Here is a 57,671-nt window from a genome sequence, read left to right as displayed (position 1 = left end):
GTCAACATCGCCGATAACGTGCTTCACGAGCTATACCTGCTGCCCTTCGAGATGTCGGTCAAGGATGGCAATGTTGCCTCGATCATGTGCTCGTATAACCGAATCGGCGGCATCTACGCTTGTGATAATAAGTATCTGCTGACGACTGTTTTGCGTGACATGTGGGGCTTTAAGGGCTATGTCCAGTCCGACTTCGGAGCGACACACTCGACTGCCATGGCGCTTAACGCAGGATTGGATTTAGAAATGCAATCCGCGATCAACTTCACACCCGCCAAAATCAATGCTGCACTTTCTGATGGCAGCCTTACTATAAATACGATCAACCAAGCTCTCGACCGTCGATACGTGCAGATGTTCAAGTTCGGAATTTTTGACACTCCAGCACAGCATGGCACTATCGATGCGCAAGCCAATGGTGCTACAGCCCGTGCGATTGCTGAGCAGACTGCCGTCCTGCTGAAGAACGAGGGTCACCTGCTACCGCTCAGTTCCTCTGTTAAGTCAATCGCGCTGATCGGTCAGTCAACCTTTGCTGATGCCGCAGTCGCCGGTGGAGGAGGCAGCTCGCGAGTCTCGCCTTTGTACACGATTACCCCGCTTGATGGCCTGCAGAACACACTGGCGAAAATAGGTTCGAACGCTACGATCACCAAAGTGATGGTGGCTAATAACAACAGCAATCTCGATGCGGCCGTTGCTGCAGCAAAGAATGCTGACGTCGTGATCATCATGGCTGGCGTTGTGACCAGCGAAGGTTCGGACCGTCCCAGCTTGTCCTTGCCTAACAACCAGGACGCGATGATCTCCGCCGTCGCAGCAGCGAACAAGAACACGGCGCTCGTACTCAAGGATGGCGACCCCGTCCTCATGCCTTGGATCAACCAAGTCCCTGCGATCCTCGAGGCGTGGAACCCAGGTGAGGAGGACGGCAACGTCGTCGCCAATCTGCTGTTCGGACTTGCCAACCCCTCTGGTAAGCTCCCAGTGACCTATCCAATCTCTAAGGCTGATACGCCCACAAGTACCGATGAGCGCTACCCTGGTATCGGTAGCGGAGCGGGTGTGGTCCCACAAGTGTACTACTCTGAGGATATGAAGATGGGTTATCGTTGGTACGATTCTCAGGGCATCAAACCTCAGTTCGCCTTTGGTTACGGCCTGTCCTACAGTAACTTCAGTATCTCTAATCTCTCCGTGACTCAGCGGACTACCGATGGGACCAAGCCGATTCAGGTGTCCTTATCCGTGAAGAACACCGGAACTGTCGCTGGTGCCGAAGTACCCCAGGTATACTTGGGTCTGCCCGAGAACGCGAACGAGCCACCGAAGCGCCTAGTGGGCTTCAAGAAGATCTGGCTCGCCCCTGGTGAGGAGAAGCAGGTTACGATAACCATCGACCCTGCGGCATCGAATCACCCGTTGTCTATCTGGAACTCAGCCGCTGCCGCATGGACAACTCTAGAAGGGGAATACAAGGTATACGTCGGCAACTCTTCGGATAACATTACGTTGACCAACTCCTTCACGGTTGGACGAACTGCTACTCTGAGCGGCGATACTTCCGTCTTAAACGGAAAAAACTTCAGCTTGAATTATGGTTTGAAAAATGTAACTCAAAGCGTCTATCAAGGCGTTTATGCACAGGATCTGACCCTTAGCTATGATCCTACGAAAGTGGAGTTTGTCGATGCACAGTCTTCGAAAACAGGTTTGTCCGTAGTAAGTAAAAATGTGACAGAACCAGGCAAAGTACGGATTATGCTTGCAAGCTTGGGAGCAAGCAATGCGATCAAAACGGATGGCGATCTGTTGACCCTTCAATTTAAAGCAAAATCAGCTGCACAGTCTGCTTCAACAACTATTACATTAGCTAACATTATTGTAGCAGATGGTTCTGGTAATGAAGCACAATTGGCCAAAGCTTCACAAAAAGTATTGATTACTGTTACTCAAGGCGATCTAAACGGTGACGGTAAAGTGACCATAGGTGATCTTGCTATCGTTGCAGCAGCGTATGGCAAAACGTCAAGTAGTCCGGACTGGGCTCTAGCTAAGCTAGCAGATGTGAACAATGACGGTAAGGTTGATATTATCGATCTTGCATCTGTAGCACAATTAATCAATTAATTTTGGGAGGGGGAGGAGGGCTTAACCTTCCTTCCTATCTGTTATTAAATAGATTTGCAACTTCTGCAAAAATATTTTTGTATTTGCAAAAAATGTTGGATGCCTAATAAAAGGGATTTGTTGTATGATGCAGCTGAATTCCATAAACATTGAAATCTCAGCTGGTCATCATTCCCATTCTATTTCCATAATAAGAATTCAAACAAATCTTGAAAAGAAATTACATTCCAAGAAATTGTTGTAATCTCTATAATCATCTTATGTTCACAACTACTTAGAAAAAAAGAGGGGAGAAAGAAATGAGCTTTAAAAATCTGAGCAATATTCAACCTACTGTTGGCAGTATCGGAAAGTCCAGAAAAACCAGCTCAAAAGTGAATTGGATGCCGTATCTATTGATTTCACCGGCCCTATTAATGATTGTTGGTTTCTTGTTTTATCCTATGGCAAACGTATTTTATTACAGCCTTCAAGAGTATAATCCTGCCAAGCCTTTTTATAACCATTTTGTCGGGCTGGATAATTTTCTCTCTATTTTTAGGAGTGATGAGTTATTTTACTCTAGTATGTTGGTTTCATTTAAATGGGTTAGTATCGAGGTGGTTCTACAGCTTATTTTTGGTCTGCTTATAGCGTTACTGCTTAATCAGACTTTCCGGTTTCGTGGTATATTTCGTGCGATTGCGATTCTACCCTGGGCTGTATCTGGAGTCATTACTTCAACTATGTGGTCTCTACTATTTAACGAACATATAGGACTAATTAATGATTTGCTGATTAAAACGGGTATTATTCAACACAATGTGGCTTGGGTGGCCAGCATGGAAACGGTATTCACATCTGTTGTCATTACTGAACTGTGGAGAGGGATTCCTTTTTTCACCATTACAATGCTTGCTGCCTTGCAGACAATCCCTAAAGATCTGTACGAGGCAGCCACAGTGGATGGAGCAGGAAGATGGAAGTCGTTCAGACATATCACACTACCTTATTTAAAGAATCAAATCATATTGTCCACTCTTCTCCGATCCGTTTGGGAGTTTAATAATGTAGATATGATTTTTACAATGACAGGTGGCGGTCCGGCGAATAAAACTACAACGTTAACGATGTATGTCGCTAATCAAGCCATCATTGCTCAAAATTTTGGCTATGGCTCAGCTCTAACTGTAGTCGGATTCCTTGTTTTGCTTGTTTTTGCTCTATCGTACTTGAAAATTAGCGGCTTTGGCAAGGAGGCATAAGTAGTGCTGAAAAAGTTGGATAGAACGTATTCTTTATATCTTCCTCTATTCGTGACGATGCTGTTTACTATATTTCCATTGTACTGGACTATAGTAACCTCATTAAAACGAGAAGCAGATGTGACTGAAATTCCCATTCGTTATTGGCCTAAGACACTTACCTTTGAAAACTTTATCATCGCATGGGAGAATGTCGGATTCAGAGTCTTTTTCAAAAATAGTGTATTTGTTTCTGGTTTGACTATCTTCATAGTACTTATTTCTTCTGTACTGGTTGGTTACGCGCTTAGTCGGTATAAGTTCAGAGGAAAAGGTACGTTTATGGTTACGCTTCTATGTACTCAATTTGTACCTGGTGCCATGCTCTTGATTCCATTGTTTATGATCTTCAAATCTTTGGGCTTAGCAAGCAGTTTATTTGCACTTGTGATTACTTATAGTACATTCCAATTACCCTTTAATTCTATTCTAATGAGCGGTTTTATTGCAAATATACCAGAAGAGCTAGAGGAAGCTGCAATGGTAGATGGGTGCAGTCGATTGAAAGCAGTATTTCTGGTGATTTTCCCCATCTTGTTACCGGGGATTGTAGCTACAATGGTATTTGCTTTTATTAATGCTTGGAACGAGTTTTTATTTGCTCTCATGTTCATAAGTAAGCCTGCTTACTTCACATTACCGGTTGGTTTACGTTATATGCAGGGCGAATTCGATATTCACTATGGGGCATTAGCAGCGGGCAGCCTAATCTCCCTATTGCCTGCGGTATTACTGTTTGCTTATGTACAGAAATACCTCGTACAAGGTATGGGGGCAGGAGCTGTAAAGGGTTGATGGAAATGAACTAGTTTTTCCTACAAGGAATTAGCATATTGCGAAAAAAGAGAGGATGTATAAGCATGAATAAAAAATCCATTACCAAGTTAGCCTTTACTTTGTTTAGCCTTTCATTAGTATTATCAGCCTGCGGCGCTGGAGGCAACACACCCGATTCTTCTCCAAAAAGTGACAATAATGTCCAGGTTAAGGCTAAAGAAAATGTGAAGCTGACCTTTTGGGATGAAAATGCTGGCCCTGACCGAACCCCTTATCTAAAAGAATTAATTAATCGTTTTCAAGAAAAAAATCCTACCATTACTGTTGAATATGTTGGTATACCGAATGCATCGAATAAACAAAAGTATGATGTTGCCATATCGTCGGATGAAACTCCAGATATCGGTGGTGTTAATGCCGTATGGATTTCTGATTTTGCTGCAAAAGGCGCGCTATTACCCTTAGATTCTTTCCTCGATAAATGGAATGATAAGAATAAGATAGATAAGAAATTAATTGAATATAACAAATCTCTAGCTCCAGACAAGAAGCTATACCAAATTCCTACCACTATGTATATGGACGTTTTTTGGTACCGTACAGACTGGATAAAAGAAGCCGGCTTAAATCCACCAACCACATGGGATTCATTTTTTGCAGATGCAGAAAAACTAAAGGATTCTTCCAAAAATAGATACGGTTATAGTATTCGTGGTGGCGATGGAAGCATTAATCAATTAACAACAGCGATGTTTGCCTACTCCGGTATAGGTAATTATTTCAAATCTGATGGCAAATCCACAATTAATGACCCGAAAAATATAGAATTCTTGAAGAAATATGCTTCACTTTATAAAAATTTTACACCGACAAGTGATATTACTAATGCCTATAAGGAAATGGTAGGAACATTCGATACGGGGACATCTGCAATGATTCAACATAACTTTGGTTCTTATAACAACCACTTGCAAGCAATCGGAGAGGGGAAATTCGCAGCAACTATTTTGCCAAAATCTGATAACGGGAAGCGTGTAATTGCTCCAACAGCCAATGGATACGGAATTTTTAAAAATACAAAACATCCGGATGAGGCATGGTTGTTGTTGTCTTTCTTGTTATCAAACGAAAGTCAAACTTATTGGAATGAAAAAATCGGTCAAATGCCAACAAACACGGATTCTCTTCAAAGCGATTATGTGAAAAAAGTTCAGCATATTCAAGAGGGAGCTCAAGTTCTTGCAGATAAAGATACGATTGTACTGGATGTGCCTCTAAACCTTCCAGATTACAGCAATATCTTAAAGCAGATACTTGAACCGAACTTCCAGAAAGTATTGGCTGGAACGATGACTCCAGAAAATTTCCTGAATAGTTGGGCAAGTGCCATAGAAAAAGCTAAGGCTGATTATGATAAAAGTATGAAGAAGTAATAGGAGTATAGCATATCGAGGGATGCACTTTCCTCGATTTGCTATCTACTTTTCATATTCTGGCTAAGGAGCCATTTTTATAGAAGCAATGGGAGTGGATACTGTGCCATTAAGGCGAATCCGTACACTAAAATCAATTATTTTATGGCTGTTCATTCCCATAATTATATTATTTCTGATGATCTCGGGCCTGCTATCTTCCCGAATGGCATTACAGCAATTAAAGCAAAATGCATATACAAGCATCTACGACACCGTTTCTCAAACCAAACAGTTTATGAACGAAAAGCTTTCCGAAATAGCGACAAATTTAACGATTTTAGATAATGATTCCGACTTGAATAGTCTTCTTAACCGTTCGGATGATGCTGGGTTCGAGTTAGAGCCTCAAGATTATGTTAGCTTAAGCAAAAGCTTGGAGAAGGTTTTTATCCATCGCAACGGTGTCATGGATTCTATTCTAGTATTTTATAACAATGGCAAAATTGCCTTTCAAAAAACAGAGGAAATCACTAATAATACAACTTTGCCGTTGGATTTGGACCTCTACACATCCAAACTAAATGAAAAAAAGAATCTGTCATTAAATCATTGGTTAATACAAGTAAATGATAACCAAGAGGGTTATGTAAGTGTAATTAAATTGCTAGGCAAAAGTCGAGACTTCATTAAAGGCATTCTACTATTTCAAATCAGGCAATCCTATTTCAAAACAATATTGGACAATCCTATCATCAGCCAAAACGGTTATTTATGTATTATTAGTAATGATGAGGTGATGAGATTTAAAGATATTGATCCCAAATATGAACTAACTGACAATGAACTAAAAAAAATTTTCCTAGAAGATAACAAGTCACAAGGTAAAACTAACCTTGTAAATAGCAGTGGAAATCATATGTTGGTCATTTACGACACACTGAGCATCAATAAGTGGAGAATAGCTGCTGTCGTTCCTGAAGATGAACTTTATCTTAAAGTGGAGTATATGAAATATATTAATTTGGCTATGATGTTCATTTTAATTATTATTGCTATTTTTTTGGCCAACCTATTGGCAAATGTGATCACGAAACCAATCATTCAACTTACCCGCAAAATTAACAATATTGAAAATAATAATTTTGAGATTAAATTCTCTGAAAAGCAAAATATTACGGAGATTGATGTCTTGAATCGTGGCATACGAGACATGATACATAGAATTCGCGATTTAATAGTTAAATTAGAAACAGAACAGGAGAACAAACGTCTGGCTGAATTAACAGCACTTCAGTACCAGATACAGCCTCACTTTCTATATAACACCTTATTTTCAATCAAACAATTATGTGAGATGGGGGAGACGAAAAAAGCAGGGAGCATGGTGTTAGCTTTATCTAATTTTTTTCGAATCAGCATTAGCAGTGGTAGTGAAATCATCCCCATTTCTCAGGAAATTAAACACATAGAAAATTACTTGCAAATTCAAGATAGCCGATATGGTGACAAATTTATTTACAATATTGATATACCTGAGGAGATGTTAAATTATAAAATCTTGAAACTGATCTTACAACCGTTAATAGAAAACTCACTATATCATGGGATAAAGCAAAAAAATGAAAAAGGCACTATCTATGTTAGGGGGATTGAAATGGGGGATGACTGCTATATTTGGGTTGAGGATAACGGGGCAGGAATGACACCCCATAAACTAAAGGAATTGAATGATAGTTTAATGGTCAAAAGCGATTCTGACAATCAGGTGGGGTTTGGAGTTGGAAATGTACATAAGCGTCTTCAATTACATTTCGGCCAAGAATATGGTCTGTTCTACGAGAGTGAGGAAGGACAGGGAACGATAGTAACCGTGAAAATAAAAAGAATACAGTAAATGGAGGAGACTATGTACAAAGTTATCATTATTGATGATGACTGTATCATACGTAGAGGCCTAATCCAATTGATTCCATGGAACGAGCATGGGTTTGAGCTGGCAGGTTCGTCGGATAACGGCAAAGATGGGCTTGAATTGATCAGAAAAGTTCAGCCGCATTTAATAATAACCGATATACGTATGCCGTTTATGAATGGTCTGGAGCTCACTGAAATAGTAAAAGAAGAGTATCCTCATATTAAAATCATTATGCTGACCAGTTACGATGACTTTGATTTTGCAAAGCAAGCTTTAAAGTTGAAGGTATTTGATTACTTGCTTAAACCCTTTGATAACGAAACTATTATAAAAGCTGCTGCATCCGCAATGCACGAACTTGCCTACGAATACAGAATAAGTCAAAAGGTAACAGAAGCATTGCCGATACTAAGACAGAAGTTTTTAGAAAAGTTGATAAACGGAAAATTATCAGAATATGAGATTGTCTCTGGGGCTGAGTTCTTGGAACTTGCTCTGCCGGACACAAGCTACGTGACCATGGTGCTAAAAGCGGACGATTACTCGTATTCTGAATACCCAAGCCGATTCGGCAAAGAAATGCTTAAATATTGTGTGTTAAATGTCGCAGAAGAAACTTTAGGTTCAAAAGGGCAAGGTATATTATTTGATTCGGTTGAAGACGAGGTTGTAATGATCTGTTTTATTAAGGAGAACGAAGAACAAGCAAAGGAAAAAGCATTTCTTATAGCTGAAGATATTCGAAGGAATATCGAAAACTTCTTGAAAACAACCATTACCGCTGCAATTGGGGGTGTTTATCAAACCTATGAAGGGATCTCTTATTCGTATAAGGATGCGCAGGCTGCATTAGAAATTAGGCATATTCTGGGCACAAATCGAGTTATAAGAAGGTTTGAATATATTGAACCTACAGGAAGTATGGATATATCTAATCTCAAAAATGAATTCATATTGAATGTTAAACTAAGTTTCCTTGATAAAGCTTTATTGAATTTAACTGCCATCGAGCGATCCATTCTGGAGGCAAAAAATGTATCCTTACTTGAAGTACAACGGATATCCATGGAGATTACACTTCTTCTTTATAAGGAAATGGAGATTTACACCAAGGGAGATGAAAGCCTTGATTTGGCGTTTCGCAAGATTCAACAATTTCAAACCGTTCATAATATATTCCTTTTTATTGCAGATTTGATTACTACTTTTATCCCAATCATTCACAGTAAAAGTGATTCACAGACAAAACGTATCATTAATCAAGCCGTTGTCTATATGAAATCTTATTTTTATTATGAAAATTTATCATTACAGGATGTAGCAAAAACGGTACATATAAGCCCTACGTATTTAAGCATCATTTTTAAGAAAGAGATGAACATTAACTTTAGCGATTATTTGCAAACCATACGAATGAATGAAGCCAAAGAGCTCTTCAGAAATAGTAATCTAAAAACTTATGAGGTGGCAGAACGGGTCGGATTTAGTAATCCTCAGTATTTTAGCGTTTGGTTTAAAAAAAATACAGGGATGTCGCCAAAAGATTTTAAGTCGCAGTCGGTAGGACTTCAAAAATTCGGGAATTAGGAATGGCTAATAAATAGATGATGGTAAGTATTATGTAAGGGGGTGAGTACACAAAAGTAGCTCGCATTAATGAATGAAATGTTGGTATGCAGGTATTCGAGACTTATTGAAAGCGTTTTATTAATTATGGGAGGGATTAAATGTGACTAGAATCTCGGTGCATTCTAAAAAGCTTATGCTAACTTCGCTTGTAGTATCATTACTATCTTCACCGCTTGTTGTATCCAATGCAAATGCGGCAGCTGGCACAGCCCAGCCTGAAATCTCTCATCTGGTCAAGAATATTCTTACAATCGATGGAAAGACATTCAGAGATTTAAATGGGAATGGCAATCTGGACCCTTATGAAGACTGGAGACTTTCGGTTGATCAGCGAGTAAACGATCTCGTATCCAAGATGACGCTACCGGAAAAGACAGGGATGATGCTTAGTATGTCGCATTATATGGGAAATAGTAGATCTTGTCCGGCACCAGCGGTAGGTGGAACTCCCAATGACATACTGTGTGAGAATGACCAATGGCAAACGATTAACAACTTTGCTGTCCCAGGAAGTGAGATGTATAATCTGGATCCACCGGTTCTCGCTGCATCTGCTGCTACAAAAGGCATTACGGAGCGTAACTTGCGATACTTTATCATTCGCGACAATCCAACCGCCAAAGATCTAACGATATGGACCAATAAGATCCAAGAAGTGGCAGAGGGTACAAGGTTAGGTATTCCGGCAACTATGATCTCGAATCCACGAAACCATGCCGGAAATTTAGCCTTCGGGTTTAGTGAGGCATCGGGTCAGTTTTCTTTATGGCCAGGTGAATTGGGAATGGCAGCAACGAATGATCCAGATCTGATGAAGCAATTCGGACAAATTGCAGCAAAGGAATGGGAAGCGGCCGGTATTCGAAAGGGCTACCAGTATATGGCCGATGTAGCTACAGACCCTCTCTGGATGCGTTACAATGGTACATTCGGCGAATCGCCTGATCTATCGTCGAAAATGATTTATTCCGTTATTAGGGGCTTCCAAGGTGAACAGCTCGGCCCGCATAGTGTTGCCCTGACTACCAAGCATTTTCCAGGTGGCGGCACGCGTCTGAACGGCCATGACCCCCATTATTCTTGGGGTAAACCGAATCCCTATCCGACTGAGGGCAGCTTAATGAAGTATCATGTTCCTTCTTTCCAAGCGGCTATCGCAGCGGGTACCTCGTCTATCATGCCTTATTACGCTAAATTCGATAATTCATTGAATGCGCCTCAGCTTCCAAACGGAGAAACGTTTGAAGAAGTAGGATTTGCTTTCAATAAATACATTATTACAGACATGCTGAGGAACCAGCTTGGATTTAAGGGATATGTAAACAGTGACACCGGAATTATTACGGCAATGCCTTGGGGAGTTGAAAATCTGACTAGGGTGCAGCGATATGCCAAGGCAGTGAATGCCGGTGTTGATATTATTGCTGGAGATCACAATCCTGCTGATCTTGCTCAAGCAGTTACGGACGGATTGATTACCGAGGAAAGGATCAACCAATCGGTAAAACGACTCCTGACAGAGACGTTTACATTGGGCTTGTTTGAAAATCCTTACCGGGATCCGGAAAAGGCTCAACGAATTGCGACTAACCCGATTTCGCAGCAAATAGCGGATGAAGCGCATCGCAAGTCGGTCGTGCTCCTGCGTAACGATAATGATATTCTGCCTTTGACTGACGCCAAGCTCGCGAATGAGAAGCTCTATGTGGAGGTTGTGACGAAATCAGGAGCAGCAACTCAAACCGCTACTCTGAAAGCCGCCATCAAACAATATGATCCTACTATTGTTCTGACAGACAATCTTAATGAAGCAACGAAAGCATTAGTTTACGCTATTCCTAGCGGTGTGGGGGACACTCCGGATAAACCATTACAGATTGCTCTGGATGCCGATACAGGTATCGATGTCGCCAAAATTAAAGCGATTGAAGACAAGGTTCCTACGATCTTGACCATTAATATGTCCAATCCTTGGCTTATCGGGGAAATTGCAGAAAAGGCTGCAGCTGTTGTGAGTGTGTTCGGAATTAAAGCAGAGCCGTTATTAGATGTACTTCGTGGTCGCTTCAATCCAAATGGTAAGCTTCCCTTCACGATTCCTGCTAACCAAGCAGCGGTTAACAACAATAAGAGCGATGTACCGGGTTACGATGAGGATCCCAGTTACGTTTATCGCGACAAAAATAACCATGCATACGGTTTTGGTTTTGGTTTAACTTATCCTACAGCAAGCGCTACTCTGACCGGTAATATTTCCGTATCGGGTGGAAAAGCTTTTAATTTAAATTATGGACTCAATAAAATAACCCAAAGTGTTAGTCAAGGAGTCTATGCGCAGGACCTGACACTTAATTATGATCCAACGCAGTTGGAATATATCCATACAGAGTCTTTGAAAAGCGGTTTATCTGTTATAAGTCAAAATGTAATAGCCCCAGGGAAAGTACGGCTGTTGATCGCAAGCTTAGGAGCAAATAATGCTATAAAAACGGACGGTGATCTCCTAAGTCTTCAATTTAAAGCTAAGACAGTAGCAGGACAATCGAATTTTGCATCCATTTCGTTAACGAACATCGTTTTATCTGATGGAACGGGTATGGAAACTAGATTGGCCAACGCTTTCCAGAGTATAAGTATGGTTTACACGTTAGGCGATCTAAATGGTGATGGTATGGTGACTATAGGCGACCTTGCAATCGTTGCTGCAGCATACGGAAAAACTTCGACCAGTCCGGGCTGGGATACATTTAAGATAGCGGATATAGACAATGATGGGAAAGTAGATCTTGTAGACCTCGCAACCATAGCAAAATTAATCAATTAAATATTAAGCAGGGGGAAGGGAAAAATCATTCCCCCTTGCCTTAACTAAAGGAGGAAGTAAATCGTGAAACGAAAGTTGTTATCGCTAAGCTTAACGCTATTAGTGAGTTTAGTGTATTTGTTGCCACAGGTTGCCTTAGCAGAGGAGGCTCCTTCTTTTTCTTTAACAATTAATAACAACCAGGTGACTCCAGGAAGTGAGATTCAGGTAAGCGTTACAGGAAATCATTTAACGGATGTGTATGCGTATGAAATGAATCTTGATTTTGATCATACGTTGCTGCAGTTTAAAGGAATTAAAAGTGGACTATCAGGGTTTTCAATCGATCCTCAGCTAGATGGTGATCATCTGAAGTTCGCAAGTACGAAGGTAAGCAATGTAGCTGGTGATACTGGAACCCTCAATTTGAGTACCATTACGTTCAATGCAATCGGACAAGGGAGTGCTGCGATCCAGTTGAAAAGTGTGCAGCTCGTCGATAGTCATTTGACCTCTCAAGTCATTCAAACAGCCGCACAGGCAACGACAGTGATTATTCCGAATGGAGGTAGTTCAGGAGGTAGTGGTAGTGGTAGTGGAAACTCAAACCATTCAGGTAGTGCAAGTGGAAATACAGATCATACAGCTGGAGAGAATGTGCAATTAGGACAGGGTACAACGGTTGTCATAACACCTGATGTGAAGATGGATATGGCAACAAAAACGGCAACTTCAATCATTAACGTAAGTACCTGGAATAAGGCTGTTCAACTAGCCGCACCTAATACGAATGGGTTAAAGACTATTCAAATTCAAATTAAGGAAGCGATGGGTGCGACAGGTTATATCCAACAATTCCCGACGATGGCTCTTTCCAGCAATGAGGCGTCCATTCAAATTGAAATCGTCTCACCAATTGCATCTGTCATTATCCCGAATAATATGCTTCATGCCGCTGATCTAACCGCTAGTGATGTTGGACTGAGGATCGGAAAAGCCGATATCAGTAAATTAGATAAAAGTGTAATGAACCAAATCGGTGACCACCCTGTTATTGATTTAAGCCTGCAAGATGGAAATACAACGATATCATGGAATAATCCGGATGCTCCTGTGATAGTGCGCATACCTTATTCCCCCAATGCAGAGGAAAAGCAAAATCCAGAGCATATCGTAGTATGGTATGTGACCGGTGATGGAAAAGTTGTATCGGTACCGAACGGTAGGTATGACGCATCAACCGGTACAGTCATCTTTACGACTACACACTTCAGTATCTATGCGGTAGCCTTTGTTCAAAAAACATTTGATGATATCACCTCCTTGGACTGGGCAAAAAGCCAGATTGAAGTATTGGCATCTAAAGGAATCATCAACGGGATCTCTGACAAGGCATTTGACCCAGGCCATCCGGTCACGCGTGCGGACTTTGTAGTCTTGTTAGCACGGACATTAGAGTTGGACCGAAGTAAGGGAATGGGTGACAAATTTGCTGATGTACGTGAAGGTGATTATTACGACGGCGCTTTGAGAAAAGCTAGAGGTTTGGGCATTACGGAAGGGGTAGGCGATAATTTATTTAAGCCTCGCGACCCTATCACAAGAGAAGACATGATCGTATTGACAGAACGTGCATTGAGAGTGGCCAAACAAATGACAAGCCATGCAAAAGAAGATCAGCTAAAACAGTTTAATGATTATACAACTGTATCTACTTATGCTGCTCAAAGTGTAGCTGCACTAGTCGAGATGGGGCTAGTTCATGGTTATGACAATGCTATCCATCCTAAGGAAGCTACGAATAGAGCTCAAGCAGCAGTGTTGATGTATAACATTTATACCCGTTTGTATAAGTAATTTTCCTGTGAAGCGAGGATAAAAAAGTCCCGATGCAAGTTGATCGAGACTTTTTTATTCTATTTATTTTTTATAGTAATAATTTGCGATATTCTTATATCTTTCACGCAGTAAATAGGCTGCTTTTTTGGGTTTCCTGTCACGGGTGAATACACCTTTCTTATTTCCATCGACTCTCATGATCCCTTGTTTGGTTGCAAAATCAGCAAAATTCCAAACGTGTTCACCAATCACAAAATCGAGCTCGTCAAACACTCGGTGGTATGTCTTCAAAAACTCACATTGGTATTCCTCTGTCCACATAGTCGGTACTGCAGAAGTTAGACCATGCAGGGTATCTGCGCCAAATTCTGTAAGGAACACTGGTTTTTCAGATGTATCCCGCCATTCAAGCAGCTCTTTCCGTAGCTCCAGCTCCGCTGTTTCCAAATCACCACTATTGAAATACCATCCGTAGTACCGGTTTAAACAAATCACATCGCTTAAGGAATGAATTTTACAAGCCTTTGGAGTTGCCGCTTGAAAGCTGACAATAGTAAGCGGGCGAGTTGGATCAAGTTCTCTGGTAAGGTCAACCAATGGTTTAAAGTACTCATAAGCTCCTTCTTCCTCACCAGCAGGTTCGTTAGCAACGACCCACATCACTACGCAAGGGTGATTTTTATCACGGGCAATCAATTCCGTTATCGCTTGTTTATGGCTTTCTTGAGTTTGGACCGTTTCCCAAGTATTTCTTTTCTGCGATGACATGAAGCCGCCAAGCGTCATATGCAGTCCTACTGCAGGGACTTCGTCTACAACCACAATACCTTCACGATCGGCCATACGCATAATTTCCTCCGAGTAAGGATAATGTGACGTGCGGAATGAGTTGGCTCCAATCCATTTCATTAAACTAAAATCTTTTACATTGATGGCTTCACTTAATCCTTTTCCATGAATTTCAGCATCTTCATGTTTTCCAAAACCTTTAAAATAAAAAGGCTTTCCATTAATCAGGAATTGACAGCCTTCCACTTTAACCGTACGAATACCGAAGCTTTCATCATAAGTGTCCGTAATATGACCATTAACGTCTAATACATTCACTCGAAGAGTATACAGATAAGCAGCGCCAGGTTCCCAAAGTATTGGATTATTCACATAGATGACGCCGTTTACACCAGACGCTTCTCCTACAATATTGTCATTTTCATCAAGAATAAATACTTGTACTTGGGAGGATTCTTCTACTTGTGCTTCGTATTTAACAATACCTGTATGATCTGCTACGTCTGTTTGAATAGTGATATCTTGTATAAATTGGTTGGAAGTCGTATAAAGCTTTATGGGCCTGTGAATACCGCTATAGTTAAAGAAATCATGGAAGTAATTTTGCCTTTTGATTTCTTTGCCCTCACTATTTGTTCTTATTTCCAACTCTCCTATAGGAATGGTTGTAAGGTCTAATACGTTATTAACCATAACAGTAACCCTGTTTTTACGATCAAAATGAACATATGGCGCGATATTTTCTTCGAAAGGAGTGTAGCCCCCCGAGTGCTCCATCACTTCTTGCCCATTGACCCATACTTTACCATAATGGGTCACACTTCCGAAGCGAAGGACGATTCTTTTGTTATTCCATGATTGCGGCACGTAAAACTCTCTTTCATACCAAACGTTTCCTACATGCTCTTTAATTTTTATGTCCTCGGTGAGTTCATTGTAGCTTGCAGGAACAGGCATCGGGATTGTATCTTGAAGCTTACTTTGGATAAGGTCGTTTGGGACAACGTATGGATCGTCCAGCTTGAAGTTCCAAATTCCATTTAAGTCTATTACTTCTCTTTTGGTGTTTGCTTGTGGATATAACATGATTATTCGCTCCTTCTAGTCATTTAATTTGAGTTATTTCTTGTTTCTAATTCATTTAATATTTGCTTGTGCTTTGCATCCGTCAGATTATAGAAGAAGGCAAATATTAGAGCTGCAACAATGAAAGAAACTGCTGGCAGCAAGAAAAACAAACCTTTTAAACCTGTTAATGTTTTTGCTGATTGAACAGCATTAGGCACATAGCCTATCATGCCGAGAACCATACCCGGCAAAAAGCCGGCTAACGCTTGAGCCATTTTTCTAAAAAAGCTATATGAAGAATAGATAATGCCCTCGGTACGTTTCCCGGTTTTCCATTCATTGTACTCAATGACATCCGCAATATGAGCCCAAAGAAGGGTATTCGGAATGGCCAAACCGAAGGCAGATATACCGTAAAAAACGATAAATGTGGCGGATTGAACTGGAAGTGTAAAGTTTAGCAGTTCAGCAATAATACTAATACTTAGACCCACAAGGAACGTGTTTTTCTTTCCGAACCGCGTGGTAAGTAGGGGGGTCAAGAACAATGCAAGCATAGTGACTCCCATGCTCAGTGAAGTTAGGATTCCTATCAGATGTATGTTATTCAGATTGTATTGCGCATAGAAGATTTGAACAGCCTGTTTAATAAAGGTTGCAGAAATGATGAAGATAGAGACAAGGCAGAGTATAAGCATCGGGCGATTAGTTAGGATAGATTTTAAAATCTCCATAAATGGGACTTTTTTCTCTTTGAGTGAGCTGCTAACAACCAAGTTTTCTTTTACATTTCGATAACACAAATAATGCGCGATTACACCTACGAACGCCATTACAGCCATAGCTACCGGATATCCTACTTTTGGATTTTGAAATTCAGTAATCATTGGCACAACTGCAATTCCTGTAATGAAGATAGATAGTTGGTATCCTAGACCTCGGAAAGAGGCAAGCTTTGTACGTTCGATGGGATCATTCGTCATTACGGAAGATAGTGAACCAAAGGGGATATTGACTACAGAATATGCAAACCCGAATAGCATATAAGTGGCAAAAGCGTAGACAACTTTGGATGTATATGAGAAGTCAGGAGCTATAAACGTCAGTACTGTCGTTATTGCCAGAGGAATGGAGCCAAACAAAATGAAAGGTCTGAATTTTCCAAGCTTTGAACTGTACTTCCTTGAATCTACAAAAGAGCCTACTGCTGAATCAGCAAATGCATCAAAGATTTTGGATATTAGAAAAACGAGTCCCGCCGTATAAGCTGAAATTCCCAGTACATCTGTATAAAATTTCAGGAGATAGATTTGTCCCAAATCGAACATCAATCCGTTTCCAAGGTCTCCTGCTCCATACCCTAATTTTTCTCTGAGACTCAATTTTTGTTTAGTCTGGCTGTTCATGCTTTGCCTTGCCCCTTTCCTTGCTTGCGGTTAATGACCTATAATCACCTAATTCATAGAGTCAGTGATTGATAGATGAAGTATTACTTTATTTAATATAAGGTAGTTCATAACGAAGCACATTCAACGATTTTTGCAAAATAAAAAATAATTTGCCTTTGAGAAAAAATAATTCGTTTTGTGCAAAGATTGTTGCATGTTAATGGCAGTGAATTGTAATATAATGCAAATGTATTCGCTTACACGTCATGAGGGGCTTTGCAAGGATTAAAAAAAGTGGAAGAGGGGATGGATAGGATGTTTCATTATTTTGTTCGTAATCTAGTAATAGTTTCAATTTTTACAGGATTACTCAGCGGTTGTGGTGTAAATACTAGTGGTAAAAGTGCGGAGGTTGCAACCAAGACAGTCGAACCAGTAACACTGAAATTCCACTTTTGGTATAATGAAGATCAAGACAATTGGAAAGCCGTCTACAAGCAATTTGAGAAGAAATACCCGAACATTAAGATTGAATCTGTAACTGCAGGGGACAACAATTCGCTTGATTATTTGAAAAAGCTTGATCTCGCTGCCGCATCTGGCGATCAGGTAGATGTGATGATGTTCTCTGCTCCTCAATATTACACGCAGCGTGCTGCCATCCAAATGCTGGAGCCACTTAACAGTTATATTGCGAAAGATGGATATAAGGTACAGGATGAATATTATTTTGATCCATCCATCGGGGATAAGACCTATGCACTTCCAGCCAAGAAAGCAACTTTTTTTGTAATGCTGAACAAAAATCATTTGGATGAAGCAGGTCTGGCGGTACCGAAGGATTGGACGTGGGATGAGTTTCTTGATTATTCGAAGAAGCTGACCAAAGGCGAGGGAGCAAATAAGAGATATGGAACTTACTTTCACACCTTCCCTCTTTACTATCAAATCGCTCAGATTAATCAGATGGAGAATGCCTTCCTTTATAAGCCCGATGGCAAGTCGATAAATATAGAAAACCCGCTTATCAAGAAATCGCTCGACATCCTCAGACAAGCTGAAATTATGGACAAATCAGCAACGCCATATTCAGAAGTGATTAGCCAAAAACTGAATTACAGGCCTCAATATTTCAATGAAAAAGCAAGTATGATTCTCACAGGTGATTTTATGATTCCTGAAGCCGGCGGAACAGATAAAGTGCCAGCTAACTTTAAGACGGCTTTTGCGCCTTATCCTAAAGTGAACAAGAACGATCCGACTACAACGATTTCGGGTGGAGACCTTATGGGGGTGTATGCCAAGTCCAAGCATAAGGAAGAAGCATATCAATTCGTACGTTGGTACACAACAGAAGGAATCACGCTTCAAGGAAAATATATTCCGACATGGAAAAAAGCAGATGTGTCAAAGGTGCTTGATAACCTAATTGCTTCGTCCAAAACACCGGATAAGGTAGATAAGGAATCTTTATTGAACGTGATGAAAAGCAGTATTCCACAAAAATTCAGTATTCCGGTACCGTATCATGATGAAATTGACAAAGCTTATGTGAAAGAAATTGAAAGATTTTTGCTTGGTGAAGTAGATACGGATACTGCCATCAAAAATGCATCGCAAAAGGTCCAAGAAGTCATAAAAAATAACAACAAATAAAACGGAAATCAACGTTCCTCTCAGATGAACTGAGCGGGGCGTTGATTTTTTGTATAAGAGCACTTCTCGTAGACACACTAGTAAGGAGAGTAGAAAATTTTTTTTGCTATTTGCAAAAATTGTTGAATGTTTATGAAACTCATTTAACGTATGATTGATAAATAATCACATGTTCCCGCTTTCATAACTTGACATGATGCGGTTGCTAATAAGGGGAAAAGGGGATTGACGATGCTTATTAATAACAAAGCTCGAAGTCTGGCTGCTATTTCAATCATTGCGGGATTGCTCAGCGGATGTTCGGGTCCTATTGCTAAAAATTCAGAGGTTACCGACAAAAAAACGGAACAAGTAACGCTAAAATTTCACTTTTGGTATAATGAGGACCAAGATAATTGGAAAATAGTTTACAAGGAGTTCGAGAAAAAATATCCAAATATTAAGATTGAGGCAGTCACGGCCGGAGACAACAACTCGATTGATTATTTGAAAAAGCTTGATCTTGCTGCCGCTTCCGGTGATCAGATAGATGTGATGATGTTCTCTCAACCACAATTTTACACACAGCGGGCTGCTATCAAAATGCTTGAGCCTCTCAACAATTACATTGCAAAAGACGGTTATAAAGTGCAGGATGAATACTACATTGATCCATCGATCGGGGACAAGACCTATGCGCTTCCCGCTAAGAAAACGACTTTCTTTGTTATGTTGAATAAGAATCACTTGGATGAAGCAGGTCTACCGGTACCCAAGGATTGGACGTGGGATGAGTTCCTCGACTATTCGAAGAAGTTGACCAAAGGCGAAGGAGCGAATAAAAGGTATGGAACATTCTTTCATACATTTCCAATATACTATCAAATAGCTCAGATCAATCAGATGGATAATTACTACCTGTATAAGGATGACGGCAAGACCCTGAATTTGGATAACCCGCTTATTAAGCGCTCGCTTGATATCCGCAAGCAAGCGGAAATCGTGGACAAATCAGCAACGCCATATTCGGAAACAGTTAGCCAAAAACTGAGCTACAGACCTCAATTTTTCAATGAAAAAGCAAGTATGATTATCACAGGTGATTATATGATTCCTGAAGCTGGTGGAACGGATAAAGTGCCAGCTAACTTTAAGACTGTATTCGCACCTTATCCTAAAGTGAATAAGAACGATCCGACTACAACTATTTCGGGCGGAGATCTAATGGGTGTGTATGCCAAGTCCAAGCATAAGGACGAAGCTTATCAATTCGTACGCTGGTACACAACAGAAGGAATTACGCTTCAAGGGAAATATATCCCAGCATGGAAAAAGGCGGATGTATCCAACGTACTCGATAACCTAATTGCTTCCTCCAAAACACCGGATAACGTGGACAAGGAATCTTTATTGAACGTGATCAAAAACAGCATTCCTCAAAAATTCAACATTCCGAAACCCTACCATGATGAAATCGACAAAGCTTATATTAAAGAAGTCGAGAGATTTTTACTTGGTGAAGTGGATACGGATGCCGCCATTAAAAATGCATCGCAAAAGGTTCAAGAAGTCATAAAAAATAACAGCAAATAAACACAAAAATCAACGGTCTTCTCAGATGAACTGAGGTTTCCGTTGATTTTGATTTTCCTTGCGTAAACTCAAGAATTGGAGGCATTGCGAAAATGTGGAAAGTACTGCTTGTTGATGATAGTTATCCTGTGCTTGAGTTTCTATTGCATATCATTCCTTGGGAATCGCTTGAGATGGAAGTTATAGGCATGCATTATAATGGTAAAGAGGCATTAGAGCATTGCAAGCTAGAAATGCCGCACATTCTGATAACAGACATTGGAATGCCAGAAATAGACGGTTTAGAACTCACTAAGGCTGCAAAGCAGCTAGCCCCCTTGTTGAAAGTTATTATTTTATCCTGTCATGACGATTTCCAATATGCCCAACAAGCTGTCAAACTAAACGTAATGGATTACATATTAAAGGAAAAGATGAAGCCTGAAACAATAATTGAAATACTAAAAACTACACAACTCCAATTGGATCAAGAAAACAAAGTATTAGAAAGCCAGGTACGTTTAAAAAGCATTTTAGATCAGAATAATTCCTTACTAAAGGAATCCTTTATTCGTTCTACTCTTATGAATCCAATTCATGATACTAAACGTTGGGAAACCGAAGCCCAGCAGTTTGGGATCCATATGGACAAGCATATCTATGTACCTGTACTCTGTTTTGCTAAGCGATTATGTGAATTGAAACAACGGTATCAATCGGATGAATTGTTCAAGTATGTTTTTGAAAATGGCATCAACGAGCTGGTGGATACAAGGAGAGTAGGAGTTAGCTTTCACTACGCAGTCAATCAAATCATTTTATTGCTTCCTCTGCGACCCAACCACATAATCAAAGATTACAATGAGATTCGCTATAAACTTACTGCTATACAAGTGGAATTTGAAGAAAAAATAAGAATTAGCTTGTCTTTCATACTTTCTGTACCCTCCCATACTCCATCAGAAATTAAGCAGCGATTAAAAGAGATAACGGATAGCAAGAACCAACGTTTTTATGAAAATTCAAAAAGCATGTATAAATGGGAGCCATTCCAATATTCTACGGATGATATCTATAAGTATTTCTCGCTGGCATCAGACGAGCTCAAACAGCTTATTGTCGAAGGTAGGATAGAAACAGTGGAGGGTGTATTAAATCGATGGGAACAAATGATTAGAACTCATCGGTTTAAGGTAGAGGAAGTTCACGGTTGGGTACTTAAGCTAATGTCTGATATCGATTTGAAGTATCGCTCTCTGCGACACTTTCAAAAAGCTTTTTCAACAGAAAGGTTTCATAACACAGTACTAGAATTAGAATCTTTGGAAGAATTATTTGATTATATGCGGCATTTTCTCATGGAAAAAATCGATTATGTCACTAAATCACAGCACGAAAGTGAGCGAAGAGAAGTGATTGAAGCCAAACGATATGTGATGACACATATGTCAGAGAAGATCGTTATGGAGGAAATCGCTCGTATGCTGTTTTTAAATGCGAGTCATTTCAGTCGTATCTTTAAAATGGAAACGGGAGAAACCTTCATAGAATTCGTAACGCGGTATAAAATGGAACGAGCTCAAGAGTATTTATTGCAATCAGAAAAAAGTATAGAACGGATTGCCGAAATGCTCGGATATGAGAATACGAGTTATTTTATCAAATTGTTTAAAGCATTCTCAGGGATGTCACCGGTTAACTTCCGCAAGCTAAAGTGAGCATTCAAGGTAACTCTACAATAGAAAAAGCGCGCAAATATTTTTTCGGATAGAAAAAATTCTTGGATGTTCTTACTGTTTCAGCTCCTTATAATAAGAAGCATAACCAAACAACAAGAGGTGATTGATTTGAAACAAGCTTTGATAGAAAACCCCGCTGGAATCGTATCAAAGAAACTTCTGCAGCATTCTAGAAAGCGCTCTCATAGTGGTGATGCTTGGGCCGGCTTCTTTTTTACTGCACCCATGCTAATTACTACTACCATCCTAACGATTATACCCATTCTGCTCTCCGGTATCATTAGCTTCACCGATTGGAATTTTATTTCTGGTCTGGACAGCATCAAATCAGTCGGATTCGAAAATTACCAAAAGCTTTTTCATGATGAAAACTTTATTCAATCCATGAAGAACAACATCGCGTTGATGGCTGTTGTTCCCGTATCCCTATTTCTTTCATTAGTATTGGCGGTGCTCATTAATAAGGCGACGTACTTCAAAACCTTCTTCAAGGTAGTCTACTTTATGCCGTTTATCTCAAGTTTTGTAGCAGTAGCAGTATTGTGGAGGGTGTTATTTCATCCAACCAATGGTCCAATTAATGGATTCTTAAAGTCAATTGGGATCGATAGTCCGCCATTGTGGCTCGCGGATACGCATTACGCGTTGCTGTCTGTCATGATCATAATGGTATGGTCTTCACTAGGATTCAATATGATTATATTTATGGCTGGTTTGCAAAATATACCGAAGGATTTGTACGAAGCAGCTGATATTGATGGAGCATCGCCCATTCGGCAATTTTTCTCCATTACGTTGCAGATGCTTTCACCAACGACTTTCTTTTTGTTAATAACCGGATTGGTCGCTTCCTTCAAGGCATTCGATCTCATCATGATCCTGACGAACGGAGGGCCAGCAGGCTCCACTTCGGTCATTGTTTTTTACTTATACGAAACTGCATTTATCAATTTGAAGTCCGGTTACGCTTCTGCCATGGGCATCGTACTGCTTCTCTTCATTCTTGTGATTACTCTTATTCAATGGGTTGGTCAAAAGAAATGGGTAAACTATTAAGGGGTGTTCCTATGAAATTAATTCGTATCGATCGTACATTAATCACTTTAGTGATGGGGGCGATGGGAATCTTCTTCGCTTTGCCTTTCTTCTGGATGATTTCGGCTTCTTTCAAGCCAGAGCTTGATGTGTTGACTTATCCAATTCAATGGATTCCAAAGACGTGGAGAGCGGCAGAAAATTACCATGAGGTTTGGGCCGGAGCGCTGCCTTTTTCAATGTATTACTGGAACAGCTTGAAGGTTTCTATACTGACAACCCTGTTTTCTTTACTAATATCATGTATGGCTGCTTATGGCTTCTCTAAGGTTCCCTTCAAAGGGCGAGATATGATCTTCGTTCTCGTACTGGTCACCTTCATGATTCCTTCTCAGGCCATTCTGGTACCGCAATTTATTATGATGCGTTGGATGGGATTGTTTGATAGCCATCTTGGTTTGATCCTGATAGGTGCCTCCGGGGTTCTAGGGACATTCCTGCTGCGACAGTTTTTCATGGGTATTCATAATGATATTATTGAATCGGCCAGGATTGACGGTGCGAATCATTGGGTCATCTTTTCCCGGATTACACTTCCGCTAGTTAAGCCAGCTTTGGCAACCTATATGATCTTACGATTTATCTGGACATGGAACGATTACCAGAATCCGTTGATTTTTATCCGGTCTGATCTTTTGTTTACCCTGCAGATCGGTATGCGTAAGTTTGCAGATGCGAATGGCGAATTTTATTCCCTCATAATGGCTGGTGCTGTATCCGCTATTTTGCCGCTGTTGATTATTTTCATTATTGGGCAGAAGCATGTTATTGAAGGTGTTGCTATGGGTAGTGTGAAGGGATAAGTAAATCCAATACTCGGGTAAATTAAAAAGGAGATTACAAAAAATGGTGAATTTGAAAGCAAAACCTTTTAATTTAAGCAATGAAGACATTACATGGGTAGAAACAACAATAGATTCAATGACAATCGAAGAAAAGATCGGACAACTATTTATAAACTTAGGGTATCGTCATGATCAGGAATATTTAAAGGATATATTAGAAAAGTACCATATTGGCGGAGTGCGTTATAATCCCAATAATGCTGAAACGATCTATGAGCAAAATAAATATTTACAGGAAAACAGTAAGATTCCTTTACTCATCGCAGCCAATGTAGAGTCAGGCGGTAATGGGGCTTGTACAGATGGTACTTTGATTGGTACCCATATACAAATTGGCGCCACTAAAGACCCTCAATATGCATACCAATTAGGCTATGTTAGTGGTGTCGAAGGGGCTGCGATAGGTTGTAACTGGTCATTTGCTCCAGTGGTTGATATTAATTACAATTGGCGGAATCCCGTAACGATGACACGTTGTTTTAGCGATAAGCCAGAAGTGGTTTTGGATATGTCTGAGGCCTATTTTAAAGGGATATGTAAAAGCGGCTTCGCTGCTGCAATGAAGCATTTCCCTGGCGATGGTGTGGATGAGCGCGATCATCACTTATTGACGAGTGTTAATACACTGTCTTGCGAAGAATGGGATCAAACGTATGGCAAAGTGTATCATGGAATGATTGAAGCAGGGGTTCATAGCGTTATGATCGGTCATATTAAATTACCTGCTTATTCCCGCCGATTAAACCCAAATTTGACAGATGCAGAAATATTGCCTGCAACCTTATCGCCGGAATTAGTTACAGGATTATTGCGTGATAAGTTAGGGTTTAATGGATTGGTCCTTACCGATGCTTCTGCAATGTTAGGACTTACATCGGCTATGAAACGCTCAGACATATTACCTCACACAATAGCAGCGGGATGTGATATGTTCTTGTTCTTTAATGATCCGGAAGAGGATTTTTCCTTTATGATGGATGGTTACAAAAATGGTATTATTACCGAACAACGATTAACAGATGCGCTCAAACGCATTTTAGGATTAAAAGCTTCCCTTGGTTTGCATAATAAACAACGAGCAGGCACACTTGTTCCGCCGATATCGGCTTTAAGTGTGATTGGTTGTGAAACTCATAAGGCCATAGCGAGAGAGGTAGCAGATCAATCCATCACACTTGTTAAACAAACACGTGCAGAGCTACCTCTTAAACCGGAGACGCATCGTCGAATCATGTTGTATGTTCTTGGTGATGACCTCGTGTTTTTTGGGCAAAAACAACAAGGCGTAAAAGATATAATTGTTGAAGAGCTTGAGAAAGTTGGTTTTGAAGTGACCTTATTTGTACCGCAGACAGCGCAGATTGCACAAGTGAAGCAAGAGAGTGCTGAGAATAAGCAAGCTCCTGTAGCTGTTCAACGTTTTAAACGTGAGAAGGTATCAATATTTACGAATTCGTTTGACGCTGTGATCTTATTTGCGAATGTTCAAGAATTTGCACAAGCAAATTACGCGCGTATCAAATGGTCTTCACCTATGAGTTCGGAAATTCCGTGGTATGTTACCTCATTGCCGACGGTATTTGTTTCATTGCATAATCCCTTTCATTTATATGATGTGCCGATGGTTAAGACCTACATCAATGCATATGCACCAACCAGAACTGTAATTCAAGAAACGATTAAGAAAATATTAGGAGAATCTTCATTTAAAGGACAATGTGAAGTTGATGCTTTTTGTGGATTATGGGATACACGTATTTAATACTGATTAAATGATTGGTATCCGATAAGGAAATCAAATATTCCACGGGTTGGTATCATCCATGATATAATTTGCATAGTAGAGATTTGATTATTGCATATGCACGAAGCCTACTCGTATTACCTTGGATGGGCCATGACAGAATGCATCTTGTCTAACAGCAAGATGCATTCGATCATGGCCCCTCCTGTATTGAAGCTGTAACTGCCACCGATGCTCTAATTTTCGGCAATGTAAAGTTAAAAGTCTTTATTCTATTGATTAGGAGTTTATAATGTTATTATTCTTTCGAAATCTATCTCTTAGGAAAAAATTAATCGTTACTTCAATCACTTGTTTAATACTGCCAACCATCATTATGCTATATATTACAAATGATTTTTCACAGCGGATCATTCGAGAACATTCGTTGGAAAGCTCAAAACAGATATTGCAAAATGTGCAGGTTCAAATGAATAAGGTTATTGAAGAAATGGTTGCCGTATCGAATACGATTCAATTTGATTCGGAGCTTAAGAGCTCGCTTCAGGGCAAATCTGATCCATTACTATCGAAGTTAGTAACGACCCAATTAGAACAGTTGGTGAGTGATAAACCGAATATGCAGCTCACTTTGCTTATGGAGGATGGTCGATATTTTTCCGATTATTCGTATTATGAGTTTGAACCTTCGAATTTCAGGGAACAATCTTGGTTCAAGGATTTGTCCCAAACATCGGCATTAGATACGCTTTTTTTGGGAGTTCAACCTAATTATTTGAAATCACAGGTAGCAGAGAATCCTTATGTCATCATGACAGCAAGAGTTTTAACGGACAATTCGTCAAGGCCGTTTGCTTATTTAATTGTAAGTCGTACGGAGAATACGTTTAGCGACATCTATGACAAGTTTTCCGAGGAGATTTTTCTCTTGGATAATAATAGCCAAATTTTGTCCTATCGAGATAAGGGTTGTATTGGAGATAATTTTCTGGATTTAATTAAGAAAGGTGTCGTAGAATCACCTGAGATTATTAGTTTAAAAGGAAAAACTCACTTGTATGTGTCGATACCCCTTCGTCATGCTGGTTGGAATTTGGTCAGTTTGGCTCCTTATGAACAATTGACCGATAAATTAAACAATATTTCTCGGTCTGGTTTGGTTCTACAAGTGCTTTTTGTAGTTGGATTTATCATAATCCTTACCTATTTGCTTCAAAAGTTTACTAAACCGATTCAAGTACTTGGTGAAGTTGCGCTAAAGGTTGAAGCTGGAGATATAGAAGTACGGTCTAACATAAGAGGAAGGGATGAAGTAGGACGTCTAGGCCGGGCTTTCGATGAAATGCTTGACCGAATTATACAGATGCTTGAACAAGTCAAGCTCGAACAGCAGCTTAAACGGAAAGCAGAGATTGATATGTTGCATGCGCAAATTCATCCTCATTTCTTGTTTAACGTGCTAAGCTCCGTTCGTTTAAAGCTGTTAATGAAAGACGATCATCAGAACGCCGAATTGGTAGGATCATTATCAACTCTTCTGCGATCAACAGTTTCCAGCCAGCAAGAGTTTGTATCTTTACTTGCTGAGATCGATATGGCCAAGCAGTATATGGATTTGATGAACTTTACTATGAGGCATCCAGTCGTTTTTCATATAGATGTGAATTCGGAATTGCTTCTGGAAACAGTACCCAGATTTATACTCCAGCCAATAATTGAAAATGCTTATAAGCACGGCTTTTCCCGAAAAAGCGGTTGCATTACGATAAATGTAGAAAAATTTGGTGATAATTTGCTCATATCGGTTAAGGATAATGGACTGGGTATCGATTCTGAAACCATGAGCATTTTACAGGAACGCTTACTCCTTAATAAAAAACAGATTATTGAAGAATCTGCTCATAATGGCAGTTATAAGATATCGGGTATAGGGCTTTTCAATGTGTATGAGCGTCTAAAGTTAATTTATGGGGATCGGTTTCAGATGACGATACAAAGCGTTTATAATCAAGGCGCCAACATCGTATTAACCCTTCCAATTTCAACTATGGAGAATGAATGAAATGTATAAAGTAATTATCGCTGACGACCATATGCCTGTTATTGATTACCTAACGACAAAAATTCCTTGGCAGCAACTCGGTTTGGAGCTCATTGAGGCTTGTTCTGATGGAGAGGAAGCTGTTCATGCTTGCAAGCGTGTGACACCTGATATTCTAATCACCGATATAGGTATGCCAATCATAAATGGGTTAGAGTTAATTGAAGAAGGACGCAAAATCAACCCATTTCTAAAGACTGTCATATTATCATGCCATGAAGATTTTCACTTTGCTCAAAGGGCAGTCAAGTTGAATGTTAATGATTATATTCTAAAAGAAACTCTTCGAATCGAACAGTTAATAGATATTTTACGTCAGCTTACTAAACAGTTAAATGAAGAAGAAGTATTAAGAAGTGAAAGGCAGAAACTACAAACCGTAGTTTTTGAAAGTCTTTCATCGTTAGGCACGAAATTTTTGCATTCATTGATAGAACAACCTATATGGAATGAAACAGAATGGGCAGTGAAAGCGGAAAGCTTCGGCATTCGCTTAATAAATGGAACTCCTTATTTACCTGTGCTCTGCATGCTGGAACGTTTCTCGCATTTAGAGGAGAGGTTTGGCGGAGAGCACCAGCTTCAATATGTAATAGTTAATGCGCTAAACGAATCGGTTAAGATCGAGGGAAGTGTAATTGTTACACTTGACGAGAGACATTATTATATCCTATACCCCTATCCTAAGTCGATCAAATGGAACCTATTGGATAAAATAAACGAAGAGTTGCAATTGATTCAAAATTCAATGGGCCGTTATATGAAAATAGGAACTTCTTTTTACTTCGGTGAGAGTTGCGATACGATGACTGAATTGAAAAAGCAGATCACTTTATTACTGAATGCAAAAACCTTTCGCTTTTATTCAGGGGAGAATCGCATTCTCAAATTGCAGCATTTTGAGATAACTAAAGACGATATATTCGTTTATTATGCAGCGGCTCTGGATGATTTCAAAAATTGTATTCTGAATTGCGATGTTGATTATGTCAAAGGAACCCTAGCAAAGTGGATTGGTATAATGGACGCTAATAGATATCCTATGGATTCGGTCCGAAGTTGGGTGTTAAAAATCGTTACTGACATTGAACTAAAGTACACCGTAATGCAGCATTTTCTTACGAATTATAGCGCAGAGTTGCTTCAGCAAACGGTATACGCAATTGATACGCTAGATCATCTTAGTGAATGGTTGAACAACTTTTTAGTGGAAAAAATGGGAAAACTGAGAGCCTACCAGGATCATACTAAACGCAAAGAAATCGTCGAGGCACAGCGTTATGTTATGATGCATTTGAACGAAAAGATAAGTATGGATGAAATGGCAAAACGATTAGACCTTAATTCATCTCATTTTAGTCGTATTTTCAAAAAAGAGACTGGAGAAACGTTTATTGAATTTGTTACGAGATGTAAGATGGAGAGAGCTCGAGAGATGCTTGATAAATCCAATCAAAGTGTAGAACAAATTTCTGAGGAGCTTGGTTTTGATAATAGCAGTTATTTCTTTAAACTATTTCGTGCCTTCTCCGGTATGTCGCCAACGGAATATCGCAAAAAAATATAATTGGATTTATGGAGGGAACAAATGACGATGAAAGTAACGCTTGATATTGTGGTTCGATCAACTGAAATAGACGTTAATGGTCATGTCAATAATGCCAAATACTTAGAGTATTTAGAGTGGGGACGTGAAGAGTGGTATGATACGGCAGGTCTTAGCTACGAAGTGTTAAGCCAGTTAGGTGTTCAGACTGTAACTGTAAACATTAATATCAATTATCGTAAAGAGTGCAAGCAAGGGGATAGGCTTTCAATCCTAACTCATCCTGACAAAATCGGGAGAACTAGCTTCGTGCTTAAACAGGAGATATATAATCAAGCTGGAGAGCTTTGTGCTGACTCGCTTGTGACCAGTGTAACCATTGATATACAATCACGAAAAAGTAGTGATGTACCTGAAGCCTTACGACAGCTTTTTTAGCAGTTGACTTAAATTGTTCCTCGATCACTTTAGTCAGGGATTTTTATGAAAAATTGTAGCCAACCGTCTTTTTTTAGCCGCGGCACATGTCAAATTCTAATTCATACTGAATGAATAAAAATGGAGTCCGTAGATCCTGCGCGGCTCCATTTTTATGCCAGAAATCAACTGGAGTTGAAATGGCTTTATCATGGCGGATCAGGCTTCGTCTTCTCTAAGTTCCGATTTACTGGATTCAAAGGAATATTCGGACTAAAAACCAGAGAATCTGCTGGCGTATCAAAATGAGATATGCTGCTAATAACTTCTGCATCTCCGATTAAAACAATGGATGAATTGCCCACCCCTCCAATATCGATAACTTCGACACGAATACACTTATTGTTTACTGTCATTTTCATTCTTTACATACTTCCTTTCATAATCGATGAATACACAGAAACTTCAGTCATAAAATACATTAAGGACATTTTATTATAAAAGGATGTCGTGTATGCCGGCAATTGTAGGTGCCATCAATGTGATCAGTGTTAGCGGTGTTTTTAATGTCGGGGATGTGGGGATTATTTCCCCAACCACCTATAGTAAAACATATGCCGGAGGGGGATCATTCAATTCTGGTGAAACCCTGAATGTTAACAATTCTTCTAGTGTCATCAATGTGTATGATTCCGAAGCTTTTGAACAAACGGAAATCGTTGTGCCGCAAAATCAAGGTATCGGAGAGGGGGATAAAAAAGAATGAACTTCTTCATCCATCAAAACATTAACATCCACACAATTAAGGTGGAAGGTATCTCGAACTCTTCCGTTCTTCAAATTGGCAGTGCGGGTATTATTAAACCTGTTTCACAGCTTTATAATACGGGAGGATTCAAGGAAGCCGCACCATCAGTGGGGGCATCCGTTATTCCTTTTATCCCTTTGTCGGAGCCGAGATCTTAATTAATGGTTGATTTTGCAGGGAAAGGTTGAATGGTATGCACTATATGGACCCGGATATGCTGCGTTATATGAAGCAAGTTAACGATTACCTGCAGTATCTAAATCAACAAATACAACAACTGAATAGCAAAATTCAAGAAATGGATAAAGAAATAGACGAATTAAAGAAAAACAACATACAGCCACCAGTAATCCGAAATGAGTATCGTTTTGATCTATTAAAGGTGGAAAAGCTTGAGGGTACTTTGAACATCGGGCTCAATCCTACTCCAAGCTCAACGGATTCGTCTATTGAGGAGTTTTCTGTAGGGCAATCCCTACATACACCATCAGTTGCAGCGCAGCAGAACCCGCAAATGTTCCACTGCATTCAAGAGCAGGTCAAAGATTATTTGAACAGCGATGCTTATAGAGCTCTTGAAGTTTTTGAACATCAATATCAATATCCTTTGGATGAGCCCTACCGCAAATTTATTGTGGAAGACGTAAAAAAACAAATCGATCAACGGATCCGCTATTACTTGCTGAAGCATCCGGAACCAGCGGAAAACACACAGGAGTCGATCATTGAAGAAGTCAAACGAGACATTGAAAAAACATTTGAAGCTTTTATTAGAAATTTGCCGCGAAAGGAGAACGAAAATTAAATGGAGTTCACTGTAATTAATGGAGGCGTTGTAGTGGATTATATAGAAATTTCGTACTTGAGCAGCTCATCAACTTTTATGGTCGGAGACATTCGTTCGATCTCCTTGATTAGCGCTTTTGACACACCGCCTGAGAAGGTCATTATCGGTGTTACCATTCCTTTTGTTGGGTAGGAAAATCGCAGATCCAAGAGGGTAATGGATAAGGGGGCGCGGTCTTTGAACAACAGAATATCATCGATTGGCACTATTAAAATAAATACGGTAGGAGAAGCTACAGTCTTTGAAGTTGGCGACTCGGAGAATATGGCTCCATTCAATTATGCGATTGCTGTACAGCGTGAGAAAGCTATATTTCTTGAAAAAGAATTTGATTTCAGCGAATACGCTATTTTCTCCATTCCTCTCGAGGCACCTGTAATAGATGAAAACGTTCAACTGATGAGAATTAATGAATCACCCCATATAGTCGTAAATAAAATATCCGTGTTTCTGGTATCCGCCTCAGCAATTGTCCATATTGGATCCAGTGAAACTTTATACGCCCAGTCACGGATTAAGCATATCCGGCATTTACTAAAAGAAAGGCCTTGATGAAATATGCATATTCAGTTGGGAGGGGGCTTACTTGCCTTCAATTGTTCAGTCTGTAAATATTAACAGTAATAGCGGGACAGTGAATTTCGGAGATACGTTAAGCATTTCTCCAACGAGCAGCAGCAGAACGGTTGAAGGGCAAGGTGGGGGGAATATCGGAAATTTGGTAAATACCTTAAACGGAGTAAGCATAAACAATGTTCTAGAGCGTTCATTAATTGACCAGCCAACCACTAGCGTATAAGGGATAATGTGAGCTTCTAGGGGTGTACTAAATGGTTTAAGGGAGATCATTCTATATGGATAATAACAACAATCCTTTTTCTGTATTTAATTGGAAAAAATTCGAAGAATCTTTTGGTGGACGGTTACCCCAGGTATCCAGAAATAAGAACGATGGCTCGACATGGGTTGAGCAATACGTACAAGATATATTGAAACAATCTATACAACCCTTAAACCAATCCGCAGGGGGGGAGTATGATACAGAGATAGCAGAAACCGAACATGCTCTCATTATGAAGATTAATATACCGGACAAAACAGAGGCTAAAACTATCAAAACCTATGTATCAATCAATCAAGTAAAGCTGGAGGGGAATGCTCATGATAAGTTTCAATTGATCCGGCTTCCTCATCCTGTTATTCCTACCAGCTGCAAAGCGATTTACAAGGACGGAAGCTTGCAACTACATATTCGAAAACAAAGCAAGGATGAGCAGTTTTATGAAATTGATGTGAAATATTCTTGAAGGTAAGGGTTCTTCTCAAGTCGAGCGGGAAGGACTCTGCCTTTAGTCTCATCTCTTTTATTTCTTCCCGGTCCTACCATCAGCCAGTAGTTGGCAAAGTAAAATAATTACTAGGTAGAGGGAGGGTCGGATATGAGAAGGAAAGTGTTGCAAGCTGTTAATTTCGCTAAATACCTTCGAATCATTTTCTCATTGCTGGTGATGCTTTTTTTTACATGGTCTGAAGATACTAATGCTAACTTCCAATCCGAAGAACAACAGTCGATTCTGACTGCGCAGAAATTGCTGCAAGCAACTGTTAAAATAGAACCCAATTCGGTATCATCCGGCTCAGGTTTTTTCGTAGCTTCTGATCTTATTTTGACTAACTATCACGTCGTTAAAAATAACAATTCTGTTATTAGCTTCCGAACCTACAAGGAATTGACGTGCAGTGCGAAATTAGTGAGGCAGGAGGAGTATTCGGATCTTGCTTTGTTCCGCACGCCGTGCAGCAATGACAATTATTTGCCTCTGCAGGAATTGGCCTATGTGGGGCAATCTGTTATCGTAGCAGGGAATCCAACAGGGTTTGACTTTTCTATTTCGAAAGGAATTGTAAGCGCATTCAGACCGGAGAGAATTCAGTTTGATGCTAAAATTAACTTTGGATCATCCGGTGGTGTTGTATCCAACTTATACGGTGAGGTCATAGGTGTTACAACGGAAAAGTCGCTGCAGGAGGCTAACATTAATTTTGCCATTACAGCTCAAAGAGTCAATAAATTCCTTCAACGTGCAAAGGAGTAGCCTGTAGGGTAGGGGCGACTTTTGGTCTGCAACTGCAAGGTGATACCCAAGATCCATCCTCGCATGACTTCAATAAAGCTATGCCCCGTACTCTCCCTTTATTTGCTTAAATGCTCCTTGCTTAGTTTATTTACAGATGTTTTAAAGAGTATACCACCAATTTCGTTCTTTATAAAGAACTTTATCGGTATCTAAAGGAAACAAGAAACGGTACCGAATAAATTACATATCCTATGTTCTAAATTATAACAAAATCCTTAGTCGTCATACTGTACAATAATCGGGTATACTATAAATCTTTTATTAAGAAAGGTGAACTCTAGTGAAAAAGATTCTTAGGTCGCTGCTACTGCTAATTCTAGTGTTTCCGTTAATAATGACTAATGAAAAAGTATATTCGCAATCTGTTTTTAAGGATGTAGGTGAAGAGCACTGGGCCACAAAGGAGATTGAGCTGTTAACGGAGAAGAAGCTGATCAACGGTTATGCTGATGGAACCTTTCGAACAGAAAATCCCATTTCGCGGGCAGAGTCGGTAGCTGTATTGGTTCGTATGTTAGGCTTGAAAGCAGGTAAGGTTATGGGTTCACTACCCTTTAGAGATGTATCGCTTTCACATTGGTCAAGAGATGACATTATGATAGCTTATCAAAATGGTCTTTTATCGGGATATGCTGATGGATCCTTCCGCCCAGAAAATAATATTACAAGGGCGGAAGCGGCTGTGCTTTTTAGCAAAGCTTTTAAACTTAGGGACGGTGTCGCGGCTCAATCCTTTAAGGATGCTGCCCCCAGCTATTGGGCTTATGATCTGGTTAACAAGCTGGTTGTAAATGAGCTCATAGAAGGAACGTCCTTGAATACGTTTGAACCGGAAAAAGCTATAACGAGAGCAGAATTTTCTGTTGTCTTAGCCAGGGTACTTGAGAAGAAAATACCTTTTGCCATTAACATTTCAAAAGATCTATCAAAGCCAGCTCCAGACGCTGACGCTACTTACAGTTTAATAACGGCAGATTGGGGCATCTACAAGGATGGTACCCACCCTGTGGAAACCACACAAGGTTTTAATGAAGCTTTGAAATGGGCACATGAAAATGGGAAAACAACCTTCAAGGTACCAGAGGGGACGTATCTGATTAAAAAGCAGGATCCTAAATTATATGTGGATACAAGCGCACGTATTAATATGGTTCCTAATATGACATTTGAATTGGATGATAATGCAATTATTCAAAAAGAAACAAATGGATTCGGTGGATATCATACTTTGCATATTGGATATGGAGCAGATAATGTGACTCTAAAAGGTGGAATCTACAGGGGGGACAAAGATTCACATGACTACTCAGGCGGGGGTACACATGAAGGAGGATATGGAATTGTAACAGAAGGTGCCAATAACCTTACTATAGATGGAGTAAAGGGCGTCAATTTTACAGGTGACGGATTAATCATCGGTGGAAGCGGTACACTCATTCAAGATCTATATGAAAAAAGCTTTGTTTCTGGCGCAATAGACGAGAAGGGTGATTTTGTATCTGATCCTACGAAAATTCGGTTTCAAGGTGCAATAAATTTCAATAATCCTGTATTTAAGAAGGAACGAGAATTCGAATTTTCTAATGGTCAGAAGCTCACTAATATATTCGATGTTTACTTTTACAAAGAAGACGGGACATTCATGAATCGTTTGATGGATCAAAAGGTGCGCCAAATTATTCAAATACCTGAGGGAGCAAGCTATTTTTATGCTGTCTTTAATCAATCAAAGAGTTCGGCAGCCTACATAGAAGTATGGCAGCGGGCTGTCTCGAAAAATGTGGTTGTAAAGAACTCAGAGTTTGCCTTTAATCGCAGACAAGGTATTACTATCGCTGGTGGAGACCATATTACGATCATAAATAATGAGCTCCACGATATTAAAGGCACGGCCCCCCAAGCCGGGATAGATGTAGAAGCTGGCTATGGTGAAAATGGATTTTTAAATAGCAACATTTTTATAAAAAACAATAATTTTTATAATAACGCAGCCTACGATGTTATCCTGTATGATGGTCAAAATGCAACAGTTGAAGGAAACCACTTAAGCTCTAAAACTAAAATAGGTCTAGCTGTATCACCTCCATTTACGTCAGCGCTGATTAAAGATAACCATTTCGACGGATCCAATATTTTTGCCTATCATGACATAAAGTTTGAAGGTAACCGTATGAATGATGGCTCTACTCATTTGGAAGGGCCTAACCTAAATATTGACGGTATGACTTTTACAGACTCGAATTTTATAGTCAGCAGCACAGTGCCTTTCGGGATCACGGCATCGAATATTACTATGTATAATAACAAAATCGAATCAGAAATGTCCTTATGGGTGAACCCTATTCATATTAGCAATATTACGATGTATGGGGGTGGAATTACTGGGGATGCATCTGAGGGCAGTATAATCGATAATTTCAAGGTAATTGGAGCAGGTGGTCTGAACTTGCCTCCAGCTACCTATAACAACTGTGAAATCGAGTCATCCTCGGAGTCTACAGGCATAGTCACACTAGATAATCCCGGCAAATATATATTTAACAAATGTTCTTTTAAAGTATACACAGGTATTCTGCTTACCCATCCAGAAGCTGATTTTGCAATGTCAGATTCAACCTTTGATATGCTAGAAAAGCGATTTGTACTAAAAGCAGTAAAAGCAAAAAGGATTTTATTCGAAAATAATACGATAACGGCTAACAAGCTAGAAAATTCCACTGATTATCTAGTAATGATTGGCGATTATTGGACGAAAGATTATTCATCAACTGTTCAAGAAGCTATAATAAGGGGCAATGCAATTACATCCAATCTGGAAGCAGAAGGGATATCGACCCAATATGCAGGGACTGATGCCCCACCGTATACGGTCGAAAATAATGTATTAACTAATGCCAAACTCAAGCTTATGAAATCTACCATCCAAATTAACAATGTGGAAAAATGAGAAACGGGCTAGGAAGTGCGCTATCTATTCCATCAAGGAGAAGTAGTTGATTAGGAATAACAGATGCTGATCCAAATTGTAGCTATTTTAATGAAAACAGAGGTGTTTTATCCGCGAATGCGGATGAAACACCTCTGTTTGCTGAATCATACAAATTTTCATTTTTTTCTTTATAACGAATTAATTATTGGTGAAATTGTATATTTTTTAATTGACAACTGGAAAAGTACACTATAGACTAGTATTATAGTTCTCTAAAAAGAACGATATAACCATTTATTAAATAAAAATTGTTAAATTCATCACATATTTGACTAGGTAATGGATAAATCGACAATTTTAAATAAAAATATTGACACGATACAAAAAGTATCATAAATTTAGGGTGTGTCCATGTTACAAACTGTATCTTAAACATATATGGCAGAGCTGCTAATTTGTTTACAACAATAATTTTATGTGGGGGAAAATAATGGAGATCGAATTTAAAGAGTATTTCAGAGTTGTTATGAAGCGGCTGTGGCTAATTATTGTTTTTGTACTTATCTCCACAATTACTGTGGCCATCTACAGCACTAATACTTATCAGCCTATTTATCAAGCATCCAATAAATTGATTGTGAATCAAACCGTAGATCAAGATCAAATTGGAAGGGAACAAATCGATTTTGGAGCAATAGGCATGAACATTGCACTGATCGATACGTACAAAGAGATTATCAAAACACCCGCGATTATGGATAAGGTGGTTCAGCGATATCCAGATCTAAATTTGTCGGCGGAACAACTCATCTCCATCGTGGATGTCAACGGTATTAATGGTACACAATTGATGACAATTATTGCGCGGCATTCATCTTACGAAAAGGCAGCAAAAGTCGTCAATGCCGTCACGGATGTTTTTAAAACAGAAATTCCTAAAATTTTGAAGGTCAATAACATAGCTATATTAAATGAAGCCAAGATGCTGAACAATCCAAGGCCCGTTAATAAGCAATCGAATCAGTATATTTTGATGAGCTTCGTAGCTTCTCTAGTAATTGGGATAGGGGTCGCACTTTTATTGGATAGTATTGACGATACACTTAAGAGTAAAGAGGATATTCGTCTTGTTTTCGAGCTACCTACCTTAGCCGTAATAACCAAAGTTAAACCAAAAGAATTCAAGTCTGCCAAAAGGAAAAGAAATCCAAAGCAGGTAGGAGAGAAGCCATATGCCACGACAAATAGCTAATAGCGACATCATGATAATAGATCCTGATTCACCTACCTTTGAAGCGTATAGAACCTTAAGGACTAATATTGAATTCTCAGCCTTTGATCGTGTAGTTAAAACGATTACGATTACGTCAGCCAATCAAGGTGAGGGTCGAACGTCAACCGCTCTTAATTTAGCAGTTGCCTATGCGCAGGCGGGAAAGAAAGTAATGCTAGTAGACGCTGATCTACGGAAGCCTTCACTGCATCATGCATTTAACCTTGATAACACCAGAGGTCTAACGAATTTTCTAGCCAATCAAATTGCTATAAATGAAATTATTCGGGAAACTCCTGTCGATAATTTATCGCTTATCGTATCCGGGCATATTCCGCCCAATCCTTCGGAATTGCTAGCATCTGAACGTTTGCGTACACTTTTGGTTGAATTGAAGCAGAACTACGATATTATTCTGTTCGATACTTCACCTGCTTTAACCTTAACTGATGCTAAAATAATGGCGGCTACCTGTGATGGTGTACTGCTTGTTGTCGAATATGGAAAGATTAAACGCGATGTTGCTAAAAAGATTAAAGATGATCTCACTCATGTTAAGGCGAATTTGTTGGGGGTTGTGTTGAATAAATTGAACAGCAAAGATGCGGCGGCCTATCTGTATTAGCTTAATGAAGTTAAAAATGCTTTTAATGAAAGAGGGTAGTTAACTAATGAAGCAAAAAAGACTGAAGTCGCGTCTTGTTCAGCGAAGCGTGGTGATGCTTGGCGTTATGGGGCTTAGCTTAGCCGTCATAGCCGGTTGTACAGCCATGGAGGTTTTGAGTCCTATCCGCAATTCATCAAGTCCAGAACAAACAGGCAGTCAAGGAAATGTAATCAAGGCTGTTAAAACAGCGACTGTTACCAAGCAAAGAATCGGAGATCCGGTAGAGCAAAGCGCAGAAGTCCTGTCTTCTTTTCAAGTTACTGTAAATGCAAAAACGGGTGGGGATGTTGACCAAATTTTGAAGAAACGCGGAGAATTGGTGCAGGAAGGGGAAGTCATTTTTCGTTTAAAATCATCAGATGCAGTGTTGCAGAGAGAAAAAGCACTTATGACATTAAAAAGCGTCCAGGAAGGGCAAGCAAGGGCCAAGAAAGAATTTGAGCAAGCTAGAAATTCTCAGGAAAACAGCAGGCTTGAAACTATTAATACAATAAAAAAAATGGAGCAAGGACTGGAAGATTCGAAAAGAAGCCTTAATAAAATGAAAAATGATTATGATAAAGGGCTAGCTACGAAAGCACAAATTGAACAAGCCCAAACGCAATTGAAAAATGCACAGATGGATTTGGAGCTGCTTAAGCAAAAGCAAAGAACAACGGTAAAGATCGAACCGGCACCTGTTTCGGAATTACCTCTTATTAATGCCCAATTAGAGCTTCAGCAGGCGGATCAGGTAATAGAATACCTTGAGGTCAAAGCTCCAGTAAGTGGCGCTTTAACAGAGATGCCCTTAGAGCCGGGGATGTCTGTGTCAGCCGGTGCAAGCGTAGGATTAATTCAAAAGCTGGATCCGATAAAGATAAAATCACTGCTTAATGAGGATGCCACCAAATATGTGCGAGGGAAAAAGGAATTAACTTATTATTTATCTGGAGCCTCCCGCAAAAATAAGGGTGAAATAAGCTATCTAGCACCTGTCATGGATTCGCAGACTAAGGCATATGAATTAAACCTTGAAGTACCGAATCATGATGTAAGCTTGAAGCCAGGCATGAAATTACGGGTTCAGCTTACGGATGAAGAAGAACAAATGGTTATCGCAATTCCAACACAAAGCCTGCTTAAAGATGGGGAAGATAATTTTGTGTTTGTACTGACAGGTAGTGACACCGTTGAGAAACGTAAAATTCAAATTGGACGGTTAAATGAACCCCTTCAGGAAGTATTATCAGGCATCAAAGAAGGAGAGCAGCTTGTAATATCTGGTCAAAATCAACTGAAAGATAAAGATAAAGTACAGTCGGCTCCTTCAGAAGGGCAAAAATGACAATGGAGGCACGCCACGTGAAAAATAACTGGAAAAAATATATGGCTTTACTTATCGTTTCTATATTATTACTGGCAGCGGTTGCTCCTTTTACTGCTATTGCACAAGGTGAACCTTCCAAAGCATCCGCATCCTTGATGTATCAATTAACAGATGATATTAAAGTGGATGTCAAAAGCATTCTAAATGAACGTATACCAACGGGGACTAGAATTGGGGCCGTTGTACGTCTGTATAATTATGGATCACGTGTCGTCAGAGTTCCCGAATATGAAGTAAGAATTAAAACGGATAACGGAGTAGAATACATTTTACGCCCAAGTACGGCCAATGCGGTAGCCATTCAACCTAAGGAAAAAGTAGAGTTAAGCTATATGATCAATGTGGAACGTAGTGATGTCTTTTCGCTATCAGAGCTATCGTGGGTAGATCTAGATGAATTCGAGTATCCTCAGATTGAAAAGCTGATGTTATCCATTCCAATATCCGTCAACGAATGGCGGGGTGCTAGCTCGGTTTTTACGGATCCTGAAGTTATTAAAAAATGGGAAGAGCCTTTTACTGTGGAAGTGCTATCCTCTTCCTTGGAATTTACACCGGTTAATTTAATTAAACAAAATACCGTACAGGGACCTGTATCCCTTGTAGTCTTGCTTGTCGAAAACAAGGGTAAAATGAAGGAAACGGTACCCGATTTTAGCCTGGATGGAAAGACAGATATGAAGGTGTATAAGGGGAAGAAAATAGATTTGGAGCCGATCGCTCTTGAACCGGGGGAAAAGAAAAACATTCATTTTGCGATCCCTACAGAAAACAAAATTGATCTGAGGAGTTTGAATGTTCTTACTCCAGAGGAGTTTGTTGGAAACAATCAAACTAAGATCAATTACACGATCGGCCGATTGAATATCCAACTGCCCAACAACGGCATTCCATTAGGTTGGATTGATCAACTGGAAGCCTATAACTCGAACACACCTATCCATTTTGACCCGCTAAATAGTCTAATTCAATCTGAGGTAAGTGTTTCTCTTGTTGAACTTCACATGCATCAAAGTGAAGGGGATGGATATAAGACAGTTATTGCCAAATTTAAACTGAACAACCGTGGCGAAAGTCCGCTTCCTGTTCCTAACTTTCAAGCGGAATTGATGAGTGCTGATGGTTTCAGCTATGTAGGCAGTCGGCAAAGTGTAGCTGCACAGACTTTAATTCCGAATTTAAGCTATATCATTAGCTACTCCTTTAACGTGCCCAACTCTGAAAAAGGCGAAAGACTGGGAATTAGAATTCTGGATGGTCAAAAGGCTGCTCCTTTCAACATTCCGATTGCTTCATTTCGCACAAAAATTCAAAATAATGATGCGGATTCGAAGCTCGCGTTCTATCCTTTCAATGTAAATCTTAAAGATTGGACCTTAGGATCGCAAATCATGCCAGGGAGCTTAAATTATTCTTACAAGCTACGACTTGAGTTAGAGGTTGAGCGTCAAGATAATGTCGTTGTGGATCAAAATTTCTCAAAGATGAAAATAGAGCTTGTCGATACTCTAGGTAGAATATTGAGTTCGGAGTCTCTTCCCTTCACGAGTACTGGTCGTCTAGTTAGTGGATGGCAAACCATTAACTTTAACAGTCTACGAACGGAGCAGTTTGAATTTCCGCTTACCGTAGGTATTTATGAAACGATCGAGACTCCCTTTGGCGAAGCCAAAAGACTGGTAAAAACCTTGCAGCAGTAGGGAAAGGGGTCGGAACTGGCTGTTTCGACCTTTGCTTTAAAAATAGTTAAACGAATGGTTGACAGTACAAAGGTTAAATGGTATTCTAAAAATGTTCTCAATAAAGAACGAAATGTAGCTTGAAAAATGAGGTTTCATAAGAAAGTTCCTTTCAATCAACAAAAATTGCCTTGATATTCTTTTTATTTTACCGAAATTGTTCTCTGATAAGAACGGAAGAAGTGCGAACTTGGGAGGAACCAATGAGCGCCATAACTGGGATTTATCATTTCAATCAAACCTCCATCCCGATAGAACAAGGTATGGAATTGATGAAAGCTTTTCAGAAGTTTCCAGCTAATTATGTAAGTACATGGTATCGAGATTTTGTTTTTCTCGGCTGCCATGCTCAATGTATAACACCTGAATCAGTTGATGAACGATTGCCTTACTATGACTCTGAAAGAAAGCTAGCGATCACAGCGGATGCGATAATCGATAACCGACATGAATTATTCAGTTTACTGCAAGTTGAGCATGCTCGGAGAAGAAATATGTCTGACAGTGAATTGATTCTGCTGGCTTACCGTAAGTGGGGGGAAGATGCTCCTAAATATTTAGTTGGCGAGTTTGCATTTATGATATGGGACGAAGTAAAGAATCAGCTTTTTGGTGCCAGAGATTTTTCAGGCAGTCGAACACTCTATTATTACGGGAATGATGAGCGATTTGCTTTTTCTACCTTAATACAGCCCTTGTTTACTTTACCTAACATTGAAAAAAAGCTTAACGAACATTGGCTCGCTGAATTTCTAGCCGTACCTGGTATGAATGAAGCAGTGGATACTTCTATAACGGTTTTTACAAACATAGAACAAGTACCTCCTTCTCATAGCATCACAGTTAGTGAGGGCAGAGTAAAGCTTTCGAGATATGTAATTTTGAAAGTGGGGGAGCCTTTACAGCTGAAATCGAATCACGAATATGAAGAAGCATTTCGTGAAGTATTTCAAAGTGCTGTTACCGCAAGGCTACGAACACACCGTAACGTTGGGGCACATCTAAGCGGGGGATTGGATTCGGGGACAGTTGTGAGCTTTGCAGCAAGAGCCCTGCAAAATGAAAATAAACGCCTACATTCATTTAGTTACGTACCAGCTAAAGATTTCATAGATTGGACGCCCAAGTATCTAGTTGCAAACGAAAGACCTTATATTGAATCTACCGTACAATATGTCGGGAATATTACGGATCATTATGGGGACTTTGCTGGAACAAGTCCATTATCGGAGATTACTGATTGGCTTGAAACGATGGAAATGCCTTATAAATTTTTTGCAAACTCCAATTGGATTAAGGGTATCTTTGAAAAAGCCAATGAACAGGATATAGGGGTATTACTGAATGGAGGAAGAGGGAACTTAAGTATTTCATGGGGATCAGCGTTAAGTTATTACGCTATTCTATTGAAGAAGCTGAAATGGGTTCGCCTCTACCAAGAACTGAATCAATATAGTAGGCATAGAGGAGGGGACAGGTTGAGAATGCTGCCAGTCATTGGTAAGTTAGCCTTCCCAAGACTAAGCCAAGCATTCTCACCCGATGAGCCGCATCCGTTTCCTATGCTGATAAACCCGGAAATGGCAAGAAGGACCCAAGTTTTTGACAAGCTTAAAGATCATGGTATTCATGTAACGGGAGCCGCACGGGAGAAGAATATATATAGCGCAAGAAAGAGGCATTTTGAGGAAGTTTACCCATGGAATGCTACAGGCACTTTAGGTACTAAGCTGTCGTTGCGTTATTCCTTATGGAAACGTGACCCTACCAATGATATAAGAGTCATTCGATTTTGTTTGTCAGTGCCAGAAGGGCAATATGTACAGAATGGTCTAGATCGAGCGTTAGTCAGAAGATCAACGAAAAATCTTCTGCCTGACAATGTTCGGTTAAATCAAAGTATCAGAGGCGTTCAAGGTGCAGATTGCGTTCACCGTATGACACCTGAATGGGGCAGCTTTATAGCAGAGCTTGAACAGCTTAGCTCTGACCCAATTGTAGCTGAACTAATAAACATGCCAGTTCTCAAGGCGGCCATTTCAAAAATAAAGGCAGGCCCTCAGCATGAATATTCATTTGATCCAGATTATCAACTATCTATGTTCAGTTTAATTCTTTATAGGTTTATTAAGAAGATCTAATGAAGGTTCTAATGAAGGGAGGTGATACTATGTTAATGAATGAAAAGAAGAAATGGCAAGCTCCTATGCTCGATATACTTAAAGTTGATGAGACTATGGCAAGTGCAAGCTGGGGTTTATATGACGAAGGCTATAACTCCAACCTTGGTGAAGAGGGACAAACAGGACCTCATCATGGCTCGTAGTTTCAAATGAATCTAGCAAGCGCCATCGCCCTTATACAATATGTGATTGTATAAGGGCTTTATTTTAAAAAACCTAGTCAATTATTTGGAGTGAGATTATTGCTGGATACTGTGAATAATGTGATATATAAAGCCTTTGGCTTAACTGTAAGTAGTGAAATCGCTCTGCCCGAGTTGTCTCAAGAGTTCGAGCCTGGCGATGCTGCAGATATTCTGATAGAAGTTGATGATATCACCAATATTTGGAGTGAGTTATCATCGCCACCTAAGAGGTTTGTAATTACAGAAAACCTAGTCTTGTTTGAAGTGCCTGATATTGCTCTGTTTGCTATAAGGAATGGAAATAAAATAACGGTTTCACCTCAAGCTGGATATGATGAAGAAATTGTACGACTGTATCTCTTGGGCACATGTATGGGCGCTTTATTGATGCAAAGAAGAATATTACCGCTGCATGGAAGTGCAGTTGCGATTGATGGAAAGGCGTATGCTTTTACCGGTGAATCAGGAGCTGGAAAATCTACTCTTGCAACCACTTTCTTGAATCTAGGGTACCAGCTTTTAAGTGATGATGTAATAGCCATCTCATTCTCACCAGAACAAATTCCTTATGTTACCCCAGCTTATCCTCAACAAAAGCTATGGCAGGAAAGCTTAAATAATTTCGGTATGGAAACAAGTCAATTTCGTTCCATATACGGTAGAGAAAACAAATATTGCGTTCCTGTGACCTCTAAATATTATAGTGAGCCGCTTCCGCTTGCAGGTGTTTATGAGCTGATAAAAGCAGAGAATTCAAAGATCGGTATCCGTCGAATCGAAAAACTCGAACGTTTCCAGACTCTTTTCTGTCATACTTATCGCAATTTTCTTGTTCCTGGCCTGGGTTTAATGGATTGGCACTTTAATACCTCCGCAAGTATCCTTAATCACATAGACCTATACCAATTAAGTCGACCTGCATCAGGCTTTTCGGCTCCTCAATTAGCAGCTATTATTCAAGAAACTATATATGGAGGAATGAATCATGATCAAAAACCAAGGCATTTCGCTTAATGATTTCATCGTACAAGGTAGTGGGAACATCGTAAGCAACATGGGTGGAGAAAAAGTGATGCTGAGTGTTCAAAACGGAAAATATTACAATTTGGGTGAAATGGGGGGTATCATATGGGATCTTATAAAAGAACCTATTTCAGTCACTGAACTCGTCACAACCTTAGTGTCCGAATATGATGTAGATCAAATTACTTGTGAGGGACAGGTCATTTCTTTCTTGGAGCATGTATGGAAAGAGAATTTAATCCAATTGGGAGAAGAGGTCAGCCAGTAGTCCCTATTGGTGGAAGAGTGGTGAAAGAGATGGGATTAGTCATAAAACTAAGAAAATTCTTCTCGCTGGATTGGCGTACTATGCTTCTATTCTTTGAGGCATTTATTTATTTGGGTTGGGCACGTTATCTTGTCTATCAGCCATTTCATAAGATTGCTCCTTCACTAGGTACACATTTGGAGGAAACATCGCAAGATAAGAATGATAAGAACAGGAAGGCACTAAAAAATGTCCATTATGCTATTCATATTATGAGTAATCATACATTCTGGGATAGTAAATGTTTAGTAAAAGCTTTAGCTGGAATGAGCATGCTGCAGAGGCGTGGAATAGAAAGTACGCTTTACTTAGGAACAGCCAAGGAAGATTCCGGGAAAATGATTGCTCATGCATGGCTTCGCAGTGGTCCTTTTATCGTTACAGGGGTAGAAGGAATGGAGAGGTTTACAGTAGTGGGTACATTCGCACAAAAGATAAACGATCAATAAGTAGATCAAGGAGAATACGATGGTTAACAATTACAGTCTCGACTTGACGGTTCTCACCAAAGAATTAAAGCTCTTATTATTCTTAATGAAAATGGAATATGACGAAGAATTGCTTCTTAACAATAGAGTCCTGTTTGAAGATATCGAATGGGGCCAATTCATTCAATTAGCGCGGCATCATCGAGTGCATCCTATCGTTTATACAGCATTAAAAGGGGCAGATAAGAACCTGGTTCCCCTTGATGTTGTTAAAACCTTGTATAGGGAATATCAAAAAAGCACGTTTCAAATGCTTCGCTTAAGTGGAGAAATGGAGTATATATCCAAAGTATTTACTGAACTAAAGGTTCAGTCACTTGTTCTAAAGGGTCCCGTTCTTTCTGAAGATCTTTATGGGGATGTATCGCTTCGGACTTCTAGAGATTTAGATATATTGGTCCCAATAGCTGATTTGGATATAGTCGAAGAGCAGCTCTTAAAGCTAGGTTATGAGAAGCTAGAGGAATTCTCCACTATTTTAAATGATTGGAGATGGAGGCACCATCATTTAACTTATATTCACCCTCTAAAGGAAGTAACCGTTGAAATCCATTGGAGATTAAATCCCGGACCAGCCAAGGAGCCAAGCTTCAATGAAATGTGGGAAAGGAAAAGAATAAGCACTCTAACGAGCTTCCCTGTCTACTTCTTGGGTAGAGAGGATTTATTCTTCTACCTTGCCTCTCATGGAGCGCGGCATGGTTGGTCACGACTTCGTTGGTTAGCTGATATGGATCGTATCGTGAAGCAGAAGCTGGATTGGGAAGAGATCAGCAGTTTAATGCAGCAATTTCAATGTCTGCAAGTAGGAGGTCAAGCTATTATCCTTGCCTCTCAGCTCCTAAATACCCCTATTACCGAAGAGATGAAACCATTACTAGCAGCAAATCAATCCAAGAGATTGGCGCAGGATGCTACGTTTTATTTGAAGGAAATGATCAATCTACATACTTTACCCGTGCCGCTGCATATATCCAGATATCACAAGCGGCATTTGTTTTCACTATTGTCATTTCAAAACAAAATTTTATTTGTTATGAGTTTTTTATATCCATACCCTGAGGATGCTAAGACATTGCCGCTGCCTAAAGCTCTTCATTTCTTGTATTTTCCTCTACGACCCGTTCTATGGGCATGGAGAAAAACGAGGAAACACGCGTTGCCATAGACAATGCTTAGGAGGATCCAAGGAAATGAAACACATCTTATATCTTACGAAGAAATTACACCGTTATGCTGGAACCGTTCTTTACATGAATCTCTTAGGAATGGTTTTGATCAGTTTACTTGAGGGTATTGGAATCTTCTTATTAATTCCACTACTAAGTATGAGCGGGGTATTAAGTGTAACTGCTGGAGCAACTCCAATTTGGGCTATTTTTGAATTTCTGCAAGATATCCCTAAGGCATGGGGGTTGCCACTAGTTTTAGGAATATACACTTTACTGGCTATAAGTCAAACCCTCCTACAACGCAATCTATCTATTCGAGAGGTTAAGATTCATACAGGTTTTCTTAACCATATAAGATTAGAAACATATCGCTCTATATTGCAGGCCAACTGGGATTTTTTTATCAAAAAAAGAAAATCCGATCTTATTAATTCATTAACCACAGAATTAGGGCGTGTTGGTGGTGGTCTTCGGCTGTTCCTGCAATTTATTGCTTCCTTAATCTTTACGGTCATACAGATTGGTTTTGCATTCTGGCTATCGCCAAGTCTAACGATTTTCGTATTGTGCTGCGGTCTAGTGCTCGCCCTTTTTTCCAGAAAATACATAAAAAAATCCAATATTCTAGGGAATCAAACTTCTGAGCTAGCGCAAAGCTATCTTGCCGGTATTACTGAACACTTTAATGGGATTAAAGATATTAAAAGCAATATGCTGGAGGAGTCGCGATATCATTGGCTGCTTTCTTGGTGTCGACAGATCGAACATGAAAGATTAGAAAACTTTAAACTGAAATCCAATAGCCAGCTTTTTTATAAGATATCAATGGCTTTGATTATTGCCAGCTTTATTTTATTCTCGGTAAATATATTCCACTCCCAGTTAGAACAATTAATACTCATAATTCTCATCTTTTCACGGCTATGGCCAAGGTTTACGAGTATACAGTCTAATCTGGAGGAAATTGCCTCTTGCAGCGCTGCCTTTAATGCTCTGATCGGATTACAAAAGGAGTGCATGGGTGCAAGGGAATTAGAGAATATAAACTATAGTAATAGCAAAATAAGCCCTATCCATATGAAGCAAGGGTTGGAATGCAGTAAAGTACATTTTCGATATAACCCAAGAGAATCCAGCTACTCCCTTCAAGATATTAGCTTACAGATCCCTGCCAATTGTATGACAGCCATCGTTGGACGATCCGGTGCCGGTAAAAGCACTTTAATTGATATCATAATGGGATTACTGAAGCCAGAAAGTGGAATGGTTTTAATAGATGGGACCCCTCTGAATCGGGATCATTTATTATCGTTAAGGAGATCCATTAGTTATATTCCGCAGGATCCTTTCTTATTTAATGGTAGTATCAAAGAAAATCTGCAAATCATTGAACCCGATGCGAGTGAAGCACAAATGTGGGAAGCTCTTGAATTTGCTGCAGCGGCTGAATTTGTAAGCAAACTTCCCTATGGGATGGATACTCTTATTGGAGACAGAGGAATAAGGCTTTCTGGAGGGGAACGTCAGAGACTTGTCTTAGCTCGGGCCATATTAAGAAAACCGGCCATTCTAGTGTTGGATGAAGCAACGAGCGCGCTTGACACGGAAAACGAAGCCAAGATCCAAGAAGCGCTGGATAAGCTAAGGGGAAAAATGACCATTATCGTCATCGCTCACCGTTTGTCCACAGTTCGTAATGCGGATCAGGTCATTGTATTGGACCAAGGGAAAATTATTCAAAAGGGTGCATTTAGTCAACTGGCAAAAGAAAAAGAAGGATTATTTTCAAGTTTATTAGGAAATCAAATGAGGGATTCGAAAGTTATTTCTATCAGATAAAATTGGGAAATATTATGTTGACATGTTCTCTATAAAGAACTAATATAGGAATATATAGTAGATGGTGCAAGGAAATAGATTGGGCTTTAACGGAAAAAATTTTTATCACTTCGTTCTATATATAGAACGAAGTTGCGGTGATGAAAGTGAATCATATTATGGTGATGTCTCCTTACCATTATCGATGGAGGCACTCGATCATGCTGTGGGTTGAAATAAACCTTAGACGCTTGTCGTCGGTAGTGTGGTGTGAGGAAGGGTTAGATGCCCTGCTTTAAAGTTTTTAACTATGCGATTTTGGTAAAGACCTCGTAGTTAAGAACTTTAATCAATGAGTAACTCTAAGAATAGGTGGTTAAAGGATGTCGGGACTATTAATAATTGGTGCTGGGGGTCTTGGTAAGGTTATCGCTGAAATCGCTATGTTGTTGGGAAAATGGGACAGGATAGCCTTCTTGGATGATAGGGTCGACCTGAAGGAAGTAATGGGCTTCCCCGTGATTGGTAAACTTACAGAGCTTGACTCTTATAAGGATGATTACAATAGTGCATTTGTAGCAATTGGAAATAACAAAACAAGATTATTGTGGCTGCAACTCGTCGGAATTTCTGGATTCAATATTCCCACGTTAATTCACCCGCTAAGTATAGTAAGCAAGTTCAGCTCTATTGGCGAAGGTGCCGCAGTAATGGCGGGGGCAGTAATAAACGCACATGCCACTATAGGTAAAGGCTGTATTGTTAATACCTGCGCAAGCATAGATCATGATTGCACTCTTGAGGATGGCATTCATGTTTCACCTGGAGCACGGGTTAGCGGCACTGTAAATATTGGCCGATGCAGCTGGGTATGTGTCGGTTCGAGTATTGCTAATGATATTAGAATTGGGAGCCATGTTATTATTGCAGCGGGGGCGGCAGTTGTTCAAGATGTACCGGATAATGTTATGGTAGCAGGGGTGCCCGCTATACTTAAAAGGGAGATAGCTGCCGGGAAATGATAAGAGGCCGTATGTATTTATAATGAGGTGGTGATGTTCGGCGTGACAATGGTCTATTGTATGAAATGCCAAAAGCTGGTTGAAGAAAAGCTGGCTATCGGAATCATGAAAACCGGTTTTTATAAAAAAGATATTCCTGTTGCATTACAATGTGCCGATTGCAGTGGGGATGGAGATGGAAAACAAGAATCATCCTGAAGGAGAAGTTACTATGAATCCGAGTACTGATAAAATCGACAAGATTATCCATTATTGTTGGTTTGGAGGGAAAGAAAAGCCTGATCTAGTTAAAAAAAGCATTGCTACCTGGAAACAAAGCTTACCCGATTATCAAATTTTGGAGTGGAATGAAAATAACTTTGATATAGGCAGTATTACATATGTAAGAGAGGCTTATGAGTCCAAAAAATTCGCGTTTGTTAGTGACTACGTAAGAGTATATGCATTATACAATTTTGGCGGCATTTATCTGGACACGGATGTTGAGGTGTTCAAACCCTTTGATGATCTATTGCATCATGATTCATTCTGGGGATTTGAACAAGAGAATTACATTGCTACAAGTACGATAGGCGCAGCTAAAGGAAACAAGCTGATAGAAATTTTTTTAGATTCGTATGAACAGAAAGTATTTATTAAAGAAGACGGTACTCATGATGTTCTAACTAACGTTGCTATCATAACCAAGATACTGGAAGGTATTGGTGTGAAAGCCAATGGTGAGTATCAAGAAATAGAAGGTATAGGCGCATTTTATCCCCAGACCTATTTTTCCCCGTATGATTATATAAACTGCAGAAAATTTATTACTCCAAATACATATACCATGCATCACTTTTATAAAAGCTGGCTGCCGCCCAAAGAAAGATTCAAGAGCAACATGAAGTTAGCACTATCCAAAATTATTGGTGGCAACAATATCGCTAGACTGAGGAAGTACATGTAGATGCCGGTTCTTAAGGAGAATGGACATGATACACCTATTGAAAAAAATAATGTCAGTGCTTGCTTCCGAATGTCGAACCCGAGGCATTTACTTGACCTTCATTATGAATATTTCACATTTAATAGGATTCATCAGAGGCGGCTTATTCAAGCTGCTTTATTTTAGAAACATCCGATCATCCTTATTCTCCCTCCAGGCTCATAGCAGAATCGAGATTTTTAACAAAAGGTCCAAGGTCTATGTAGGGAAATTTGTATTTATTAGGAAAAATGCAAGCATAAGGGTAGATTTTAACGGGCGGCTGACTATTGAGGAAAAAGTTTTTATTAATGATAACTGTAATATTAATTGTGTGAATAAGATATCGATTGGAAGAAATACGAAGATAGCACCTAATGTGTGTATAAATGATCATGATCATAATTATAAGAATACGACAGACGGTCACCTGATAATGGGTGAAGTCATCATTGGTGAAAATGTGTGGATTGGTTCTAATGTTGTAGTTTTGAGGGATACCGTAATAGGTGATAATGCAGTGATAGCAGCTGGTAGTGTCGTAAAGGGCAACGTTCCTGCGAACACTCTTTTTCTTAATAAGAGGGAAAATAAAATCATACATTATAGCCATTCCAAGCCATTATCTGAAGTCATCTAAGGGATAACTTTACATGAACCAGAGGGGATTAATATGAAAAAGAATGTTTTAATATCTGTTTATGATATGGAAATAGGCGGTATAGAAAGAAGCTTGATTAACATGCTGGAAAGCTTCGATTATGATCGGTATAAGGTTGACTTGTTAATATGCAATCATGCAGGGGACTTTATGAGTCTGATACCTAAGCAAGTTCATGTGCTGCCGCAAATCGACAACTACACGGTGTATAGAAAGCCCATAATTCAATGTATAAAAGAAGGTCATTATTCGACATCATTCATAAGAATAGTGTGCAAAGGTATAGCCAAATATAAAGCAATGTTCAGGAATTTGAAAGAAGGCCCCGGATATATTCAAATGCAGCTTGTTTCCAAGTATACATCGTATTTTATGCCTAGAATTCCTCAGAGGTATGATCTTGCTATCAGCTATGCTTGGCCACATGACCTGATTGCCCAGAAAGTCACTGCGGATAAGAAGATTGCTTGGATCCATACCGATTACAGTGAGCTGGAAATAGATAATAAGCTCGATCTCGCTGTATGGAACAAATTTGATTCTATTGCATCCGTATCGGAAGCTTGTACCAAGTCATTTCTGGCTGCATATCCTTCCTTAGAAAAAAAAGTGATAGTGGTCGAAAATATAACCTCGCCTGCATTTATTAAAAAAATGGCTGCGGAGACCAGTTCTATCCAGAAGAAGACGGCTGAAGCTTTTACTATTGTATCGGTGGGCCGATTGTCTTTTGTGAAGGGCTTTGATATGGCGGTTGAGGCCTTGAAAAAGCTTCATGATAAGGGGCTCACGAATATTAAGTGGTATGTAATAGGGTATGGCGGATATGAAACTGAGCTGAAACAACTTATAGCTTATCATAGTCTGGAAGATAGCTTCATCCTTTTAGGTAAAAAAACGAATCCATATCCCTATATCCAAGCCTGTGACTTATATGTGCAGCCTTCCAGGTATGAGGGAAAAGCGGTTACGGTTACTGAGGCCCAAATATTAGGCAAGCCGATACTTATAACAAATTATCCCACTGCAAGGAGTCAGGTTGAAGAGGGTGTCGACGGGTTCATTTGTACATTAAGTGTCGAAGGAATTGTAGAAGGAATACAGAAATTTGTAGAAAGCGATGAGCTAAGCAGAACTCTAATAGATCGAATAAAAGATAAGGATTATAGCAATACGTTTGAACTCAATAAGCTCTACGAAATCATGGAGGATGTAAGGCTAAGCAGAGGTGTGATATAACGATGTACAAAGTTAGTGTAATAATACCTGTATACAATGCCAATACCTATATTGCCGAATGTATAGAGTCTCTATTGTGCCAGACGCTGCAAGAATGTGAGTTCATATTCATCAATGATGGATCGATAGACAACAGCAGGCAAATTATTGAGAGTTATATGAATAGCAGCACTAGAATAAAGCTGATCAATCAGGAAAATCAAGGTGTCAGCATGGCAAGGAATAAGGGCTTACAGTTAGCTGCCGGTGAATATATAGGATTTGTAGATGCTGACGACTGTATCAAACCCGATATGTATGAAACCTTATACCATGCAGCCAAACTAGATGATTGTGATGTGGTGATTTCTAATTTTGAAAGTGAGCTTGAAGGACATAAGGTCATTAATCACTATCCGTTTCCTACAGATACTGTTCTTTCAAGAGGATTTATAGAGGAGGAAATACTGCCTTATTTCATTAAGACGGACAATCTAAATACGGTATGGAATAAGGTATATAAAAACGAAATAATAAGAAGCAACAAAGTAAGTTTCCCAGATAAGGTTGCATTAGGTGAAGATGGAATGTTTAACGTACGTTTCTTCAGTTATGCCGTTCATATGAAGTATATAGAGTATTCGGGTTACTATTATCGGGAGGTAGCGGGAAGCGCTACTAGAAATTTAAAGGAAAATGATTATTTTAAAAGGGCTCTAGAGGTATTTAATTTGGAACTGCCAGAACTACATACAAGTAATTTGGATAAAACGAAGATCAAGCAATTAAAGTCAGCAAAGCTTATACAGAATGTTATGTCTTATATTCATATTTATTTTACACCGTCTGCTGAGTTAAGCTTCCATCAAAGATATACCTATGTAAAGAATATGATAAGCAATAAGTATGTTAGAGAGGCGTTAGCTGCTTATTACAGTGAAGGCTACAGAAATTCAGGTAGATATGAAAAATTCATTACAGATATGATACGAAGCAAGTCTACGGTAGGTTTGTATTGTGTTACAACTTATAGCAGACTCAGAAATAAATATTAATAGGAGGAATTGCAGAAATGAAGATTATGATGTTTGCCCATGGCGGCAGCTTGAATAGAGGATGTGAGGCTATTGTACGCTCATCGACTAACCTAATTAAAGAGAAAATAAAGGGTGCAACGATATACTTGGCATCGGGAAAGCCTGAAACGGATAAGATCATTTCCAAATTGGATGGAATCTATGATGGGACGGACCTATATATCAGAAAGTATTCCTATGATTGGCTTCTCTCCTCGATGAAGGTGAAATTTTTTAATGATGAGACCTATGCGTTGGGCAAAATTCATAACAATATTGTTAAGCACATTCCTAACATGGATGTGTGTTTATCTATAGGCGGTGATAACTATTGCTACGGAGAGCAGCCTGGTTGGTATGAGATCAATCGACGAGTGAAAGCGCAAGGTAAAAAGTTAGTGCTTTGGGGTTGTTCTATTGGCCCAGAGGATATGTCAGAGAGGAAATTGCAGGATCTGAAGCAGTTTGATTTGATATTAGCCCGTGAAAGCTTGACTTATCACTTATTGGTGGGCAAAGGCTTAACTAATGTTAAGTTATGTGCAGATTCAGCTTTTACAATGGAGAAGGAAGAGCTGGAATTACCGGAAGGATGGCAGGTGGGGAATACAGTCGGTCTCAATTTCAGTCCTTTAGTATGGAAAAGGAATAGGGAATCACAATTGGCGGTTAGGGACCTTATCAACCACATTCTCATTACTACGGATATGACGATCGCGCTAACTCCACATGTTATGGAGGACGGTAATAATGATTATGAAATTCTTCATAATTATTATGAGCAATTTAAAGCCAATAGCAGGGTTATTCTTTTACCTGGTCATCTCAATGCCATTCAATATAAAGGGTATATCTCACGGATGAGATTTTTTATTGGCGCTCGAACTCATGCAACAATAGCAGCTTATTCTAATTTTGTTCCTACTATGGTATTGGGGTACAGCATTAAATCCAAAGGGATCTCTAAGGATATATTCGGAGAAGAAAAATTGGTTCTGAGCATAGATGAAATATCAAACAGTCAGAAGCTCATGGCCAAGTTTGACGAAATGGTAAGAGAGGAAAAGGAACTCAAATTAAGGCTGCAAAAATCTATCCCGAATATCAAGAAAATGTCCTACAAAGCTGTAGAGTATTTAGATCAACTAATTCAATAAAGTAGAGGTATATAATGAAAAAAAATCTACTGTTTATTATGCCCAACTTGACCTCGGGCGGTGGAGAGAAGAGCCTGATCACCTTGCTAAGTAAGATCGATTATAACTTGTACAATGTGGATTTATTTTTATTGTATCATAGTGGTTTGTTCCTGGAGTTCATCCCCAAGGAAGTACGGCTTATCCCTATATCGGAGAACTTTGAGTTGTTTACTTTGCCGTTATTTCAAGCATTTAAGAAGCTCCTATTCAAGGGGAATGTCAGTTTAGCTTATAATCGGTTGATGTTTTCATTGAGGTATAGAAACATTTCCAACGTCTCGCAAAGGGAGCAGTACAATTGGAAGTACCTTGCTAAATCGTTGACTAAAATTGAGAAGAGATATGATGTTGCCATTGGTTTTCTAGAGAAAACGGCGAGCTATTACTGTATAGATAAGGTGGACGCTGCTAAGAAAATAGGCTGGGTACATATTGATTATGATCAATTAGGAATGGATCCTCAGTTCGATCACAAGTATTTCGAGCAAATGGATAGTATTGTTACAGTGTCTGAAGAGTGTGCCCTTATACTTAAAAATAGATTTCCCGATCTGAAAAATAAAGTGAAGGTTATTTACAATATTGTATCGCCAACGATGATCTATCAAATGGCTAATCAAGATAATATCGATGTATACAATCGTAAAGAAGATGAATTCAACATCCTTTCCATTGGTCGGCTGCATTATCAGAAGGCTTTTGAAATAGCGATTGAGGCTTGCAAGAGGCTGATCGATCGTGGATATAAGATAAAATGGAACATTATTGGTGATGGTGAGGAAAGGGAAAAGCTGACCCATCTCATTCATGCCAATCATTTGCAGAACCATTTTAAATTATTAGGCTTGAAGTCCAACCCTTATCCATATTTGATGCAAGCTGACATTTATGCGCAAACCTCCAGGTTCGAAGGAAAGTCCATTGCTATTGATGAGGCTAAAATCTTGAATAAGCCGATCATAGTTACGAATTTCAACACGGCGAAGGATCAGATTAAAGACGGAACGGATGGATTAATTGTTGATATGAACGCGGACGCCATGGCAGCAGGGATTGAGAAGTTGATTAAGGATACAAGCTTGAGAAATAAGCTGAGCTTAAACTTAGCAAGTTTAAAATTAGGAACGGAAGAAGAAATTAATAAATTCTATAATCTTCTGAACAGGTGAAAGTTATGAAGAAAAAAGTACTCTTTGTTATTAATAATTTAAGCTGTGGCGGGGCGGAAAAGGCCCTTATTTCTTTGTTAGAGACGATGGATTACTCGGCATATGATGTGGATCTGTTTCTGTTTGAGCATGAAGGAATGTTTATGAAAAAAATCCCGAGTCAGGTAAACCTGCTGGAAGAGCAGCCTGAATATCGGTACTACGATATGCCTATAAAGCAGGCTGTTGCGGATTGTCTCAAACGTGGAAGAGTTAATTTGGCTCTATCAAGAATTCGCGCGGGTTATATTTATAAAACCGAAAAAAAGAGAGTTCGATGTCAGCAAAGGGTTTGGAAGTACATATCGAAATCGTTGAAAAATATAGATCAAAGCTATGACATCGCAATTGGGTATCTTGAGAAAAACCCCATTTATTTCTGCATTGATAAAGTAAAAGCAGCTATGAAAATAGGTTTTATACATAGTGACTATGACAAGCTTGGGATGGATCCTTATTTGGATCAAGCTTATTTTGAACAGTTGGATCACCTGGTAACGGTATCTGAAGAATGCAGTAATATTCTGAAGAAGAGATTTCCTATGTATGAGCGCAAAGTGAAAATTATGTACAATATCGTATCTCCTACCGCTATTCATAATCTGTCGTTAGAAAAAACGGATATAGACGTCGAAGCAATCAAGCTAGTTTCGGTGGGCAGGTTACATGATGCAAAAGGCTTTACGCTTGCTATCGAAGCCTGCAGGGTGCTTATTCAAAATGGCTATCAGGTCAAGTGGTATGTAATTGGCGAAGGTGAAGAGAGAAGTAAGCTTGAGCAGCTGATCGAGGAATATGGGCTTCAAGGGATTTTCTGTTTATTGGGAAACAAAGAAAATCCATACCCCTACATTAAAGAAGCCGATATCTATGTTCAGCCTTCACGGTTCGAAGGGAAGTCTATTGCCGTAGATGAGGCGAAGATTCTACAGAAGCCTATTGTTGTAACTAATTTTAACACGGCTAAAGATCAAATTAATAACAACGAAAATGGATTGATTGTGGAAATGACCCCTAGATCGATCTTCGAGGGAATTAAATCACTAATCGATGACGAGCATTTAAGGAAGCATTTCATAGTTAATTTATCCAATGAAAAGCTAGGAACGGAGTCGGAGATTCATAAATTATATGCATTATTTAAGTAGTCATGAAAGGAAAGATCAAATGTTATGCAACTAATAAGCCCTCTGCTTTTAAGTATTGTGTGCGTGATTATTCTGATTGATCTGGTTCCATTAGGTAAAGATTGGTTAAGCAGAATTCATATTGGCAGGTATCAGGATAAACAGGTATGGAATAAATCTATAACTCGAATTGGTGCCAAGTGGCTTAATACAACACCTAAGATCAAAGTAACGGATAACACTAGGTGGGTTGTCATCGATATGTTGAAGGGGAATTACACGAAACACGCTATACAGCATTGGCAAGAAGCCTCCTTGCTGTTAGGGCTGTCGGAATACTTGAAAACCAATAAGGATCAGGAAGTCCAGCGTGAGCTAATGAAGTTCTTGAGCTTAAAATTCGATCAGAATGGTCAATGGATTAAAATGCCTAAGGAAGTAGACGGTGCTATTCTTGCTTATGCTGTAATAACATTAAGCTTCATTAATCCAGATCTTTATAAGAAAGCCTTTGATTCCA

General features: G+C 39.5%; 50 protein-coding genes (2 of these 50 cut by a window edge). 47 read left to right on the top strand and 3 right to left on the bottom strand.

Annotation, left to right across the window (positions count from 1 at the left end; genetic code table 11):
• The 8 genes from GC093_RS30065 to GC093_RS30030 form a co-directional block, all read left to right on the top strand.
• Positions 1-2,130: the 3' portion of a glycoside hydrolase family 3 C-terminal domain-containing protein gene (locus GC093_RS30065; RefSeq protein ID WP_312886638.1), read on the top strand. The gene continues 606 nt to the left of window position 1, outside the view; the window shows 2,130 of its 2,736 coding nt (coding positions 607-2,736); its start codon lies off the left edge, out of view; its stop codon occupies positions 2,128-2,130.
• Positions 2,131-2,429: 299 nt separating this feature from the next.
• The gene (locus GC093_RS30060) at positions 2,430-3,374 is read left to right on the top strand and encodes a carbohydrate ABC transporter permease (protein ID WP_171655615.1); all 945 of its coding nucleotides are present in this window, start codon (positions 2,430-2,432) and stop codon (positions 3,372-3,374) included.
• A gap of 3 nt (positions 3,375-3,377) precedes the next feature.
• Positions 3,378-4,208 carry a carbohydrate ABC transporter permease gene (locus GC093_RS30055; protein ID WP_312886636.1) on the top strand — a complete coding sequence of 277 codons (831 nt, stop codon included), beginning with the start codon at positions 3,378-3,380 and terminating at the stop codon, positions 4,206-4,208.
• Positions 4,209-4,273: 65 nt separating this feature from the next.
• Positions 4,274-5,623 carry an ABC transporter substrate-binding protein gene (locus tag GC093_RS30050; RefSeq protein WP_171655614.1) on the top strand — a complete coding sequence of 450 codons (1,350 nt, stop codon included), beginning with the start codon at positions 4,274-4,276 and terminating at the stop codon, positions 5,621-5,623.
• Between the two features lie 205 nt (positions 5,624-5,828).
• Positions 5,829-7,499: a sensor histidine kinase gene (locus GC093_RS30045; RefSeq protein WP_171655613.1), complete on the top strand. Its 1,671-nt coding sequence runs from the start codon at positions 5,829-5,831 to the stop codon at positions 7,497-7,499.
• A gap of 12 nt (positions 7,500-7,511) precedes the next feature.
• Positions 7,512-9,107 (top strand): response regulator, encoded by a 1,596-nt coding sequence (locus tag GC093_RS30040; RefSeq protein WP_171655612.1) that lies wholly within the window; start codon positions 7,512-7,514, stop codon positions 9,105-9,107.
• Positions 9,108-9,249: 142 nt separating this feature from the next.
• Entirely contained in the window at positions 9,250-11,973 is a 2,724-nt protein-coding gene (locus tag GC093_RS30035) for a glycoside hydrolase family 3 N-terminal domain-containing protein (protein ID WP_171655611.1), read from the top strand.
• A gap of 63 nt (positions 11,974-12,036) precedes the next feature.
• A complete protein-coding gene (locus GC093_RS30030) occupies positions 12,037-13,809 on the top strand; it encodes an S-layer homology domain-containing protein (RefSeq protein ID WP_171655610.1) in 1,773 nt (590 codons plus the stop codon).
• A 63-nt stretch (positions 13,810-13,872) separates the two neighbouring features.
• On the opposite strand, the gene uidA is transcribed toward GC093_RS30030, so the two are convergent.
• Positions 13,873-15,666, bottom strand: a complete 1,794-nt coding sequence (uidA, locus tag GC093_RS30025; protein ID WP_171655609.1) for a beta-glucuronidase — start codon at positions 15,664-15,666, stop codon at positions 13,873-13,875.
• Positions 15,667-15,689: 23 nt separating this feature from the next.
• Positions 15,690-17,054, bottom strand: coding sequence for a glycoside-pentoside-hexuronide (GPH):cation symporter (locus GC093_RS30020; RefSeq protein ID WP_171655608.1), 1,365 nt, complete (start codon positions 17,052-17,054; stop codon positions 15,690-15,692).
• 297 nt (positions 17,055-17,351) lie between these two features.
• Here GC093_RS30020 and GC093_RS30015 point away from each other — a divergent pair, with 297 nt between their 5' ends.
• From GC093_RS30015 to GC093_RS29975, 9 genes are all read left to right on the top strand, one after another.
• Positions 17,352-18,692: an ABC transporter substrate-binding protein gene (locus tag GC093_RS30015; protein WP_171655607.1), complete on the top strand. Its 1,341-nt coding sequence runs from the start codon at positions 17,352-17,354 to the stop codon at positions 18,690-18,692.
• A gap of 231 nt (positions 18,693-18,923) precedes the next feature.
• Positions 18,924-20,264 (top strand): ABC transporter substrate-binding protein, encoded by a 1,341-nt coding sequence (locus GC093_RS30010; protein ID WP_171655606.1) that lies wholly within the window; start codon positions 18,924-18,926, stop codon positions 20,262-20,264.
• A gap of 92 nt (positions 20,265-20,356) precedes the next feature.
• Positions 20,357-21,961 (top strand): helix-turn-helix domain-containing protein, encoded by a 1,605-nt coding sequence (locus GC093_RS30005; RefSeq protein ID WP_171655605.1) that lies wholly within the window; start codon positions 20,357-20,359, stop codon positions 21,959-21,961.
• Positions 21,962-22,090: 129 nt separating this feature from the next.
• A complete protein-coding gene (locus GC093_RS30000) occupies positions 22,091-23,038 on the top strand; it encodes a carbohydrate ABC transporter permease (RefSeq protein ID WP_246315638.1) in 948 nt (315 codons plus the stop codon).
• A gap of 11 nt (positions 23,039-23,049) precedes the next feature.
• Positions 23,050-23,880: a carbohydrate ABC transporter permease gene (locus GC093_RS29995; protein ID WP_171655603.1), complete on the top strand. Its 831-nt coding sequence runs from the start codon at positions 23,050-23,052 to the stop codon at positions 23,878-23,880.
• A gap of 43 nt (positions 23,881-23,923) precedes the next feature.
• Entirely contained in the window at positions 23,924-25,684 is a 1,761-nt protein-coding gene (locus GC093_RS29990) for a glycoside hydrolase family 3 protein (protein WP_171655602.1), read from the top strand.
• A 274-nt stretch (positions 25,685-25,958) separates the two neighbouring features.
• On the top strand, positions 25,959-27,728 hold the full coding sequence (locus tag GC093_RS29985; RefSeq protein ID WP_171655601.1) for a histidine kinase: 1,770 nt from the start codon (positions 25,959-25,961) through the stop codon (positions 27,726-27,728).
• Position 27,729: 1 nt separating this feature from the next.
• Positions 27,730-29,334 (top strand): response regulator transcription factor, encoded by a 1,605-nt coding sequence (locus tag GC093_RS29980; RefSeq protein WP_171655600.1) that lies wholly within the window; start codon positions 27,730-27,732, stop codon positions 29,332-29,334.
• A gap of 27 nt (positions 29,335-29,361) precedes the next feature.
• Positions 29,362-29,751 (top strand): acyl-CoA thioesterase, encoded by a 390-nt coding sequence (locus GC093_RS29975; RefSeq protein WP_171655647.1) that lies wholly within the window; start codon positions 29,362-29,364, stop codon positions 29,749-29,751.
• A gap of 188 nt (positions 29,752-29,939) precedes the next feature.
• Here GC093_RS29975 and GC093_RS29970 read toward each other — a convergent pair whose 3' ends face one another.
• A complete protein-coding gene (locus GC093_RS29970) occupies positions 29,940-30,152 on the bottom strand; it encodes a spore germination protein GerPD (RefSeq protein ID WP_171655599.1) in 213 nt (70 codons plus the stop codon).
• A 92-nt stretch (positions 30,153-30,244) separates the two neighbouring features.
• Here GC093_RS29970 and GC093_RS29965 point away from each other — a divergent pair, with 92 nt between their 5' ends.
• The 30 genes from GC093_RS29965 to GC093_RS29820 form a co-directional block, all read left to right on the top strand.
• Positions 30,245-30,496, top strand: coding sequence for a spore germination protein (locus tag GC093_RS29965; protein ID WP_171655598.1), 252 nt, complete (start codon positions 30,245-30,247; stop codon positions 30,494-30,496).
• Complete coding sequence (locus GC093_RS29960) at positions 30,493-30,696, top strand: spore germination protein GerPB (RefSeq protein WP_171655597.1); 204 nt, start codon at positions 30,493-30,495, stop codon at positions 30,694-30,696. Before GC093_RS29965 ends, GC093_RS29960 begins: the two co-directional genes overlap by 4 nt.
• A 35-nt stretch (positions 30,697-30,731) precedes the next feature.
• Positions 30,732-31,343, top strand: a complete 612-nt coding sequence (gene gerPC, locus GC093_RS29955) for a spore germination protein GerPC (RefSeq protein WP_171655596.1) — start codon at positions 30,732-30,734, stop codon at positions 31,341-31,343.
• Complete coding sequence (locus GC093_RS29950; RefSeq protein WP_171655595.1) at positions 31,344-31,517, top strand: spore germination protein GerPD; 174 nt, start codon at positions 31,344-31,346, stop codon at positions 31,515-31,517.
• A gap of 45 nt (positions 31,518-31,562) precedes the next feature.
• Positions 31,563-31,937 carry a spore germination protein GerPE gene (locus GC093_RS29945; RefSeq protein WP_171655594.1) on the top strand — a complete coding sequence of 125 codons (375 nt, stop codon included), beginning with the start codon at positions 31,563-31,565 and terminating at the stop codon, positions 31,935-31,937.
• 34 nt (positions 31,938-31,971) lie between these two features.
• Positions 31,972-32,184 (top strand): spore germination protein, encoded by a 213-nt coding sequence (locus GC093_RS29940; protein ID WP_171655593.1) that lies wholly within the window; start codon positions 31,972-31,974, stop codon positions 32,182-32,184.
• A 55-nt stretch (positions 32,185-32,239) separates the two neighbouring features.
• Positions 32,240-32,692 carry an Hsp20/alpha crystallin family protein gene (locus GC093_RS29935; RefSeq protein ID WP_171655592.1) on the top strand — a complete coding sequence of 151 codons (453 nt, stop codon included), beginning with the start codon at positions 32,240-32,242 and terminating at the stop codon, positions 32,690-32,692.
• Positions 32,693-32,824: 132 nt separating this feature from the next.
• Positions 32,825-33,481, top strand: a complete 657-nt coding sequence (locus tag GC093_RS29930; protein ID WP_171655591.1) for a S1C family serine protease — start codon at positions 32,825-32,827, stop codon at positions 33,479-33,481.
• 322 nt (positions 33,482-33,803) lie between these two features.
• The gene (locus GC093_RS29925) at positions 33,804-36,470 is read left to right on the top strand and encodes an S-layer homology domain-containing protein (protein ID WP_171655590.1); all 2,667 of its coding nucleotides are present in this window, start codon (positions 33,804-33,806) and stop codon (positions 36,468-36,470) included.
• A gap of 472 nt (positions 36,471-36,942) precedes the next feature.
• Positions 36,943-37,704 carry a YveK family protein gene (locus tag GC093_RS29920; RefSeq protein WP_171655589.1) on the top strand — a complete coding sequence of 254 codons (762 nt, stop codon included), beginning with the start codon at positions 36,943-36,945 and terminating at the stop codon, positions 37,702-37,704.
• Entirely contained in the window at positions 37,685-38,350 is a 666-nt protein-coding gene (locus GC093_RS29915; protein ID WP_171655588.1) for a CpsD/CapB family tyrosine-protein kinase, read from the top strand. Before GC093_RS29920 ends, GC093_RS29915 begins: the two co-directional genes overlap by 20 nt.
• A 46-nt stretch (positions 38,351-38,396) precedes the next feature.
• Complete coding sequence (locus GC093_RS29910; RefSeq protein WP_171655587.1) at positions 38,397-39,719, top strand: efflux RND transporter periplasmic adaptor subunit; 1,323 nt, start codon at positions 38,397-38,399, stop codon at positions 39,717-39,719.
• Between the two features lie 17 nt (positions 39,720-39,736).
• Positions 39,737-41,461, top strand: coding sequence for a hypothetical protein (locus tag GC093_RS29905; RefSeq protein WP_171655586.1), 1,725 nt, complete (start codon positions 39,737-39,739; stop codon positions 41,459-41,461).
• Positions 41,462-41,703: 242 nt separating this feature from the next.
• Positions 41,704-43,641, top strand: a complete 1,938-nt coding sequence (locus tag GC093_RS29900; protein WP_171655585.1) for an asparagine synthase-related protein — start codon at positions 41,704-41,706, stop codon at positions 43,639-43,641.
• A 29-nt stretch (positions 43,642-43,670) separates the two neighbouring features.
• Positions 43,671-43,826 (top strand): paeninodin family lasso peptide, encoded by a 156-nt coding sequence (locus GC093_RS29895; protein WP_171655584.1) that lies wholly within the window; start codon positions 43,671-43,673, stop codon positions 43,824-43,826.
• A 99-nt stretch (positions 43,827-43,925) separates the two neighbouring features.
• Positions 43,926-44,882, top strand: coding sequence for a phosphoenolpyruvate carboxykinase (ATP) (locus GC093_RS29890; RefSeq protein ID WP_171655583.1), 957 nt, complete (start codon positions 43,926-43,928; stop codon positions 44,880-44,882).
• Entirely contained in the window at positions 44,854-45,159 is a 306-nt protein-coding gene (locus tag GC093_RS29885) for a lasso peptide biosynthesis PqqD family chaperone (protein WP_171655582.1), read from the top strand. The genes GC093_RS29890 and GC093_RS29885 overlap by 29 nt, the downstream gene beginning before the upstream one ends.
• 29 nt (positions 45,160-45,188) lie before the next feature.
• Positions 45,189-45,647 (top strand): lasso peptide biosynthesis B2 protein, encoded by a 459-nt coding sequence (locus tag GC093_RS29880; RefSeq protein ID WP_171655646.1) that lies wholly within the window; start codon positions 45,189-45,191, stop codon positions 45,645-45,647.
• A gap of 19 nt (positions 45,648-45,666) precedes the next feature.
• Entirely contained in the window at positions 45,667-46,854 is a 1,188-nt protein-coding gene (locus tag GC093_RS29875) for a nucleotidyltransferase domain-containing protein (protein WP_171655581.1), read from the top strand.
• A gap of 25 nt (positions 46,855-46,879) precedes the next feature.
• Positions 46,880-48,697: an ABC transporter ATP-binding protein gene (locus GC093_RS29870; RefSeq protein ID WP_171655580.1), complete on the top strand. Its 1,818-nt coding sequence runs from the start codon at positions 46,880-46,882 to the stop codon at positions 48,695-48,697.
• Between the two features lie 362 nt (positions 48,698-49,059).
• A complete protein-coding gene (locus GC093_RS29865) occupies positions 49,060-49,698 on the top strand; it encodes an acetyltransferase (protein WP_171655579.1) in 639 nt (212 codons plus the stop codon).
• Between the two features lie 60 nt (positions 49,699-49,758).
• Positions 49,759-49,896, top strand: a complete 138-nt coding sequence (locus GC093_RS29860; protein ID WP_171655578.1) for a hypothetical protein — start codon at positions 49,759-49,761, stop codon at positions 49,894-49,896.
• Complete coding sequence (locus GC093_RS29855) at positions 49,874-50,644, top strand: glycosyltransferase family 32 protein (RefSeq protein ID WP_376768689.1); 771 nt, start codon at positions 49,874-49,876, stop codon at positions 50,642-50,644. The genes GC093_RS29860 and GC093_RS29855 overlap by 23 nt, the downstream gene beginning before the upstream one ends.
• Before the next feature lie 352 nt (positions 50,645-50,996).
• On the top strand, positions 50,997-51,302 hold the full coding sequence (locus GC093_RS36185) for an acyltransferase (protein WP_312886635.1): 306 nt from the start codon (positions 50,997-50,999) through the stop codon (positions 51,300-51,302).
• Positions 51,303-51,335: 33 nt separating this feature from the next.
• Positions 51,336-52,562 (top strand): glycosyltransferase, encoded by a 1,227-nt coding sequence (locus tag GC093_RS29845; protein WP_171655576.1) that lies wholly within the window; start codon positions 51,336-51,338, stop codon positions 52,560-52,562.
• Between the two features lie 2 nt (positions 52,563-52,564).
• Positions 52,565-53,596: a glycosyltransferase gene (locus GC093_RS29840; protein ID WP_171655575.1), complete on the top strand. Its 1,032-nt coding sequence runs from the start codon at positions 52,565-52,567 to the stop codon at positions 53,594-53,596.
• A gap of 17 nt (positions 53,597-53,613) precedes the next feature.
• On the top strand, positions 53,614-54,774 hold the full coding sequence (locus GC093_RS29835; protein WP_171655574.1) for a polysaccharide pyruvyl transferase family protein: 1,161 nt from the start codon (positions 53,614-53,616) through the stop codon (positions 54,772-54,774).
• A gap of 14 nt (positions 54,775-54,788) precedes the next feature.
• Positions 54,789-55,985, top strand: a complete 1,197-nt coding sequence (locus tag GC093_RS29830; RefSeq protein WP_171655573.1) for a glycosyltransferase — start codon at positions 54,789-54,791, stop codon at positions 55,983-55,985.
• Between the two features lie 5 nt (positions 55,986-55,990).
• Positions 55,991-57,172 carry a glycosyltransferase gene (locus GC093_RS29825; RefSeq protein WP_171655572.1) on the top strand — a complete coding sequence of 394 codons (1,182 nt, stop codon included), beginning with the start codon at positions 55,991-55,993 and terminating at the stop codon, positions 57,170-57,172.
• A 24-nt stretch (positions 57,173-57,196) separates the two neighbouring features.
• Positions 57,197-57,671, top strand: partial view of a glycoside hydrolase family 88 protein gene (locus GC093_RS29820; protein ID WP_171655571.1) — the beginning only. The gene runs 707 nt beyond the window's last position; only the first 475 of its 1,182 coding nucleotides appear in the window; its start codon is at positions 57,197-57,199; its stop codon lies beyond the right edge, outside the window.

Source organism: Paenibacillus foliorum, assembly GCF_013141765.1.
In the GTDB taxonomy this organism is placed as follows: Bacteria; Bacillota; Bacilli; order Paenibacillales; family NBRC-103111; genus Paenibacillus_S; species Paenibacillus_S foliorum.
Note: the sequence above shows the minus strand (reverse complement) of the source record. Positions and strands in the feature narration are given on the sequence as shown.

What these genes read in the sequence shown, in the direction of transcription:
- GC093_RS30060 (WP_171655615.1), top strand. Translation starts at nt 2,430, where the DNA reads ATGAGCTTTAAAAATCTGAGCAATATTCAACCTACTGTTGGCAGTATC.
- GC093_RS30050 (WP_171655614.1), top strand. Translation starts at nt 4,274, where the DNA reads ATGAATAAAAAATCCATTACCAAGTTAGCCTTTACTTTGTTTAGCCTT.
- GC093_RS30045 (WP_171655613.1), top strand. Translation starts at nt 5,829, where the DNA reads ATGGCATTACAGCAATTAAAGCAAAATGCATATACAAGCATCTACGAC.
- GC093_RS30040 (WP_171655612.1), top strand. Translation starts at nt 7,512, where the DNA reads ATGTACAAAGTTATCATTATTGATGATGACTGTATCATACGTAGAGGC.
- uidA (WP_171655609.1), bottom strand. Translation starts at nt 15,666, where the DNA reads ATGTTATATCCACAAGCAAACACCAAAAGAGAAGTAATAGACTTAAAT.
- GC093_RS30020 (WP_171655608.1), bottom strand. Translation starts at nt 17,054, where the DNA reads ATGAACAGCCAGACTAAACAAAAATTGAGTCTCAGAGAAAAATTAGGG.
- GC093_RS30015 (WP_171655607.1), top strand. Translation starts at nt 17,352, where the DNA reads ATGTTTCATTATTTTGTTCGTAATCTAGTAATAGTTTCAATTTTTACA.
- GC093_RS30010 (WP_171655606.1), top strand. Translation starts at nt 18,924, where the DNA reads ATGCTTATTAATAACAAAGCTCGAAGTCTGGCTGCTATTTCAATCATT.
- GC093_RS30005 (WP_171655605.1), top strand. Translation starts at nt 20,357, where the DNA reads ATGTGGAAAGTACTGCTTGTTGATGATAGTTATCCTGTGCTTGAGTTT.
- GC093_RS29995 (WP_171655603.1), top strand. Translation starts at nt 23,050, where the DNA reads ATGAAATTAATTCGTATCGATCGTACATTAATCACTTTAGTGATGGGG.
- GC093_RS29990 (WP_171655602.1), top strand. Translation starts at nt 23,924, where the DNA reads ATGGTGAATTTGAAAGCAAAACCTTTTAATTTAAGCAATGAAGACATT.
- GC093_RS29985 (WP_171655601.1), top strand. Translation starts at nt 25,959, where the DNA reads ATGTTATTATTCTTTCGAAATCTATCTCTTAGGAAAAAATTAATCGTT.
- GC093_RS29980 (WP_171655600.1), top strand. Translation starts at nt 27,730, where the DNA reads ATGTATAAAGTAATTATCGCTGACGACCATATGCCTGTTATTGATTAC.
- GC093_RS29975 (WP_171655647.1), top strand. Translation starts at nt 29,362, where the DNA reads ATGAAAGTAACGCTTGATATTGTGGTTCGATCAACTGAAATAGACGTT.
- GC093_RS29970 (WP_171655599.1), bottom strand. Translation starts at nt 30,152, where the DNA reads ATGAAAATGACAGTAAACAATAAGTGTATTCGTGTCGAAGTTATCGAT.
- GC093_RS29965 (WP_171655598.1), top strand. Translation starts at nt 30,245, where the DNA reads ATGCCGGCAATTGTAGGTGCCATCAATGTGATCAGTGTTAGCGGTGTT.
- GC093_RS29960 (WP_171655597.1), top strand. Translation starts at nt 30,493, where the DNA reads ATGAACTTCTTCATCCATCAAAACATTAACATCCACACAATTAAGGTG.
- gerPC (WP_171655596.1), top strand. Translation starts at nt 30,732, where the DNA reads ATGCACTATATGGACCCGGATATGCTGCGTTATATGAAGCAAGTTAAC.
- GC093_RS29950 (WP_171655595.1), top strand. Translation starts at nt 31,344, where the DNA reads ATGGAGTTCACTGTAATTAATGGAGGCGTTGTAGTGGATTATATAGAA.
- GC093_RS29935 (WP_171655592.1), top strand. Translation starts at nt 32,240, where the DNA reads ATGGATAATAACAACAATCCTTTTTCTGTATTTAATTGGAAAAAATTC.
- GC093_RS29930 (WP_171655591.1), top strand. Translation starts at nt 32,825, where the DNA reads ATGAGAAGGAAAGTGTTGCAAGCTGTTAATTTCGCTAAATACCTTCGA.
- GC093_RS29920 (WP_171655589.1), top strand. Translation starts at nt 36,943, where the DNA reads ATGGAGATCGAATTTAAAGAGTATTTCAGAGTTGTTATGAAGCGGCTG.
- GC093_RS29915 (WP_171655588.1), top strand. Translation starts at nt 37,685, where the DNA reads ATGCCACGACAAATAGCTAATAGCGACATCATGATAATAGATCCTGAT.
- GC093_RS29910 (WP_171655587.1), top strand. Translation starts at nt 38,397, where the DNA reads ATGAAGCAAAAAAGACTGAAGTCGCGTCTTGTTCAGCGAAGCGTGGTG.
- GC093_RS29900 (WP_171655585.1), top strand. Translation starts at nt 41,704, where the DNA reads ATGAGCGCCATAACTGGGATTTATCATTTCAATCAAACCTCCATCCCG.
- GC093_RS29895 (WP_171655584.1), top strand. Translation starts at nt 43,671, where the DNA reads ATGTTAATGAATGAAAAGAAGAAATGGCAAGCTCCTATGCTCGATATA.
- GC093_RS29885 (WP_171655582.1), top strand. Translation starts at nt 44,854, where the DNA reads ATGATCAAAAACCAAGGCATTTCGCTTAATGATTTCATCGTACAAGGT.
- GC093_RS29880 (WP_171655646.1), top strand. Translation starts at nt 45,189, where the DNA reads ATGGGATTAGTCATAAAACTAAGAAAATTCTTCTCGCTGGATTGGCGT.
- GC093_RS29875 (WP_171655581.1), top strand. Translation starts at nt 45,667, where the DNA reads ATGGTTAACAATTACAGTCTCGACTTGACGGTTCTCACCAAAGAATTA.
- GC093_RS29870 (WP_171655580.1), top strand. Translation starts at nt 46,880, where the DNA reads ATGAAACACATCTTATATCTTACGAAGAAATTACACCGTTATGCTGGA.
- GC093_RS29865 (WP_171655579.1), top strand. Translation starts at nt 49,060, where the DNA reads ATGTCGGGACTATTAATAATTGGTGCTGGGGGTCTTGGTAAGGTTATC.
- GC093_RS29860 (WP_171655578.1), top strand. Translation starts at nt 49,759, where the DNA reads ATGAAATGCCAAAAGCTGGTTGAAGAAAAGCTGGCTATCGGAATCATG.
- GC093_RS29855 (WP_376768689.1), top strand. Translation starts at nt 49,874, where the DNA reads ATGGAAAACAAGAATCATCCTGAAGGAGAAGTTACTATGAATCCGAGT.
- GC093_RS29845 (WP_171655576.1), top strand. Translation starts at nt 51,336, where the DNA reads ATGAAAAAGAATGTTTTAATATCTGTTTATGATATGGAAATAGGCGGT.
- GC093_RS29840 (WP_171655575.1), top strand. Translation starts at nt 52,565, where the DNA reads ATGTACAAAGTTAGTGTAATAATACCTGTATACAATGCCAATACCTAT.
- GC093_RS29835 (WP_171655574.1), top strand. Translation starts at nt 53,614, where the DNA reads ATGAAGATTATGATGTTTGCCCATGGCGGCAGCTTGAATAGAGGATGT.
- GC093_RS29830 (WP_171655573.1), top strand. Translation starts at nt 54,789, where the DNA reads ATGAAAAAAAATCTACTGTTTATTATGCCCAACTTGACCTCGGGCGGT.
- GC093_RS29825 (WP_171655572.1), top strand. Translation starts at nt 55,991, where the DNA reads ATGAAGAAAAAAGTACTCTTTGTTATTAATAATTTAAGCTGTGGCGGG.